The organism is Nostoc sp. NMS7 (assembly GCF_017115085.1).
Lineage (GTDB): Bacteria > Cyanobacteriota > Cyanobacteriia > Cyanobacteriales > Nostocaceae > Nostoc.
In genome coordinates this window covers 1-56096 of the sequence record NZ_JABXKJ010000252.1, presented here as the reverse complement: position 1 = coordinate 56096, position 56096 = coordinate 1, and the positions used below count along the sequence as shown (strand labels likewise).

Here is a 56096-nt window from a genome sequence, read left to right as displayed (position 1 = left end):
ATTGATTCAACAATCGCTAATAATTTTTGCTTACCGCAACTTATTGAGCGGATACAATAACTCCATCTGTAAATAGCAAATCTAATTCTTCTTTAAAAGATTGTTCAACAGGAAATCCTAGTTCCAACATAAAGTTAGACTGTACATATTTAATTTGAAACTTGTTAATGACTGTGCTAATACTTTTATAATTACTAAATGCCATTTTAATTTACCTTTTATTGAAAACTCCGTCACTTTTTTTAATAAAATGTGAGATGCAAATTTAAGTATTTTTTCTAGGACTTTTGCCTAGATCCAAGTTTACTCGCGGTAGAGCCGCAATGAGGTGCAAATCTTAAGTAGGGGAGGCAGGTGTAGCTCAGGCTTCCTTAGATCATAACTGCCGTTGCGTTACAACCTTATGTCTAACGTACTGCAATAGAAAGAAATCAATTATGAATAAAATGATGTTATAAAAGTCATCAAAGCAAACATCATTTGCTAGAACGGTATGGAGCAACAGACAGTTCGCACAACGTTGATCCTCCCAAAGGATTTGTTAGAGGCAACGGATAAAGCCATTCAGTCAGGAAAAGCCAAAAGCCGCAACGAGTTTGTAACATGGGCATTACGGCGTGAACTAGCTGCTGAAAAACGGGCAGAAATTGATGCAGCCTTAGCAGAAATGGCAAATGACCTAGAATATCAAAGGGAAGTTTTACAGATGGAGGCAGAATTTGCCCCAGCTCAGTGGGAAGCTTTGAAGCTTGAGATTAATCCCTTCACCTCACCAACTGCGTGGCAGAATTAAAAAACTGACGACACAATCCCTTCGTGACTAAAACTGTTGTCAACAAGTTAGCGAAAGCCACCATGAACATAATCAAAATTTCGTAGGATACAGCATCCAAGGGTTTAACAGCAGCTAATAACTGTCCGGTGGTAATTCCTGGTATTGCGACCATACCTATGAGTATCATTTGATTGAGAGTGGGAATCAATCCGGCTTTGATGGCATCTTTACGATACTGACTAACTGCTTGCTCTGGAGTTGCACCTAAGCTCAAATGGGTTTCTATTTCCAGATGGCTGGAGTTAATGGTGCTGACAAGGCGATCGCCTGCGATCGCAGCTGCATTGGTAGCATTACCTAAAACTATGCCTGCCAGGGGAATTATATAGTGTGGTTCGTACCATCTCTCTGGTTGAATGATCAAAAAGTTGGTGTAAAGCACTGTCAGGGCGGTACTAATTAAAATTGCACCCCATACCAAAGGCAATAGATGAGGAATTTTTTGGCTGATGCGATTTCGTGCGACAATCGCCGTAATTGTCAGCATTATTGCTAATAGCGCCAAAACTGCCCAAGCATTGTCTAAAGCCAAGATGAAATCTAAAATGTATCCCAATACAAGAAGTTGTAAAATGGTTCTCCCAGTAGCAAGGGCTAAGTTCAACTCTAATCCTAATTTTTCCCAGGCAGATAAACCAATGGCGAACGCCATCAATCCCACAGCAATAGCTAAATCCACAAAATCCAGCTTGATTAAATCCGGCATGAGTTCTCTATTTCCTGGTATTTTCTTTTCAAAGCAGCGCACACAAGAGGAACTTTGATCCGATGTGTTGGATCTTGGTTGATATATATCACTTTCATCAATTCAAAATGGTACAACCTTAAAATGGCAAACACCTAGTATGCCTACTATCTGTAAATTAAATGTGCGGTAGTTTCCCGCCCGACGATTTAAGTAAAAACCCTAATAGATGCGTATCTTGGGCGATAGTCTTTCAGTAGCTCCTATTTGATTAAGCAAAAATTGACTGTCGAAGTGCATCCTTATGTATCTCCCGATAAAATCAGAACTCATGATCCAAAGTGTAAATCCCATCCCTGCCTTTGATATCAAGCAGCAATACACCAGCATTGAAGCAGAAGTAAGTGCAGCCGTCTTAGAGGTTCTGGCTTCTGGCCGCTATATCGGCGGCCCCTTAGTCGAAGGCTTTGAGCAACAGTTTGCTGCTTATAATACTGTTAGTGAATGTGTGGCTTGTAATTCTGGTACTGATGCGCTCTACTTAGCGTTACGAGCCTTGGAAATTGGTGCAGGCGATGAAGTGATTACAACGCCTTTCACCTTTATTGCGACATCGGAAGTGATTAGCGCCGTGGGTGCAAAGCCTGTTTTCGTTGATATTGACGCTACTACGTTTAATTTGGATGTGGAGCAAGTAGCGGCGGTGATTACACCCAAAACCAAAGCGATTATCCCGGTTCACCTATTTGGACAACCTGTGGATATGACATCATTGATGGCGATCGCTCAGTCTTACAATTTATCAATAATTGAAGATTGCGCTCAGTCTACAGGCGGAATTTGGGCTGATCAAAAACTTGGAAGCATTGGACATATTGGTTGCTTTAGTTTCTACCCTACCAAAAATCTTGGTGGTTGTGGCGATGGTGGGGCAATAACGACTAATGATCCAGCGATCGCCACTAAACTGCGAATACTACGGGATCATGGTAGTAAAATTCGATATTTACACGAAGAAATCGGTGTAAATAGCCGCTTAGATGCTCTCCAAGCGGCTATTTTGCAGATTAAGCTACGTTATTTAGATATTTGGAATGATCACCGACGAGATATTGCCAACTATTACTACCAGTTCCTCAGTAAAATTCCAGGGATAATCCCGCCCCAAGAATTACCTGGGGGTATTGGGGTATGGAATCAATACACTATTCGCATCTCAGGCGAAGGGCGAAATGGTTCTAGCGCCAAATATCGAGATTGGCTGCGTAGTCAATTGCAAGAACAGGGCGTGAGTTCAATGATTTACTACCCCCACCCTTTACATTTGCAGCCAGTTTATCAAAGTCTGGGTTATCAAATTGGGGACTTACCAATAGCAGAGCAAGCTTGCCATGAAGTCATATCCTTGCCTATGTTCCCAGAACTCACACAACAGCAGCAAGATCAGGTGATTTATGCGTTGAAGGAAGTTAGGAGTTAGGAGTTGGGAGAGACGCGATTAATCGCGTCTGTACAGGAGTTGGGAGTTTTGAATAAATAAAAGTTTCTTCAACTCATAACTCATCACCCCTAACTCATCACTCATTTCATTACTGCATTTGCAGTCGCTAACGCTTCCACCAAGCCACGCACGGCAGCAATCATGGCGACTTCGCTATTGAGTTGGTTAATGGCGGAACCAACACCAACACCAGCCGCACCAGCAGCGATCGCTAATGGTGCGGTAACGTTAGAAATGCCGGAAGCACACAATACTGGCACTGACACCACGCGGGAAATCTCAAAAGCTGCTGCCAAGGTGGGGGCAGCTTTTTCAATTAATCCTAAAGTTCCTGGGTGAACTGGATTACTGCTAGTGCCGCCTTCGGTTTGGATAATGTCCGCTCCCGCTTTCACTAGTTCTTCTGCTAGCTGTACCTGTTGATCTAGTTCCAAGATGTGGGGAACCGTGACAGATAGGGTGATTTCCGGGAAGAGAGCGCGGGTTTGCTTAGTCAGCGCTAGCACTTCTGGAGCCTCAAAGCGCCGTCCTTGAGCATAGAAGGAATCGAAATTTCCGATTTCAATTAAATCAGCACCAGCTGCCACAGCTTGCACAAATTTATCTGGTTCTACTGCCGATACACAAATTGGTAAATTTGTCAAACTTTTAGCTAGCTGGACTAAGGTTGCATCGGCGGCAATATCGACAAAAGTAGCACCGCCAAAATCAGCAGCTTTAACGGTAGCGGCGACACTAGCGGCGTCGAAGTTATTTAAGCCGGTGATCACTTTTAGAACGCGGCGGTTATTAAATGCACGTTTGAGTGTAGAATGCATCGTCATAGTTTGGCTTTTGAAGGTACGAAAATTAGGTATATTCTACCGTTACTCAGTTGATCAGGGACTAAATCACTATGGTAGTTGCCAAATCTTGATAGTTTTATTCTTTTTTCGGAATTGCGATCGCTAAGTACAGCTTTGCATAAGTTCGTAGCGAATCGTTTATAGCTTTTGGGTTAGCATTTATAGCTTAAATAATTTTGCGTAACCACTTAATCTTGATCTTGTAAAATTTTGATCTTGGAGTTTACTCTCCTAATTCAATAGGGCATTCAATGTAGTACAGGACTGCAAAATACCATAATTTTTAGCAGATATCTATGTAAAAATAATTAAGTTATTCTTTTCAGGAGGAAGATATGACTGAAGAAATAATGGCAAACATTAGCGAGAAAGAAATACTTGAACTCTGGGATAATAGAGCTAGAGACTGGGATATTCAAGTTGGCGAAGATGGCGACGGCAATCGAATTCTCAACTCAGATCCAGTACTATGGAGTTTCGCTGGTAATGTTGCGGGATTGTCTGTCCTCGATGCTGGTTGTGGCACAGGATATCTGGCACGCCAGCTTTGCCTTAAAGGAGCCAGTGTAACTGCTGTAGATTTTTCACCTCAAATGATCGAAATTGCCCAATTCAGAGCTAGCCAAAATAATCTAGATATAGATTTTCATTTGGATTCATGCACTGAACTCAAATCGCTTCCAGATGAACAATTTGATCTGATCATCTCCAATTACGTTCTCATGGATTTGCTTGATCTCGAAGGAGCAATAAGGGCATTTAATCGAGTTCTCAAGCCTAGTGGTATTGCAATCCTGGTGTTCTTACATCCTTGCTTTCCCCAAGGCGACTCGACGACTGTAAATGAGGATGGGACGGTTTGCTATAGTTGGGCTTCTTCTTATTTTGAAAGGACGCAACGCAATGACCAACCTTGGAACCATTTTACAACACCATTTATCTGGTTTCATCGTCCTATTTCCGATTACTGGAAAGCTTTTAAGGCAGCAGGTTTTTCTGTGGACGAATTTGAAGAGCCAAGAATTACCCCAGAGCGATATCATCTTGCAGAAAACGACCAGAAGCTTTTCAATTCCAAAACACGTCCATATTCGGTAGTTTTTAAACTCCAGAAAGTTAAAATAATTCGTAATTCGTAATTCGTAATTCGTAATTCGTAATTCGTAATTATCCTAGTCAAACTCTAGAGGCCACAAATCTGCAATTGGTACTTCCCATCCTGGGAGCAGTTCGGGAACTGTTAAAATATCGCCATCACGAAGTATTATTGCCTCTTGTCCAAAGTTATAAACTTCAACAATCCGTTCATCTGGATTGAGCAAAATTCCTACCTTAGTTCCCAAACTCAGAAATTCTTTAATCTTGGCTCTCAGATCCTCTAATTTATCACTAGGGGACTTCACCTCGACAGTCAAATCGGGAGCCAATTGAGCAAAAGACTTGGGACTGCGACGCAAGCGTTCGGCTAAAACAAATGAAGCATCCGGTGCGCGCAAATCTAAATTTGGCAATCTGAAACCAGCGCTAGAAGCTGCTGTTCGTCCCAGTTTGCGCGGTCTAACCCAGTTACGTAACTGGGCTACCATTTCAGCTGCGACCTCATCTGATTCGTATCCTGATGGACTCATAACAATAATATTACCCTTGACTAGTTCCATGCAATAGTCGGGATACTGTTGCTGCATTTTTTCCAAGTCTTCAAGCGTCAGGGACATAAAACCTCTGTAGGAGCGATCGCTTTATTTTGCCTAGAATTACTATATCGTAATACTTATAGACCTCTCCAGGAGCGATCGCCCCATGAATTTCCCAGTCATCGCCAAACCTGTCACTCCAAAGACTTCCTATGTTTTGCTGTATAACGTCAGCTGGGATGAATTTTCCAGACTTAGATATAGAGTTGTTCGCGCAGTATTCGCGCATGGCAGATCAATATGATGCAGTCAATGAGTTTAGCCAGATGATTCGAGAAGATGCTTAACAATTCAAAATTCAAAAAATCGAATAGTATCGCTTATGTTTCAAAATACTCCATTGCCGCTTCTATTTTCTCAACTTGCCTGGGTGCTTGCATTTCGTTAAAAAGTGCGATTGCTTGCCCAAAATTTTCCCTACTCCGATCAATTTCACCCATTCTTTGATAAGTCAATCCTCTTTGATAATAAGCTTCAGCCAAGTCTGACTTAGCACCTATTTTATCAAGGATTTCGATTGCTTCTAAATGATAAAAAAGTGCGGTAGTAAATTCTCCCTGTTCTCGATAAAGCACAGCTAGGCAACTTCTAGCTTTAGCTTTTATCTGGGTAAAGTTGTTTTCTTCAGCATGAAATATAGCTCGTTGGCACAACTCAAAAGATTTTTTCAGATTACCTAAATTTTTATAAGTTAAGCTGAGATTTACTAAACTATGCCCTATTCCCCATAAAGTTACTCTACTTGATGATGACATAGTAGAAAAGGCATTTTCAGCAAGCTCAAAAGCATCTTCTCTGCTACCAGCACATGACTTAATTAAAGCTAAACAGCATTGAGCATAAGTCATTTAATCATCAAGATTAGTATTTTGTTCAGCAAGGCTACAAACAGAATTGAAACAATATTCGGCTGCTTCTATTTCCCATAATTCAAGTTTGCAAAGTCCTGCATTGAACAAAATAGAAATTTTGGGGATTTTTGTTGGCTTTTCATCTAACTCGTCTAATATTTCTCCTGATTTATCATAGCATTCTATAGCTTCTCTAATACACCCGATAATTTGATATGTATACCCAAGTATATTGTAAAGTTTAATTAGTCTTTCTGGCGATTTTATCTGCTCTATTAACCGTTTAATTACAGAGAAATTTTTCTGGAGCAGTCCCAGTTGGTAAAACGAGCAACCTAAAGGCAATCCTATACTCCACTGTTTACCTCGCCCTTGTAAAATTACATCACCAGCTTGCTCAAAATCACTAATTTCTACATAGTGATAATAAGCTTCTAAAGCCGTCAACGCATCATTGATATTTCTGACTGTTTCAACTAGTTGCGTCCAAAAGTCTGCGACTTTTCGGTTTACTAATTCCCATTCTTCACTAACTAACCTTAACCGACTAATCGCTTCATCACGAATTACAGGATGCAGCCAGTATTGCCCTTTTTTCGCTTCTATTAAAGATAAATCTTGGAGAGCTTTAATTACACCTTTACGTTTTGGTTCTAGTACATCCCAAAGCAAACATAAAACTCCCTCAATCGGTAATGAAGTAATATCTTGATAACGATAGCATCCTAAACGACATAGGAGGCGATAGGCTTCTAAGTCATTTTCTTGGAGACGGGTAAATTGACTGGCGACTAAATCTTTTAATTCTCTTTCTATTAATAAATCTGTACAGTTATCCTGCCAATAAGCATATATATCACCGTGAAAATCTGTCAATATTGCTCCTCGGAGAATTTGCATTGCTTTGGCGTTACCTCCACAAGCTCTGCACATTTCACTCAGAATAGTAGAATCACAATTGATGTGCCGACGACTAAAAAACTGTCGCCACGCTTCATCATCTAAACCTCCGAGTGGATAGAGATTAACCTCTACACTAGACTCACACAAACGCTCACGACTTGTTACTAAAGTAACTGAATGCACATCGACATCTGCTAATACTCTCAATAGCTGAACATAAGGACGACGATATTCTAGGAACTTGCCATTTTTATCGAGAGCAGTTTCAAGATTATCGATAAACACCCCAATTTTTGAAGTTTGCTCTCGCAATTTCCGCCGTAGTCGCTCCAAGTTGATGCCAAAATCGCGTCCCGGTTCTTCGTTAAAGTCTCGCCGCAGCCGTTCTTCAACCACACTCTCTACAGGAGTGATGTTTTGGATTTCTGTGGCCATCCACAGTTCCAGTAAAAAATTAAACTTTTGAGTTTTAAAATACTTGCGTGCTAAGGTGGTTTTACCAACACCGCCTTCACCCTGGATGAGAATAACTTTTGCTCCCCGACTGACAAGGGTGTGGAGATCGGCTATTTGGCGATCGCGCCCGACAAAGTTAGAATCTAAATCTTGGGGTTTAGCCTCATTGCCCGCTAAATTGGGAATATTACTAATTTTTTGCGACTCTTGGGTTGTTCTAAATCCCTGAACCACGCCTTGGAAGGTAGATTTTGAGACTTTCTCTCCCAGCACTTTTGATAGTAAATGCCAAAGTTTTGCACCCACTGCTTTTAAATGCGCTTCCGTATAACTAGAACTGTTGGCAATATCCTGGTAAGTCCGCTTTTCATCCTCCCACAAATGACGCAAGATAATCCTTTCAGTTTTATCTAAGTGTTTTCCCGTCGTGAGAAAAACCAAGTTATCTACAAACTCTAAGGCTTCTTCTGCACCCATTTGTTAACTTGATGTATCATTTGTAATTCATTATAACCATATTTTTACTACTTTTTCCTACCTATCATAGTACAAATTACTTTTTCCTACTCGGTAGGGTATTTACTTTATCCAACTGCAAAGCATTTTGGACTGTATTACTATTGCAATTAATACAGGCGAAGTTAAGTTAAGCGCGAATAAAAGGTGGTTGAGGAGAGATTTTACCAGCGCTGCTACTGCAAGAACCGTAAATCACAGATATTACTTGTTACTGTCCCATATTAATGACTGATGAAAGTGGTGTTTACTAAATAGGCAGTAGGTATTAACTAACTAGATTCTGTAGAGGGTCTTTACAACTAAGTATCTAAGTCTTTATCCTACAGGAGGTTCAATGATGTTAGACAAAGATTGTCATCATGATTGCAATCAAAATCAGTGCCCTTTTGCCCAAGATACAGGTAATCCCAATAGATATGTCTGCCTCAAATGTGGTGTTGAGCGCGAAATAAATAAGTATCCCTCTGGTTTAGGCTCGTTTTTGCTGCTGTTGTTGAGCTTGTTTATTTTGTTCCAACTATTAGCTAATTATCACAAGCAAAATCATCTACAAAAGCAGCAACAGTCTGGGAATAATTCATCCAATCAGGCAATTCTTCACCTGTAAAACTAATACTGTTCCGACTGGGTATGATTTTTCATCACCTGATTTTTTCAGAAAGCAATGGAAAATCAAAAAGAATATTCACTGTTAAAAATTTAGCTAAATTCGTGAGTAAAATTATGGACACCAATCAGGATACGCTTCTATTTCGCTTTGCTTCTAAATCCTTGAAATATTTCTTGTGGCTGCTATTTGGCATTGCGATCGCCTACCTTCTATCCAGTGGTTTAGGTATCTTACAAATCATCCCCATACTGCTGTACATTTTACAACAGTTTTTGCTTCCACTGGGAATTATGCTATTGTGTTTAATTACAACAGCAGTAATTATTGAATCCCTACGTTAAGAATCTAGGGAGTGGGAAATAATTCAATTTTTGATTTGGGATTTGAGATTTTTTCCTAAATTCCAAATCCTCCAAACAGACGTGATTAATCGCGTCTCTACTCCCAAATCCTGTACAGACGCGATTAATCGCGTCTCTCATTCACTTTCCGTAATAAACCCTAGCATTCGCGTATCCTATATTTCGGAGATATTTATTCCATTCCTCAGCTTGGAATCGATCAGGGAAAGGCCCGACTGCTACGTGTGGACCTCGTGGTTGCGTCCTTTCGAGGACTGCGCCAGATCGTCCTAAATCTGACGTAAATCGGGCTAGATTCTGCCTAATTTGGGCTGCGATCGCAGGTAACTGTTCTGAAGTGGTCGGAATGGCGACATAATATCTAGAGACTGGCCTAGTAGCAGTTATATTATTGCGATTATTGCGATTATTGCGATCGCCTACACCTATTTCCTGTCCATTAGCGAAGCTGATAATCCGAGCGCTATATATACCTCGTGACTGTAGCTCACTGACTCGTTGTTGGGCGTTAGATACTTTGTTAAAAACTCCTGACTGAATTACATTCCGTCCTTGATATTGGCGAATGTAAGCACTGGGTTCAATTTGACGTATTTGTTGTAGCGTCTGGAAATCACTACCATCAACGTAAACTAAATAGCGCTCAAAGTTCTGGTTAGATTGACTAAACTGTGCAGGTTGAGAGGGTTCAAAATTCTGCTCTAATTGATTGTTTTGTAATGGTTGGGAGGGCTGAAAATTCTGCTCTAATTGATTGTTTTGTAATGGTTGTAACTGCGGTGATGGCTGTTGACCCAAGGGAATTATTGGCGGTGGCGGTAAAATTTCACCTGCTTGTTGAGCCAGTAGCACATTGCTGTTGTAGATTTGTGCTTGTACTGGTGTAGAGTCGGGAATCAGCATTAACCATCCTCCCACTAACAAGGGGAAAAGTCTAATATTCGGCTTCCAACCCTCAGAACTTTGGCGCTGCATCTTAAATCGCATCAATTGACTTAGTATTCCTCTCAACATAGTAGTTAGATAATCAAAATATTTTTAGGTAATTTCCATCAGGAACTAATTAGTTCACCGTTGTAGCAACTATATAGCGTTAACGTCAAATTAACCCATCTGCGTGGCAAAAAATGCGTCTGTAACTAATCTTAGATCAGGGCGATGGGAGATTGAACAGCGATATCGGAGCTACTTTGGTGACTTTAAAACTGAAGTGCTTTGGTAGCAAGGCAATGAAAGAGTGTGTGCTACAATTGGACAACCACGCAGCGATCGTGTCGTGCTTTGTATGAAAAAAGTCGTCGTTGGTCTTTCTGGTGGCGTTGACAGTTCCACCGCCGCAGCTATCCTGCACCATCAGGGCTATGAAGTGATTGGTTTGACTCTTTGGCTAATGAAAGGCAAAGGTCAATGTTGCTCTGAAGGTATGATTGACGCGGCTGATCTCTGTGAACAACTGGGCGTTCCTCATCAGGTTGTAGATATTCGGGATCTCTTTCAGACGCATATTGTCGATTACCTGGTAACTGGTTATAGTGCTGGAATTACGCCTTTGCCTTGCTCTCAGTGCAATAAAACGGTGAAGTTTGGGCCAATGGTGCAGTATGCTCGTGAAGAATTGGGATGCGATCGCATTGCCACTGGTCATTATGCCCGAATTAGCCATAACGAAGCAACTGGACGTTACGAATTATTAAGGGCTGTTGACCGCAACAAAGACCAGTCATACTTCCTCTATGATTTGTCTCAAGATTTACTTGCAGCAACTATATTTCCTCTAGGCGAACTAGAAAAAACTGACACCCGCCGCATCGCTACTGAATACGGACTAAAAACTGCTGATAAGCCAGAAAGTCAAGACTTATGCTTAGTGGAAAGTAACGGTTCCATGCGGGCATTTTTAGATAAATATTTAGCTCCCAAAATAGGCGATATTGTCGATGTCACAGGCAAAGTTTTGGGACAGCATGATGGTGTGCATCACTACACCATTGGACAGCGCAAAGGTTTGGGGATTGCTGCTGCCGAACCGTTGTATGTGATTGAATTAGATGCGGAAAGTAATAAGGTAGTAGTAGGCGATCGCACTAAGGTAACTCAGCCAGAATGCACTATAAATCGGGTAAACTGGGTTTCTATTGCCGAACCATCGACCCCAATTCATGCCCAAGTGCAAATTCGCTATCGTTCAACGGCTACACCAGTGACGGTGATTCCTTTGGAAAACTTCCGTGTGCGTTTGGTGTTTGATGAACCCCAAATCAGCATCACTCCCGGACAAGCTGCGGTGTGGTACGACGGGGAAAAAGTATTAGGTGGCGGAATAATTGAGCAATTTAGTTAATAATAACTCTTACCCTATTTTGGCATAAACCAAAATTCAGGGCTATTTTGTTCTAGACAGAAACCGCACAGAACTGAAGTTCGGGGCTAATAGCTAAAGTCAGTTTTAACGGACTATAACCGAATACGGCATCACAATCAAGTTTTTTAATAGTAGCCGGATCGACATAAGCGCAGAAAGCTCTATCTCCTAAAAAGATATCTAAGGGAATGGCAGAATTAAGCGTCTACATCGAAAAAGAAGTGAAAACTGATTTCAAAGTAGCTTGTACCAAAAAAATAAGTCAATGGCAGAGACACTCAATAAGTTACTAAAAGAATGGTTGGAAACTAACGCTTAAGAGCCAAAATAACATGACATAAGCACAAATTAGCCGCAATTACATAAGGAGGAACTCACATAAGTTGTGCAATTAATTGGCCTGAAAATATTATTCCCCTGGCTCAACCACCTCATTCCCCTGAACTTAATCCAATTGAAAGGCATTGGCAGTTTCTCAAAAAATCTCTTAACAATGAACTTTTTTCTTCTTTGCAAGATTTACGCACTCGCATACAACAATTGTTCGAGCAATTAACATTTGAGTAGGTATAGCAGTAGACAGACAGCTTAGGACATTCGCAAACCCTAAGAGAGCGGCTGTCACAGCTATTCATAACAGACTTGTCCTAACCATTATGGCAGCCGCTATAATGTCTATCTCCTCTTATAACTTTATTTTAGAAGCTCTTTTCTATGCAGCTTCATATTAAATTGGTATAAGCACCAATGCCCAATGTCCAATATCCAATGTCCAATGCCCAATAACTATAGACTTTTGACTATCGACAGGATATGATTCGCCACTGCATCGGGCTGTTCCAACATCGCCAGGTGTCCGCAATCAGGAATTTCCAAAACATTGTCACCAGAATATTGGAACAGTCTGTGAAAGCTAGCTAAATGGCGCACATACTTGGGTTCCATAACTTTATCTTCGGCACCAGCCAAAAAATAAACTGGCTGCTTCAATTGGGATACTAGCTCAGGTAAACGATTGATTTCTTCCTCAGTTGTCGAGTCTAACAGAGCTCCCAGAGATGCTTCCGGGTCAGCCACAACGAAATCAATCAGTCTCTGACGTGCCCAATAGCGCTCCAAAGGATGTGCCACACTGGCTCTGGTAAATAGCAAATCAATCAAAGGCAATTGGGACAGCCAACGCGGGCGGACTTGCAAAAATTTCTGACCCGCCGAGCGAAACTGCTCAAAAGCTTCTTTGAGGTAAATACCACCACCAGCGTTGATACAGATAACTCCCTTAACACATTCAGGTATTTGATCTGCTCCCCAAAGAGCGATCGTGCCTCCCAAGGAGTGACCAATTAGCCAAGCACTAGTAATATTCAGTTGTTTCAGCAGAATTGCTAAATCCTGAGCATAGGCAGCAGGTGTATAAAGAGAATCGAAAGGTGAGCCAACCGCACTACTGGAGATCGGTATAAGACTCAGAGACGTTTGTGCCTGACTAAAATCGGTTTTTACCTGGGACTGGGATTCACCAAAACCCCGCAAATCATAGGAAAGGCACTGCAAATCATCTGAGAGGCGGGAAATCACAGGTTGCCAATATCCACGGCTATTGAGCCAACCGTGAATAAATACTAAAGCATGGGGGCAGGAAGTGGGAGCCGTTAGCTCGTATGCGTGTGGAACGCCCAAGATTTCGATAGTTGCCATACTTATATCGTACCCCGAAGAGCGGGTGCGACTAAATACGGAGTGCGAAGAGTTAGAAGTGAAGTTAGGAGTTAGGAGTGAGGAATTGTTAATTTTTAACTCATAACTCATAACTCCTCACTTTTATTGAAAGCGGCGGGAAACTCAATTCCCTTGAGTGGGGTGGAGAGGGATAGCCGCCCCGCCGATGAGCGTCATTGGTCATTGGTACTAATGACCAATGACCAATGACCAATGACTAAAAACTCCATCCCCTTGTGGGTGGAGTTTTTTATCATTTACCCAACAACCTCTGTCGCACCCCTTCAGCAATTTTGTGACCGAGATATTCGGGAATGAGGCTTTCATTTGGGCCCAACAAGTAAAGAATTAGCCGTGTACGTCCGCGCCAAACCAGTAAATTGGCATTGACTACCAGCAGGTCTTCCTGCCAAATGGCGTACATCACTTTGTAGAATAATCCTGGTTGATTATCGGCTTCAATCACTAGGGCAGGGAGATGAAAGACCGGATCGACATAGAACTCAGTTTGTACCTGCTCTAAGCCAGTGTCAAGATTGAATTCTACTGCCAGCATCTCTTCTACCTCAAACCGACCTCCTAAAGCCTCCCGAATCGCGCGACAGACATTTTCTGCGGTTTTGTCGGTCAAGGCTTTACTACCACGAGACACCAACAGCTTAATAAAAACTAACATCGGCGGACGGATCTGACCGTATAGACTCAGACCGTGGATAGTCAACCCATAAGCTGCTAGTACACCAAAAATATCGCTGAGGAGAAAAGACTGGTTGCGGTAAGCAAAATGCAAGGCACTTTTGCTACCTTCCGGTTTTAGCTCAATAACAGCGCGTCTAGTTTTATAGAGACGGTAGGCTAGCCGTAAATTTTGGAGTTGAATCTCACTGCTGACGAATTGCTCATAAAACTGGGGAAACGCTCGGTTAAAGCGCTTTAGGAGTTCCAGTGTTGAAGATTTTAAACCAGAAGCCATTGTTAAGGGTAAGACTCGCTTGCTTTCATCACCTGGGGACTAGGGGCTGGGTGTTGGGTCTTGGGGACAAGGGGGACACTGGGGATAAGAGAACACCTTCTCTTATCCCCAATGTCCAATGCTCCATGCCCCATGCCCAATCCCTTGTATACAATTCACTCCTAAGCTAACGTGCATTTAAGCTCTATACGAGCAATTGCCAAGATTAAGTTTTCCATTTTGAATTTTGAATTTTCAATGAGTGAATTGTTTATAAGTAATATTTAGAATTCCCGTGCGTTCACGGCGGGGCAAACGTCAAAACAAAATGCTAAAGTTGAAAATGATTGGTGTGAAACACGCTTTAACTGGCTGTTGCCATTGCAAATCCCGAAAGCAACCGAAAAAATTTGAGTGGTAAGGGGTAGTAAATGGGAGTAGCTATGTTAAAGGTGAATCAACACTCCTGAGAGTGGAAACCAATTCAGTTATACTACCCGAACCACGTTGGCATGGGTTTTTGGAAAACTTGGTTTAGTACTCCTGAATCTGTAGCGACAACTAGGACAAACTCCTTTGAAGAGCATACAGCGCAAACTGCGGGCAACTCCAACCCCAACAGCATTAGCGAAACTTCTTCAAAGGAGGCTCGTATCGTCTTCAGTACGGAGCGAGACATTGACCTGTATGAGCTAGAAGAACTCTGTGATGCAGTTGGTTGGTCACGTCGTCCTCTAAGAAAAGTGAAAAAAGCTATTGAGCATAGTTTTCTTGTCGCCTCAATGTGGCAGGTGAGAGGAAACCAAAAGCGGCTCATTGGTTTTGCCCGCGCTACCTCAGATCACGCGTTTAATGCCACTATTTGGGATGTGGTAGTTCACCCAGACTTTCAAAGTCAAGGACTGGGTAAAGCACTGATGAAATACGTTCTCAAAAAACTTAGGAGTGAAGAAATTAGTAATGTCACTCTCTTTGCCGACCCCCAGGTTGTAGATTTTTACCGAACTATGGGGTTTATGGCTGATCCAGAAGGCATCAAAGGTATGTTCTGGTATCCTCACTAGCGCTCAATCAAAATAAAACCCGATTTGCACAAGAAAATCAGGTATAATAGCAAAAATCTATTATTTTGATGTGTTTTTGCAAGGTTCAGCCGACGAACGCGCAAGTATATAATATTTATCTTGTAAAACTAAGTCGGCAAAAAACCTTTATCAGTGTAACGATGTAATCTATAATTGTGTTTGCAAAAGATAAAAAAGATTAGGCATAAGCCGTGTTATCTGATATGATTAAATTAATGCATTTTGCGAAATAGCGATCGCCTTGATCGTAAGTTAATACCAAACCGCAAAAAGTAGGTAAGTGTAACGGGATGTAGCGCAGCTTGGTAGCGCGCCTGCTTTGGGAGCAGGATGCCGCAGGTTCAAATCCTGTCATCCCGATTTAATTAATATAGTTAACAGTTACGGCGGATTAAGTAAAGTCTCCAAAGCCCCAGAAATGGAGAGACTTTTCACTGTTTAAGAAGACATATAATAGGCATCTACGGCATTTTACAGTGAATAGCGAAGCGAAACCGACAAAAACAGAACGTTAGCATAGTCCATTTGTGAAAAATATTATAGCAACCCGAAATAGTTGGGGAATCTTAGATTTTGACCCTCGACCCTCAGGGTTTGGCAGTCCCTCTTTGTTGGAATAACAAGACCGGGCTGCCTCACGGTTAAAACTCAACCTCAACATGCACAACGAATTTTTTACAATTGAAATAGATTGCTATATAACTGTAGCTAGTTGGTGCTGTGCAAATCCAACCATTTGTTTAATTTAATTGGACTATTGATGCGAGGAGCAGTCATGAAATCATTTATCCGCTTGGGCGCAACATTGGGTATAGCTGGCAGTATATTTTTAGCGGGACTATCAGGAATAGGCAATCTACCAGGAATAGGGAATCTAGAGGCGATCGCCTTGCCACAAGATCAGGTAGTGAAAAAGCTCCAAGAAGTACCCGTATTCACGCTGACCAATCCTAAAGGCGAATTCGTGGTTCTTTCGAGGAAAAACGAATCCAAGACGATCTCGCAAGTAGGATTTTTTATTAGCAAGCAAGATGCTCAAAAATTCCTTGACAATCGACTCAAAAAAGAAAACCCCCAGTTGGCAAGCACGCTACAGGTAAGACCTTTGTCCTTGGCAGACTACTATAAAATAGTCCAAGAAAGCAAAAAGAAATCAGACTCTGTAATTTATACTCTAGTGCCGACGCAACAACAGGTAGCTTCGGCAACAAGTATGCTGAATCAGAATGGTCAACAAGGAAAGCAATTCAATGGTATTCCCTTATTTGTACCCAAATTTAAGAAAGATAATAGCTATTTGACCATTCCCGTGCCCAAAGGCAAGGAGCGCTATATCCCTTTCTTTTTTGAAAAAGAGCAAGCAGTGGCTCTATTAGACGAATTCAAAAAAGCCGTGCCCAAAGAAGGAGCCAATACTGAAATTCAGGTGGTGGATTTGTACGGTGTTCTAGAGGCTCTCAATAGCAGCAACGATCCTGGTATAAATAAAATTGTTCTGTATCCATCGCGGGAGTCGATCAATTTTATTCGATCGCTTGCGCCGAATCAATCACCAGCTGCTGCGCCCGCTAAAAAATAAGGGATATGCACTCCAAGGTTGAGGCATGGGGGAGAAACATCTGATAGTTTCTGGTTTACAACTTTGGCAGTGGCGGAATGCAGCTTTTAAAGCCGCGATCGCCACTGATGTCCCACCAAGGGAGGTAGACTGGCTGCTTCTAGAGGTAGCTGGATTAGACCGGTTGACACTGGCTTTGGAGTCTTTTAAAAACTGGCCGCAAATTCAGCTGCAATTGCCGCTACAAGAGTTAGATCAACTGTGGCAGAGGCGATTAAATGAACGCTTGCCAGTGCAGTATATTGCCGGAGTTACACCTTGGCGTCAGTTTAAAATCGCGGTGTCGAGTGCGGTTTTGATTCCCAGACCAGAGACGGAGAGCTTAATTGATTTAGCTGAAGCATCTGCTAGCAATACTTCAGGGCACTGGGCGGATTTGGGGACTGGGAGTGGAGCGATCGCACTGGGATTAGCAGATGTCTTGCCAAAAGCAACAATTCATGCAGTTGATTACAGTTTAGCAGCACTGGCGATCGCCCAAGCCAACGCCGATAATTTGGGTTTTGCTGACCGGATTAAATTTTATCAAGGTTCTTGGTGGGAGCCACTGGCATTGTTAAAAGGTCAGTTCAGTGGTATGGTGTCTAACCCTCCTTACATCCCCACCAGTACCTTACCTACTTTGCAACCAGAAGTAATTAACCATGAACCACATCTAGCTTTGGATGGTGGCGCGGATGGCTTAGATTGCATTCGCCATTTGATAGAAATCTCCCCTAGTTATTTGCGATCGGGTGGCGTGTGGTTAATTGAGATGATGGCTGGACAGGCGGATGCAGTGCGAGAACTTTTGCAAAATCAAGGTAATTATTGCAATATTCAAATTCACGCTGATTTAGCTGGAATTGAACGCTTCGCCCTAGCTTATAAAAGTTAAGAGTTAGGAATGATGAGCGATGCCCTTGCCGTACCACTTCGTGGAAGCAGGCTACGCGCAGCGTCTCGTAGAGAAGGGTCTCCTAGAGAAGGGTTATGAGTTATTAGAAAGAAGATACAAAAAATTACTTACTTTTCACTCCTAACTTTATAAAAATGACGCGAGTTTCCCTCACAGACCTAATAGCTGGCGCACGCGCTGGCTTTTTAGTGAGCTTTCCCACGGATACTGTTCCTGCACTTGCAGCCATACCAGAAAAAGCAGCATTAATTTTTGCAGCGAAGCAACGCAGTCAAGACAAACCTTTGATTTTGATGGCTGCTAGTGCTGAAGATTTGTGGCCGTATGTCAAAGGTAGTGAAAACGAGTATAAAATTTGGCAGGAAGTAGCAAATAAATATTGGCCAGGAGGGCTGACGTTAGTTTTGCCAGCAAGTGAACGCCTACCAAAAGTTATCAACCCCATCGACTCGACAACAATTGGCATCCGAGTCCCAAACAGTGCGATCGCTCAATCTATTTTGGCGCAAACAGGCCCCCTTGCCACGACTAGCGCCAATTTTTCTGGTCAGCCGCCTTTGCAAACGATCGCAGAAATTGAGCTTCAGTTTCCCCAGGTTCTAACTCTAGCAACTACAGAATATCAGAATGAAATGCTGGGCATGGGTATACCTTCCACCGTTGCTAAATGGACAGGGATAAATTGGCAAATTTTGCGGCAAGGTGCGATCAAGTTAGAGATTTCGAGTGATAACCAGATATAGGTAGCTATAATGTTGTTTTCCTGATTTGAACAACAGAGAAATCCGAAACTTTAGTTGGCGCTGTTGTGGTTAATTAACAAGTTAATAATTGCCAGATTATGAATTGGAGCAACTTGATATATCTAGGAGCCGGAATAGCACTAGGTATAGTTTTACATAGGTTATTTGGGCGATGGCTACGTCCACAGGCATCGCCAAATGTTTCATCTAGCTTATCCCCAGTAGATCAAGAGGATATCCCACCAATATCGCAACAGCTACAGCAAACGCAGCTGGCATACCAAATGGCAAGGGAAATGAGCCAGTTTAAAGCCGGCTTTTTGGCGCGGACTACTCATGAATTGCGATCGCCTCTCAATGGTCTGATTGGCTTGCATCAGTTAATTTTGTCAGATTTATGTGAAGATCCAGCTGAAGAACGAGAATTTATTGCCCAAGCTCAGGAGCGAACCCTGAAGTTGCTGAAGCTGATGGATGAAATTCTCAACGTTGCTCGAATTGAACACGGTATGAATAAATTAGATATTCAGCTTACACCGTTAGCCCAAATTTTGGAGGAGGTTCATCAATTAACTTATATGCTGGCGGCTAATCGCAATTTTCCCTTGCAATTGTTACCCGCAGACCCAGAAATTTATGTTTTGGCAGATTACTTCTGGCTCCGCCAAATATTGATCAGTTTAATAGACACTGCTATTAGTCAAATGGAGGAAGGCAGCATTTGTATTTCCAGCAGCATCCTACCTACAAATAATTTTGTCAACATTTGGCTGGATGTACCAACCCATGCCATACTGTGGAGCGAGTCGATTGATTTGATTAAATCTGAAGATGATCTGACCCAGATTGACCAAAAAAATGCTGCTCTTTCCCCAGGAATGAGGCTATTAATCAATCACACTTTAGTAGAAGTTATGGGAGGAAAGTTGGAAATTCTACCCTCGACCATTGCGAAGGAACCACTTCAGCAGGTTAGCAGACTACAAATCTCTATCCCCCTAGTGATTTCTGAAGCTGATCTTCTGTAGCCGGAACGAAAGCAAGGTTAGCTTGGTTGTGTAATACCATCGTAGTGGTGGTGTTGGGCTGGAAACCAATCTTTTCATAGAAACCCTGTTGGTGAGTAGTCATCAGGTAAACGCGCTCAACACACCTCATACGCGGATGACTCAAAACGGTTTCTACTAAATGGCTTCCCAGCCCATTATTTTGATACTCTGGATGAATCACAACATCCCAAATAGTGGCACGATATATGCCATCAGATGTTGCCCTAGCAAAACCAATCAGTTGATCGCGATCGCAGACAAAAATTACTGGCTCACTATTGGCAATGGCTATACCTAAATCTTCAATACTGCGTCCCTTTGCCCAGAAAGCTGAAACGTTTAATAGTTCTTGGAGTTGGTAAAGGTCAATTTCAGATTTGCGTTCGCTAAATTGAATCTGAGACTCGTTCATATTTTGCTAGAAATTGCTCCATATATATATGTAACGAGAAAGAAAAATTAATCACAAACCCACTTCCACAGAGGATGAGTTGCTCCCTGTTGACGTATGCGATAAACTTGTTTTTCTAAACGTTGTTTTTCCTGCTGTGGTAGTCCGAGTAGGATATTCCGACTTTGCCAAACTAAAACAGCAGCCGTCATCCCAATACAAAAGGCTAAACCGAAGGTAGACAGTGGATGGTAAAAGAGTCCATATCGCACCGCTACCCAGGTAAAATATTGTTGCAACAAAGAAATTTCTCCACGTAGACCCCACAAGCTAAGAGGCGCAATGGTCAGCCATAAACAGCCCACAAACAGCCACCTGCCATATACTGTTAGTTTGTATAGCCTTTCTACTTGTTGAGCAAACGATGGATCAGATTTATCAAAATCTGGGACAGGAGTTAATGGTTCTTGCGGTTGATCCATAGGAGAATAAAATTGCAAGGTGTGGGTGAGCAATTGAAAATGCTTTAACCCAATTTTGACACTCCCAGCCCTAAAGGGACAGGGATTCTTGAAGACTCCACAAACGAAGTTTCAATGGTGCTGACAAAGACACCCTACTGATTCCACTAAGAACTATTCCTAGTTTCATCGCTACTTTGCGGATAATATTCGCTGCACCATTACAATCTGCATTTAGCTTGTAACCATTGGCACTCCGATATAATCCACGATTAACTCGCTTTCCAGATGGTTGCCACCCTTCGGGTTTTCCGCCGATTGTAGGTAGCAAATCACCATCCAAAAATGAGGACTTGGAAGTGTAGCTTTCTTCTGTCTCTACAAATTTGATGCCACAGTAATTGCACAGTTGAGCAATCCTGTCTTTGAGTTTTGCAGTGGGAATCTGCACAAATTTCTGATTGGTTTTAGAACCAAGATTTATCTCTTGGCGCTGTCCTTTATTCCAACCAAATACTACAGTTCCTATTTGTTTTTCTAAACAATGTCTAATAACTTTACACGCCGCTTTGTTTAATCCATCTCGGACTTGACGATTGCGTTTCTCGGTTATGTGGGCTAACTGCTTAGACCAAAAACCTTGAGGCTTGTTTTCTTTTAACGTTGAAATGCGTCTGTTATAATTTTGATTGAGCGACTTCAAATGCTTGCCATCAATGATAAAACTAGTCCCTACATTCGAGACACAAGTTAGCCAATTATTGATACCGGGGTCGATGCCTAAAACATTCTCCTTATTAACTATTGGTTTCTGAGTATCAGGCATTTTATAAACAAATTCAGCATAAAAGCATTGATTGCGAGGCAATATACGTATTTCTCTAATGTCTGAAAATTTTAAGTTTGATGGCATTGGTAAATAAAACGCATCTAGCCCAAACCATATCTTAATTTTGCTACCGAGGGGGAAGCGCAATAAACCATTTTTTAACTTAACGTCAGCGCGAGGGAAAGTTATACTAACTAAACCACTTTTACGATACCCTGGAAGTCTTGGACGTTGGTCTACAGAACCAAGGCTTACTGTTTTTACCAATCCCAGATAAGACTTGAAAGACTCGGCGACTGTTGTTAAACATTGCTGTGCAACGTGAGAGTACATTGCTTGAAAATGTGAGTTAGTTTTTAGCAATTTATGTAAATCAAATTTGCTTGGTATTTTACCTGTTTTGAAGTAGAGTTGTCTTACGTAATATGTGCCGCAGTTGCTCAGTTTAGCCGATTCTCCACACACGAACTCTAGGACAGCTTGCAGGCGAAATGCGCCACGGGGATTCTCCCCGGTGGACACTTTCGCGTTTTTGTCTGCTTTTATCAATACCTGTTGACAACCAAACATTTAAACCTTTCTGTTGTTTTCTATTCTTATATCAACAATACCATATTAGAATAGAAAAATGTTGATATTTACCAAGAAAACGACACAATATTATGCTGAAATTATCTGAGTATAAAAGCGGCAACCATCACAAATACTTACTCAATTTACATTTTGTTTGGTGTCCTAAGCGTCGCAAAAAAGTACTGATAGGAGATATTGCTAGACGCGCTAAAGAAATATTTTACACACTAGCGAACGAGAAAGCTTGGGATATTCACGATTTAGAAGTAGCACCTGATCACATTCACTTGTTTGTTGGGGTAACTCCTACCGATGCACCGCATCTAGTGATAAAGGCTTTTAAAGGTCGTTCTAGCTTTTATCTGAGAAAAGAATTTCCAGAACTCCTTAAATTACCGAGTCTGTGGTCTAGAAGTTATTTTGTTAGTAGTGCGGGAAATGTTAGTAGTGAAGTTATCAAAAAGTATATTGAAGACCCACACCACGGCTAAATATTCAAGGCAGTTAAAACTGCCGTTTGCCTCTACTCAGGTCTGAAGACACTGAGCTTGTCGGCAAATCGTGTTATTTCTTGTCAAATGTACAGAAGTTTAACTATCCTGGGAACTGGTAGATGTATCAATCGGTTCAGCGTTGTTTACCACATTTGTTTGACCTTTGCGCTCTCGCCACCAAGCTAAAAGAGGACTAGCGAGGAAAATACTTGAATAAGCGCCCATCGTGAAGCCAATAATCAAAGCTAGAGAAAAGTTTCTCAGGGTTTCGCCGCCAAATAGGAATAGAGAAAATAATGTTAGCAAAACCGTGAACGTGGTATTAAGTGATCGCGTTAAAGTTTGATTGATTGCATCATCAACAACTTTGTCAATGTGATCGTTAGGATGTAGATGCAGTATTTCTCGAATGCGATCGTAGATAATCACGGTATCTGTAACCGAGAAACCAGTAATAGTCAAAATAGCAACGACGAAAAGGCTATCAACTTCAATACCTGCGACTAATCCCAAGATGGAGAAAACACCCAGCGTAATCAAAACATCATGGAACAAGGCAAGAATTGCGATTACTGCATAGTCTAGCTGGAACCGCACACTCAAATAAATAACGATCGCAGCGAAGGAGACAACCAGAGCTAATAACCCTTGGGAAAGTAGTTGACGACCAAGTGTCGGGCCAACGGTATCAATTTGAGTGCCTTTCGGGTCAAAGGCTCCAATTTTTTCAGTCAAAGCTGTTTGTAACTGGGTGCGTTGCTCGACATCTAATGTCTTTGTGCGAACCGATATTCCCTGTTGCTTTTGACCAATAACTTGGATGCTACTATTATTTAGTTTCTGAGCGTCAATTACTTCCCTGACATCAGAGATGTCAATCGGTTGAGTGCAATTGTTTGGTTGTGTACAATCGCGTTCAAATTGTAGTCGCGTACCACCAACAAAATCTAAACTGGGACGTAGCGGTGCGCCTAGTTGTTGCCAAGAAATCACCATCGCCACGATGCTAATGATCGTGGCGATGACAGAAGTTGTCCACCATAATTTTCGCTGTTTGATCACACTAAATTTCATGACTGCACCTCCGCACCAGATTTAATTGACGTTGAGAGATTCGGACAAAACAACTCTGGCTTACGTAAGTTGGGAAATTGCAATGATAGGAATAGCAGTGTGCGACTACAAGTAATGGCAGTAAATAAATTTACCCCCAACCCTAGCGCCAATGTCAAAGCAAAGCCTTTAACTAAACCTGCTCCTAAGAAAAACAGTGCTGCACAAGAAATTAATGATGTGACATGACTATCTAAAATGCTAGACCAAGCTCGGTAGAATCCTGCCTCTATAGAACGATATAAAGTTTTACCACCGCGTAGTTCTTCACGGGTGCGCTCAAAAATCAAGACGTTAGCATCAACTGCCATGCCGATACTGAGGATAAACCCAGCAATACCGGGAAGAGTTAATGTCACGCCTAGCAAAGCGAAGGTCGCATAGGTCAATAGCGCATAGATAATCAAAGCAACGTCGGCAATTAACCCTGGTAATCGGTAGTAAACTAACATGAAAATCAATACTAACAGCAATCCGCCAATACCAGCGTAAAGACTGCGTTGAATACTATCTTTACCTAAAGTTGCCCCAACAGTGCGGTTTTCGACGATTTGCACTGGTACGGGTAAAGCACCTCCCCGCAGCTGCACACCTAAGTTGTTAGCTTCTTGGGCGGTAAACCTACCTGTAATCACAGCAGCACCACCACTAATACCACTAGCAGCAAATTCTGGCCCGACACTGGGAGCGCTGATCAGTTCATTGTCTAGAAAAATGCCAATGCTGCGTCCTGTTCCGGCGAGTTTTTTCGTCAGTTCGGCAAACAGTTCACCACCCTTTTGGTCGAAGCGAATGGCAACATTCCAATTGTTGTTTTGAGTGGGTTCACCGGCTGCATCTTTGAGGAATTTCCCTGCGAGTGGGGGGTTTGTGCTTTCAAACAATTCAGCGATCGCTTGATTATTTTTCTGCAAATCTTGCTGATTTTTGACAATTGCTGCTTGATCGTTATTCTTTCTCAAATCTTGTTGCTTTGCTTTCAATTCAGCTCGTGATGTTTGGAAAGCAAACAGTTGGGTTTCCGTACCAGGCTTTTGCGTGCGAAATTCTAACTGCGCTGTACCCCCTAGAACCCGTTCCGCTTGCTGTGGATCGCTGACTCCGGGTAACTGCACGAGGATTTGATCTTTCCCTACAGTTTGCACGACTGGTTCAGAAACGCCAAGACCGTTAATCCGGCCTTCAACGACTTTTTTCACAGCTTCCAATTCGCGATCGGTGATTTGCTTAATCTCCGGTGTTGTTTTCACTTGAATTGTGAGCTGTGAACCTCCGCGTAAGTCCAGTCCTAGCGGAATCGAAATTGTATTAATCACCACAATGGCGGCGATTATCAGGACTCCAATCAAAATTAATAGCGATCGCTGTCTTTGCATACTATAACTCGCAACTGACAAAGGCTATAATAGCTCTCTTTTGTACAGTTATGAATGGGGAGTGGGGAGTTGTAAATATCATTAAATTATTAACTCCTCACTCCTAAACCTCATCTAAGTTGAGAACCGTAGTTTTCGCCCTCACCCTAAATCCCTCTCCCATATCTGGGAGAGGGACTTTGAAATTCTGGCTCCCCGAATCCCAGATATGGGATTTGGGGTTGGGGGATGAGGGCAAATCCTTTTGATCATCGAAGAACTACAGGTTTCAAGATAGACATGGTTTAACTTTTAAACCCGCAACGCTACCATTTTTTCCACAGCTTCTACTATTTGCTCTGGTTGGACAATTGTTAATCGTTCCAGATTGCCGTTGTAAGGCGTGGGGATATCTTGCGAAGAAAGCCGCAGTACTGGCGCATCCAATTCATCGAATAAGCGATCGTTTATTGAGGCGATGACTTCTGCTCCGATGCCCGCAGTTCGCATCGATTCTTCCACTACAATCACTTTATGGGTTTTCCGTATTGATGCCCCAATGGTATCAAAATCTAATGGCTTGAGCGAGATTAAATCGATAACTTCTGGATCATAACCTTGTTTTTCCAAAGTTTTTACCGCTTGCAGCACATGATGCCGCATCCGCGAATAAGTGATAATTGTGACATCTTTTCCTTGGCGCACAACTTCTGCTTTATCTAGGGGTAGTAAATATTCTTCTTCTGGTAAATCTTCTTTCAAGTTGTAAAGCAGAACGTGTTCAAAGAACAACACCGGGTTATCATCGCGGATAGCGGATTTTAGTAGTCCTTTGGCGTTTCTTGGTGTAGAGCAGGCAACAATCTTCAATCCTGGCACAGCTTGGAAGTAAGTTTCTAGTCGCTGAGAATGTTCTGCCCCTAGTTGTCGTCCGACACCTCCAGGACCGCGAATTACCATCGGAATTTTAAAGTTACCGCCAGAAGTGTAGCGCAGCATCCCAGCGTTGTTGGCTATTTGGTTGAAAGCGAGCAATAAAAAGCCCATATTCATGCCTTCGATGATGGGACGCAACCCTGTCATTGCAGCTCCCACTGCCATCCCAGTAAAGCTATTTTCGGCAATCGGGGTGTCTAGAATGCGGAGTTCGCCATATTTTTGGTACAGGTCTTTGGTAACTTTATAGGAACCACCGTAGTGTCCGACATCTTCACCAAGAACGAATACGCTGGAGTCACGCGCCATTTCTTCATCAATGGCTTCGCGTAAGGCGTTGAAAAATAGTGTTTCTGCCATTTAGACCTTTTAGTACGATTATGGTTTTAGAATTTTATCGTGCTGCTGTCGCAAATACGGTGAGCGATCGCACTAGTTAGAGATTGTTTGCATAAACCGCCCCTAGCACAGAGCGAGTAATTGCCATAACTATATCAAATAGATTTTATCGGTTTTAGGAGCGATCGCCTTCCACTCTGGCAAACGAGTCCAACCCCTTATTCCTGTACTATCACGGAGATAATATGCATCAAATGTGTTTATAAAACTTCACGGTTGAAAGATAACCTGACTCAAGTCACGCTAAAGAAAAAATCTGTTATGGCAATAATTTAAGTATGCCTACTGTAGAACAATTAATAACGTTGTTTATCTTAAGTTTTTGGGCTACTAAAATGTATTTATCGGTGTTTTGAGTGCGAATTGATGAACGAACAAAAAATATTGTAATTCTCGCTGGTCAAGAAAATGAAATTATAATTTACCTAAACGGGAAGTGGAGATATGTATGAGTAAACCAGATTTTCTGACAATGCCCCGTGCCCAATTGCGTCAATATATCTTTGACCACAGAGAAGATGATCAAGCCTTTCAAACTTATTTAGATAGATTCACCTCTGAAGACGCTGTAATCTTCCCTGCTCCACAGTCAATAGATGATTTAGAAAACTTCCCAGAGTTGCATCAACAAAACTTAGAAAGACTACGAAAGCAAGCTTAAGCGATCGCAACCCTCCAACAAAATTTTATCAGCGATCGCCTTCCACTATCACGGGGACAATCAGCTATAGCGTTTCCTAATCACATGAAATATGTCATAGCCCCCTCCTCGCTTGCGGGGAGGGGGTTGGGGGTGGGGTTCTTGTATCTCACAAGGGCCGAGACCGCTATATTTCAACTGCAAATAAGCAATTATACTGAATTTAGCACTGCCAAAATTAGCAGTTGAACCACCTACCAATTAAGATTTTATAACTTAGCGCTGATAACTAAAAGGAGTGCGATCGATCGCACTCCTTTTCTACTTCATAACCCGAATTGTTGCTCGATTGACAGACAACTAAGCCTATCTAATTTCCCCGAGAAGCCTCCTCGATGGTAGAAATTTTTACCGCATAATTGATGATATCTTGTCCAGTCTTGAGATTTTTTGCTTCAGCATTATTCAGAGCCACAATATAAGGGTCGCCACCAATTACGCCAACAATGGGGCTACCCGAAGAACCAGCAGCAGTGGCGCAATCATGTAATAAAAAACCATCTTCTTCTCCGACAATACTGCATCCTGCCTCATAACTTGCCGTCCATCCTGGCCCAGCACTGAAATATTTTTGATACTTTTCGGTAGGGAAATCTCCAGAATAACCAACGAAAAAGAAATCTTTTTCGTTGCGAACCAGCGTAGCAGAAGGTATCGATTTCCATCCCAAATAACCGTATTTGCGACCTAGAGGTTGGTTAATTTTCAGAATTGCCCAATCATTAGGACTAAGCTCCTTACTTTCCTTGAAATCTGTTCCATAATAAACTTCCTCGGCTTCCGCTATATCTTCGTAAGGATATTTTTGGCTCAACATCAGGGTACGGTTATCTATTCCTGTAGGAATGCCTCTAGAGCCGCTTTCGTCAGGTTTGGCACCCCGTCCTAAACCCTACGGTGTACACACAAGTCATCGAATTACCCAAAAATCTTGAAAAACCTCACCCTGTCCTAACGGACATCCCTCTCCTTGCCAAGGAAAGGGAAAGATTTACCCTTGGGTAAAGCAAGGGTGAGGTTTTGATTTGTGAGTTGTAGAGTCAATTTGGATAGAGAATTATATAGAAACCTTGTAAAATTCAGAAAAACAGGCGCTTCATAACAAGGAAATATTCACAATAACCTTCGAGGTAAAAGTTGCCTAAACTGCCACGTTTAACTGCAATAGATACGGAGTTTATTTATACAGACTTGTCTCTTACGAATCATTTAGTATTCCTATAGTAAGATAAAACGTAAACAGTTACTATTTATCGACCCCATGCAAGTCAAAGATTTGACTATTGAAGAACTCAAGCTACTAATCCAGGAAACTGTTGCTGAAACCATTCAATCCCTGCTGATTGACCAAATAGAAAAATAAAATCACAATTGTACTACAAGTGAGACAAGAAAGCAGGGAAGAAATAGCAAAAATACTAGCAAAAGAACTAGTATTAAGAACAGAAATTCCTCCTAAAAGAGAAGGAGAAGGTTTTAAAACCTTTGGTGAATTTAAAAGAACAATGGGTGCGGCTAGTGCTGGACAAGCTTGGCATCATATTGTTGGACAAACAACTTCTAACATCGAAAGATTTGGTGCGGAAGCAATTCATAATACAGGAAATTTAGTCTGCCTTAAACATGGGAAAGGTTCAATCCACCAAGAAATAACTAATTTTTACAATTCTGTACAAGCAGAAATTACACAGTCATCAAATATTACAGTTAGAGAATAGCTCAGTATTCAGTCATTTGAAGCACAACAAGATTTCGGCATGAGGGTTATTAGAGCTTTTGGAGGGACTATTTAATGCTTACTCTAGATTTACAAGCAATTATAAACTCAATTTCTCGTGAGGTGAGTTGGCAAAATATCGTACAGTTTGAAAAACTAGATGAACGTGTCGCCATAGCTAATGAACTTTGTGCCAATCTCATTGGTGTGAATGAAGGTTATGTTGAATGGTGTCCTAATGATGAGCCAACAAGTCTTTTGGAAACACTGCTTTGGTGGTGGGTTATCCGTCCTAATTTTGGAGCAGCTATTGCTAACGAATCGCCTCAAGAATTAAAAGAAATTATCAGTCAGTACATCCTAAGAAATTAGGGTTCTAGCAGGAAGTGGGGAGATGAGGATAAAATTTATGTATGAAAGAGGAAAAATTTAAACTATGAATACAAATATTGTTGCCAAAGTGACGGCTGAAGGAAAACTCGAAATCCCGCCAGAGGTGTTGGTGAGGCTTCAGCCTTGTACTGAGTATGAAGTTTTAGTTACAGAAGATGAAATTGTGTTCAAAAAAATTAGTAAACAATTGAATTGGGCGGAATTACCGTCGCACTTCCTTTACTATCTTGCTAATTTCTTCAAGAGTCGGCTGATTGGGGTCAGGGCTTAATTCCTCAATTATACGAAACCATTCTTTTATGTCTAAATCTTTCTGTATTTTTTTTAAAACAATAGAGTCTTCTATCAGAGAAACCTCGTATTCATCACCAGGACGAAGTTGTGCTTTTATTTCATCTGGTAGTTCTAGTTCACCTTTGGGCATCACTTTGATCACAAAATCCATAATTGACAACCTTCTTTTTCATATTTTGATGTTAACTATGTTTCGCTTGCGATCGCATCCCTAAAATACCCGCTCAAAAGGCTTTTTGCGATAACGCCGATAAATATCAAAATCACTATCCAAAGTAGCGTAGGCGTAGCCCGCACTTCTCTACCAGAGGCTGCGCCAACGACAAAGCTCAGTGACCACCGCAGGCATCGCAACAATATCTAAGCGTTCCGAAATGACAATCAAGGATAAATCTGCAAAATCCCCTGGTAAATCTCTGTACTGAGTATTCAACTCCGCAATCCGCGAAAAATCTTGCGGCAATAATTGCTCACACTCGTAGAGTTGTTTCGCAACGTCTAGAAAAAACTGGTTTTGTGTACGCCAATCAAAGTTGAGCAACCACACCACTTCTGCAAAACAAATGGGCGTAGTTACTAGCCTAGAAGTGCAGTTCTCAAAGAAGCGACGCACCTGTTGGTGATGCTGATCTCTGGCGCTGTAGTACGCAAACAAAAACCCGCTATCCGCGAGTATAAGCGGATAGTAGGTCATGGGTGGCGCTTGTTGAGATATTGAGCGATCGCTTTCTTCCGATTTGAGCGTTCCGATAAATCCGTTGGTGCATCTTGCAACAGATGTTCAGGGTGTCCACCCCGCCTCTCAACCAAAGTTTTACCCGCTTGTAAGGTTAGCCACCGTTCAGCAATCAAGCGTCGGATCAACTCACTCTTATCAGTTTGCTCATGAGCCAAAATATCGGCTAGCTGGCTTTCTGTTTCTTCGTCCAGTCTGACACTGAGCATAGTTTTGTCATACTCGCAATACACGTATGACGTGTATAACGCGAATTAGTTAAATTTTATTTGAATTTCGCACTAGCCCAAGGCAAAATATAACAATCTCACGCCTAGACACCAAAACACAACTCTGTGCCTCTGCGTGAGATTTCTTAAATACTTACTCAATCGCCCACCTTACTTTAACCATCGCGCCGCATCTTTGGCATGATAGGTTAAAATCAAGTCTGCACCAGCGCGTTTAAACCCAGTTAAAGTTTCCAAAACTACCCGCTCCTCATCAATCCAACCATTGAGAGCCGCAGCTTTCACCATCGAATACTCGCCAGAAACATTGTAAGCCGCAACTGGTAAGTTACTCGCTTCCTTCACCCGCCAGATAATATCCATGTATGCCAAGGCTGGCTTAACCATGAGCATATCAGCACCTTCAGCGATATCCAATTCAATCTCTTTAAGGGCTTCGCGGGCATTACCTGGGTCCATTTGATAAGTTCTTCTGTCCCCAAATTGCGGTGTCGAGTCTGCTGCATCCCGAAATGGGCCATAATAACCCGAAGCATACTTAGCAGCATAAGACATAATTGGCGTGTCTTGAAATCCGGCTTCATCCAAACCCACACGAATTGCCTGGACAAAGCCATCCATCATTCCCGAAGGCGCGATGATATCAGCGCCAGCGTTTGCTTGAGAAACTGCTGTTTTCTTCAGCAATTCTAGTGTTGGATCATTTAAAACTCGTCCTGTTAAATCACCAACTTGCAGATAACCACAATGACCATGACTGGTGTACTCACACAAACAAGTATCAGCAATTACAATCAAATCTGGCACTGCTGCTTTTACCGCAGTCGCAGCTTTTTGGACGATACCGCAATCATGCCAAGCCCCAGTCGCATCCAAATCTTTATCAGCCGGAATCCCAAATAGAATAATCGCAGGAATTCCTAAGTCATAAACTTCTTTTGCTTCTTCGACAATTTTATCTACCGAAAGTTGGTAGACTCCAGGCATCGATTTCACCTCATTAGCGATTCCCTCACCCGGTACGGCAAATAATGGGTAGATTAAATCGCTTGTTGTCAAAACAGTTTCACGAACCATCCGGCGCAGTTGGGGATGAGTACGCAGACGACGGGGGCGATGTATAGGAAACATAAAATTTTATGAAGAAAAACAACGCAAATGGACACAAAACAAAGCGTCACAAAAGCAGGCTAAAATTTTCCTGCCGTCAGACAGACTACAAACAGTGCTTAACTGTCTTTTGCCCTACTCTTAATCAAGTTGTGGGGCAATTTTGTATTCTACAGCTTGGTTGCACCTATCCGACGGACTGGAAAAAAAACAACATACGAACAAATTCAAAATTCAAAATGACGCTCTCTACGAGACGCTAAAAGCGTAGCTTGCTTCTCTGTAAGAGTACGCGGACTCGCTAACGCTGCGCTGACAAAATTCAAAATGGTAAGACCCTCTATTGGCAAAAATTGTGGTAATTGGGTGTGTGCAAACTCAAGGCACAACAGCTTAATAAAAAATAACTGACAATTACCAATGCCCCATACTTCGGCTTCTCTACGAGACGCTGTTCGCGTTCGCTCAGTACAAGTGCCCAATGCCCAATCCCCAATCCTGATAAATCTTTGTTAAAAAACTCGGAAAATATAGGGATAACGGAAGGGTATATCAGGATTGTTAAAAACTCCGATGAGCGCCCAAATTGTTAATCCCCAGTGCAATAGATATCCTAGACCGGCTAGTGGCCCCAATATTAATAGTGGTAGCACCAACCAACCAAATAGAAAAAACAGTGTTCCTAGAATGAATGCATAAAGCCAGACATTAAAGTGGAAATTTATCGATTCTCTGGCGTTTTCTTTCACAACAGGATCGTCAGACACGAGCAGTATGGCAATAGGTATACCTACAGATACCAATGTCGTGCTGAAAAAAATCGCTCCATGAGACAAGGCAGATAGAAGCTTTCGCTTGTCTGTGTCGTACATTGCTTTCTCCTATTTAGTCAGATTGTTAGTTATATTACGACCCTATCACGAGCATCGTTGTCTTAAGATTAAAAGACTTGCCAGAGTCCAAAAAAATTAAGTTAGCTAACAAACAAATACACTTATGTCTACTGAACTTGAGTCTGAACTTATTGAAGCGGTTGAACTTCGCCGCAACTTTGCGATTATATCTCACCCGGACGCGGGTAAAACTACACTAACAGAAAAGCTACTCTTATACGGAGGTGCAATTCACGAAGCTGGGGCGGTTAAGGCGCGACGGGCACAGCGTAAGGCTACCTCTGACTGGATGGCGATGGAACAACAACGGGGTATTTCCATTACCTCCACTGTGTTGCAATTTGAATACCGGAAGTGTCAAATAAATTTATTAGACACTCCCGGACACCAAGACTTCAGTGAGGATACTTATCGCACTCTCGCTGCCGCCGATAATGCAGTAATGCTGATTGATGCGGCAAAAGGTTTGGAACCCCAAACCCGCAAATTGTTTGAAGTGTGTAAGTTACGGGGTATCCCGATCTTTACATTTATCAACAAGCTCGATCGCCCAGGGAGGGAACCTCTGGAACTGTTAGATGAAATTGAGCAAGAATTAGGATTGCAAACCTATGCGGTAAACTGGCCGATTGGTATGGGCGATCGCTTTAAAGGTGTTTTTGACCGACACAAGCAACAAATTCACCTGTTTGAACGCAGCGCCCACGGCAGCCGAGAAGCCCGTGATACGATTGTGGAATTAGGTGATCCGAGAATAGAGGAGCAGCTAGAACGAGAACTCTACTACCAACTGAAAAATGATTTAGAACTGTTAGAAGGAGTTGGCCCAGAGTTAGATTTGCAGTTGGTACACGAAGGCAAAATGACGCCTGTGTTCTTTGGTAGCGCCATGACTAACTTTGGTGTAGAGTTATTTCTCAACTACTTCCTCGATTATGCCCTGAAACCCGGTTCTCATTACAGCAGTGTTGGCGAAGTTGCCCCTACATACCCGGAGTTTTCGGGATTTGTCTTCAAACTGCAAGCGAACATGGACCCGAAGCATCGCGATCGCGTCGCTTTTATCCGGGTCTGCACTGGTAAGTTTGAAAAAGATATGATGGTGAATCACGCCCGCATTGGTAAATCCATTCGTCTGTCTCGCCCGCAAAAACTCTTTGCCCAAGAGCGGGAATCGATTGATGTGGCTTATCCTGGCGATGTGATCGGTTTGAACAATCCCGGTGTTTTTGCGATCGGGGATACAATTTACACGGGACAAAAGCTCGAATATGAGGGCATTCCGTATTTCTCGCCGGAACTGTTTGCGTCTCTCAGGAATCCCAACCCCTCGAAGTCTAAACAATTCCAAAAAGGCGTTGCGGAATTGCGCGAAGAAGGTGCTGTACAAATTATGTATTCAACTGATGAAGCCAAGCGCGATCCAATTTTGGCGGCGGTGGGTCAGTTGCAATTCGAGGTGGTGCAGTTTCGCTTACAAAATGAGTATGGTGTTGAAACCATATTAGAGTTATTGCCCTACAGTGTCGCCCGTTGGGTTGAGGGTGGTTGGGAAGCATTAGAAAAGGTGGGACGGATATTCAATACCACTACAGTTAAAGACAGTATGGGACGCCCAGTGTTACTATTCCGCAATGAATGGAATTGCCAACAATTATTGGGCGATCATCCAGAGTTCAAATTAAGCGCGATCGCTCCAGTTTTTTCTAGTCAACAACCGGTGGAGGAATAATTCACTTGACAAGGAAAACTTGAGCGCGGTTGAGTTCCACGGCATCCGAGGTTCGCGCTTTTGCACAAAGGTGGATCACTTAGAAGAGATTGGAGTGCCAAAATTTCTATGCCTTCACACGCCAAATCGTCTTTGGAGGCTGGTTTAATTGCCCTCAAGCAGGGAAATTACCAAACAGCGATCGCTCAACTCGAACCGATTGCTAGCAGCCAAAGCAATGCGACTGCTAGCTTACAAGCCCAAGTTGGTTTAGTGATGGCTTATGCTCGCACTGGCGAAGTTTCCAAAGCGATCGCTATTTCCCAAAATCTCATTGAGAGTAACAATCCCCAAGTTCAAGAGTGGGCAACACGCGCTCTCGAACACCTGACAAAACGTAAAAAACCTGATCAAGAATCAAAAAATGTCGAAACTGGATTTGTTACCTTTGATAATTCAACCCCAGATTCAACCCCAGTTACCCCCCCGGTAACTCCGACATTAGAGGAACCAAATGATCAAGTAATAGAAACTAAGAGCGACGACACCCCGGCGATGGTGCCACTAGCTAGACTCAAAGCTACAGTAGCGACACCACTACCACCACCGACTACGCCCCTAAACGGTTTCATGGGTTCCGTTACTCGCACCCAAGCTAAATTATTCGGGGTTATTTATTGGCGGCAAGCACAACGCGCCAAAGCATGGCAACCCCTACATAAACCGAAATTAATTCCCTTGCGGCTCTTGACAGCAGGAACATTCATCGCCCTGTTTTGGCTGATCCGGGCAATCCTGAAGTTAGCAATGGGATTTATCAACCAGACTTTAGTCAAATTGCCATATTTGGAGCCGTTGCAGCTTTTATACCGCGACCCTACTAAATTATTGTTAATAGTATTGGTGATTTTGATCGGACTATCACCTTGGTTGCTGGATCTGCTATTGGCGAAATTCTATGGTCAACGAGAATTTTCTAAAGATGTATTGAATGTTCATAGCCGCGAAGCTGTGCGGGTGCTACAACGTTGTTGCCAACAACGACACTGGCCGTTACCCAAATTGCGGATTTTACCAATGGCTGCACCAATTATCCTGACTTATGGTAGTTTACCACGTAATGCCAGGATTGTTGTGAGTCAGGGGTTATTACAACAACTAGCAGATGATGAAATCGCCACTATTTACGCCACGCAGTTAGGGCATATTGCTCACTGGGATTTTGCTGTGATGTCTTTGTTGCTGCTAGTGACACTACCAACTTATCAGCTATATCAGCAAGTCTCGAAGTGGGGAGACAAAATATCAGGGATTTGGCGATCGCCGCTGACAATTCTGGCTAGTCTAATTTATGGGGTTTGGTGTTTGCTGACTGGGACTGGATTGTGGTTGTCGCGGTTGCGGCTTTATTATAGCGATCGCGTCGCGGCTGAAATTACTGGTAATCCGAATGCGCTAATTCGAGCTTTACTCAAAATTGCCATTGGCATTGCAGCTGATATCGAAAAACAAGAACACACCAGTTGGCAACTAGAAAGCTTAAATCTTCTGACACCAGTTAGCCACCAACAGAGCCTTTCTTTAGGTACTATTGCCAGTAATTTATCTTTTGAATCATTTTTGAAGTGGGATACTGCCAATCCCTATCGCCGATGGTTTACGATTAATAATAGCCATCCGTTAATCGGCGATCGCCTTGAACGCCTCTGCCAAATAGCCCGTCACTGGCATCTAGACACCGAAGTACATTTTAGTAGCGAAGCATCAAAGGTTAAGCGTCAGTCTTTCTTATTACAAATCGCTCCCTGGTTGGGAATTCCTCTAGGGCTTCTGTTTGCAGCTTTGGTCTGGCTAACGTGGCAACTAGCATTCGCACTCAAGTTTTTAAATCTAAAGTGGATATATGAAGATTGGTCTTTCATTACAGGCTGCCTTCTGATTGGCTTTAGCATTGGTACAGTGATGCGGATTAATCCTTTCTTCCCGGATATTAAACCTGCCACTGTGCAAACTGACAACAGCTTACCTAATCTGTTATCTGACCCTTCTGCCTTACCCATTGACAGCAACAGCGTGCGTCTTGTGGGCAAATTATTAGGTCGTCAAGGCACTAGCAACTCCCTAGCGCAAGATTTAATCCTCCAATCGAGTGCGGGTTTAGTGAAATTACACCACATTTCTTGGCTAGGACAGTCAGTTAATCACCAGGATATGATCGGTCGACAAATTATTGTCACAGGTTGGTTCCGGCGAGGAGCAACACCTTGGATCGATATCCAAACCCTGGAAACTCAAAGTGGTAAAACCATTCATAGCCCTCATCCCATTTGGTCTATTTTTTTGGCAGTTGCAGCACAGGCTTGGGGCGCATACGTTTTTCTCACTGGTTAGTTATTGGGCACTTGTACTGAGCGAACGCGAACAGCGTCTGGTAGAGAAGCCGTTGGCGTGGTCACTGAGCCTTGCCGTTCGCGCAGCGTCTCGTAGAGAAGTGCAGCCTCTCGTAGAGAAGTATTGGTCATTAGCAAAGGACAAAGGACAAATCGGAATGTAAACAAAAGTTGCAGGTTGGGTTCCCAAATGTTACATTTATTTACACAAATCAAAGCAGCCGATTGTAACTCAGCAGCACCGCTTAGTTATGAATTCGGATGCTTTTTCTCCCGCTCTATACCATTGATTTTCCCAATAAAGCAGTAAATTAAGTAGCCACTGGCTGGTTTTTGTTTGAAATATATGCCCCCTGGAATAAAAAAATGTGTTTTATGTTACGATGCGATCATACTAACGTCGGAAATGTATGCGCTAAACTAGCTACGTAGAAAATACCGTGGTAATCTAAAGGATGGTATTTGATTCTGCGAAAAACGGCATCGAAGAAAGCGTTTACTTTAGCAGGCAGCAGGGTATTAAATTTACAATTCTTAGAATTAAGGTGTTATTAGCTCACGATATTGTGAGCCTTTGGATTAAACAAGCTTGATCCCGACGAAAAACTGTATTCTTGTATAGGTTGACAGTTTCGAGCAAAAAAATTGGTTAATGGCAGTCTTGATCAATAGCATCTATTTAAAAGTCAAAGCTAAATGATTGTTTTCTTGCCTTGCCATGTTCATTCAACTCTGGAGGTATAGTTCATGTCCGTTCGCCTATATATAGGTAATTTGCCTAAAGATGAAATAGATCGTCAAGATCTGCAAGCCGTTTTTGCAGCCGAAGGTGATGCTGTAACTACTAAATTAATTAAAGACCGCAAAACTGGCAAATGCCGTGGTTTTGGTTTTCTTACAGTCAACAACGACGAACAAGCTGACGAAATTATTGAAAAGTATAATGGTCAGATGTTCAAAGACACTCCCATTAAGCTAGAGAAGGCATTACCTCGTATCAAGGGTGAAGAGGGCGAAGAGCAAGCTCCTAAACCAGTTACTCTTGCTAGTAGTAGTACCCCCATTCCTAGCCCCACCAGAGGAGAAGGTAGCCGTCGTGAGAAAAGCTCCAAGAAGCCTCGCCGTGGCAGTTCAGGTGGCGGAGGTTCTCGTGAAACCAGCACCACGACTACTGATTCAGACGCTATTCGTCCAGATCCTCGTTGGGCTTCGGAATTAGAAAAGCTGAAGCAGATGCTAGCAGCACAAACTACGAATTAATCCTTAAGGGAGAGAAATTAAAAATTAAAAATCAGAATTTTTTTTGATTTTTAATTTTTAATTGTTAATTATTATCTAGCTGCTTAGTTAAAATCTGCTTGCAGCTAATTTTGTAAGTGCGTAAGCACAGCCCGCCTTCTCTACGAGACCCTTCTCTACGAGACGCTCCGCGAACGGCAAGCTCAGGGCATCGCGCTCCGCGTAGCTTGCTTCCACGAAGTGGTACGGCATCGCATCGCTAAATCGTGACAAATTGAGGGTTTAAATTTAAACGCAGAGGGGCGCAGAGGTACGCAGAGAATTGGCTACTAATTAATAAGATGCTGTACTTATAAGAAAATTAAGTTTTTGTGATTATAGGCATTAAAAAACCTAGCCGATGTGAATGCGATCGCAGTAATTATTTGGATTTGACAAGTTATAGTCAAGATATAGCAAGGTGAACGGTCGGCGCGTAGGCGCAACCTGCCGTAGGCATCGCCCGAAAGATAATTTACACTCAAGGTAAGACCGATCATTTGCAGCTTCTGTTATGTCCTCAACTCTAGATTCTTTGCCACCTGCGCTTGCTAAAATTGTCCAGCGCTTTCAACGCGCTTCCGAACCGAAGCGACGCTACGAACAGCTAATCTGGTATGCTCAGAAGCTCAATGAGTTCCCAGAAGCTGATAAATTACCCGAAAATAAAGTTCCTGGTTGCGTGTCTCAAGTTTATATCACAGCAGCGTTAGACGACGAGAAGGTTGTATATCAGGGCGATTCCGATTCGCAGTTAACCAAAGGATTAGTAGGGCTTCTGGTTGAAGGATTGGATGGACTAACGCCGACTGAGATTCTACAACTTACCCCAGATTTTATTCAAGCAACAGGTTTAAACGTTAGTCTTACACCTTCCCGCGCTAATGGATTTTACAACATTTTTAAAACCATGCAAAAAAAAGCATTGGAATGTAAGTTAGATTTGCCTAACTAAACAAATGACAGACGCGATTAATCGTGTCTCCATTGCTATTTCGTTCGAGACAGAAACCGCCCAGAACTGAAGTTCGGGGCTAATAGCTCAAGTCCGTTAAAACGGACTATAATCTTTTGCCAGTCGTCTTTAGACGACTTTCGCTATTAGACTCACAATTCATTCTGAGGCGGACTAAATGAAAATGAAATAGCTCTGCTTTACTTTTCTTAATAATAAATTTAGTCTCATGTCAACAAATTTATTATCCAGCTCTGCTGCTATTGGCTTTGGTGGAGTAGTTCAAGAATATCTCTGGAATTGGGAAAATCAGCAATTGCGCGTTGTTTATGAAACCCTTGGTAAAGGTTCACCGCTATTGCTACTACCATCTTTCAGCACTGTTTCGACGCGCTTGGAAATGGGCGAACTTGCCAGATTACTAGCTCCGCATTTTCAAGTTGTTGCTATAGACTGGCCTGGATTTGGAGAATCTTCTCGCCCTAGTTTGAATTATCGTCCAGAAATATATCAGCAATTTCTGGAAGATTTTGTTAAAGCTATTTTTAATACTCCTATTACTGCGATCGCGGCTGGTCATGCTGCTAGTTACGTTTTACAATTAGCTGTGAAACAGGCTGCTTTCTCACGAATTATATTGTTAGCTCCTACTTGGCGTGGGCCTTTGCCGACAATGGGAGCAAGTCAACAGATAGCTGGCATTGTCAGAGAATTAGTGCGATCGCCTATACTTGGTCAAGCTCTCTATAAACTCAACACTACCCAATCTTTCTTAAGTTTTATGTACCGCCGTCATGTCTTTACTGACGCGGCTAAAATTACACCCAGTTTCATTGAGAAGAAGTGGCATACGACTCAACAACCAGGAGCGCGATTTGCCTCAGCTGCTTTTGTAACTGGTAATCTCGATGCTGTACATCAACAAGTTGATTTTTTGGAACTTGTGCAGTCTTTAACCGTACCACTTATGGTAGTGATTGGGGAATCTAGCCCCCCCAAATCACGAGAAGAAATGAACGCTTTGGTAGCCTTACCAGGAGTGAGAAGCGTTGTAATTCCTGGTTCTCTGGGACTGCATGAAGAATACCCAGCAGTTGTTTTAGAAGTAGTTCAAGATTTTTTATTCTCACCAGAAAATTAAATTCTCACTTATCGATCAAAGTATAATTTTCTGGTTTGCAATAATGATTATCATATAGCCAAAAAAGCTTTTTTGGCACTGTGATGCCTATTGGAGTCATATTGGAGTCAATTGAGAAGTGCTATAGCTTCTGCGGCATTGTCAAGGTAGTAACCTGCGACCTTCGAGAAGTCTGTAGAAGTTTCTGCGGTTACTCTAAGAGTTCTCCAAAGGAGTAGGTTTGCTTGTATGCAATATTTCGATCAAACTACGTCAATTTGTGAATATTTATTACTTATAGCAGATGCATAAAAATAAAATGTTCTTTGATTAAGTTATGTGATGATTTTGCTGAAACCCCAAATAACAGCAAGTTCGCATAAAAAGATAAAAAGTCTTATCATGGGTGATAATGATTATCCATATAACAAGAGGCATTTAAAGTATGGTGGCTGACGTAATCAATAATTCAGTTCCCGTTACTGTTCTGACAGGCTATTTGGGAGCAGGTAAAACGACTTTACTCAATCACATCCTCACCTACGAACACGGCAAAAAAGTTGCTGTGATTGTCAATGAATTTGGGGAAGTGGGTATTGATAATCAATTGATTATCGATGCAGATGAAGAAATTTTTGAAATGAACAATGGGTGTATCTGTTGTACAGTGCGCGGCGATTTAATTCGGATCATTGGCAATTTGATGAAGCGGCGCGATAAATTTGACCATATAGTAATTGAAACAACTGGACTAGCCGATCCTGCACCAGTGATTCAGACATTTTTTGTTGATGAAGATTTGCAAAGTCAACTGTCTCTAGATGCGGTGGTAACAGTTGTAGATGCCAAGCATATTTGGCAGCATTGGGATGCAGACGAAGCCCAAGAACAGATTGCTTTTGCTGATGTGATTTTACTTAATAAAACAGATTTAGTAGCACCAGAAGAGTTGGATGAATTAGAAAAACGGATTCGGGCGATGAATGCGATCGCAAAAATCTACCGTACCCAAAATTCCGAACTAGGAATAGATGCTTTATTAGGTGTAAAAGCTTTTGATTTAGACCGCGCATTAGAAATTGATCCAAATTTCTTAGGCGAAGATGCCCACGTACACGATGAAACTGTTTTTTCTGTGGCTTTAGTAGAAGCGGGTGCAGTCGATGGAGAAAAATTAAACGCTTGGCTTTCGGAGTTACTGCGTATCCAAGGCCCAGATATCTTTCGGATGAAAGGCATTTTAAATATTGCTGGAGAAGATAATCGATTTGTGTTTCAAGGAGTACACATGATATTTGATGGCAAACCCGATCGCCCCTGGAAACCAAGCGAAACCCCTAAAAACGAACTAGTTTTTATCGGTCGTAATCTTGATGCAGCCCAACTCAAGCAAGATTTTCTCGCCTGTCTAGCATAAAAAACGAGTTAGGAGTTAGGAGTGATGAGTAATGAGTTAAAAATTCCTAACTCCTAATTTATAACTCCTAACTTATAACTCCTAACTTCTGTATAAAATATGAATTCCACAACCAGCAAATCAAAGGAATTTGAACAACACTATTCGGGGACACTTTCAGATTATGTAACTGCGATCGCTTGGTCGCCACAAGGTAAAATTTTAGCCGCAACTTCCGCCGCCGGGGAAGTAGTTTTGTGGAATGATGGCGAACTCACAACTTTGCAAACTGGTAACGGTAAATCAGTAGATTGTCTCGCCTTTTCGCCAGATGGAAAATTTTTAGCCGTTGGCGGACAAGATGGACAGGTGAAAATTTGGCGCGAGACTGAATTAATCGCTACTTTGTCAAATGCCCCCGCATGGGTTGACAAGCTAGCTTGGAATTATACCAGTAACCAACTGGCTTTTAGTTTGGGGCGTTACGTCCAAGTCTGGGATGCAGATTCTCATGAAATTGTCGTGACGCTGAATTTTGATAACTCTTCAGTATTGGGTATAGATTGGCGCATTGACGGACAATACTTAGCGATTAGTGGTTATAAGGGAGTGAAGATTTGGCATAGTCAAAACTGGGATGAAGACCCATACAGCTTAGATATGACTACTGTCAGTTTAGCTATGGCTTGGTCGCCTGATGGCAAATTCCTGGCTTCTGGCAATATGGATCGGAGTGTCACCGTTTTGGAATGGAACAACCCCGACCCTTGGGTAATGCGTGGCTTCCCTGGTAAAATTCGCCAATTGGCATGGTCAGAAGCTACCACGAAAGTAGGTGCGCCAATACTGGCATCTTCTAGCGTTGAAGGTATTGTGGTTTGGGAAAAGCTAGAGGATGATTCTTTAGGTTGGGAAGCGCGAGTTTTAACTAATCATGTGGGTGTGATCAATGCGATCGCTTTTGCACCCAAAAGCTTCCTTCTGGCTTCTGCTGCTGCTGATGGGTGGTTATGTTTGTGGAATAAAGCCAAGGAAATATCCCAAATTATCACAGGTGTCTCAGGAGGATTTTCTAGCCTAGCTTGGCATCCCCAAGGCAAGTTACTGGCCGCCGGCGGTGATCAGGGCGAATTAGTTGTTTGGTCAAAGGTTTTGCGGGGTCAAGGATTCGGGCGGAGTTAAAATAATTCGTAATTCGTAGTTAAAAGGGCGGTTAGAAACCGCGTCTACACGAGGCTTTACCCACCTCCGTGGGTTAAAAACCTTAATTTTTTCTTAGTCTGCGGAGGCAGACTTGGTTTGTGTAGCCGCGAATTCCATTCGCCCTGGCTTCTTGGCGATCGCCATCTCTACCCAAGCTGTTAAGCTCTTGTTAAAATAGCTAGTCCCGTAATTAGAAAACTTGCTAGAGTGAACAGAGTTAGCCTTAACGTCTAATCGCCAAAACCTATACATCTCATGGATTTTGCTAATATTGCATCCCAGTTGAACGCTGGAACGATTTTGCCAGAGGGGATTGTTATTCTCACCCTCTTAGGGGTTTTGATAGTTGATTTGATTTTGGGGCGTACATCCGCACGCTGGATTGGATATCTAGCGATCGCTGGTTTATTTGCTTCGATTATCGCCCTATATTTTCAATGGGACTCTCCTAATCCCATCGGTTTTACTGGTAGCTTTAACGGTGATGACCTGAGTATCGTCTTTCGCGGAATTATTGCCTTGTCTGCGATCGCCACTATACTGATGTCAATTCGCTACGTTGAGCAGAGTGGCACCCCTTTAGCCGAATTCATCGCTATTTTGCTGAGTGCTACTTTAGGAGGGATGTTTTTATCCGGGGCTAGTGAGTTGGTGATGATTTTCATCTCCCTAGAAACCCTGAGTATCTCCTCTTATTTGTTGACAGGTTATACCAAGCGTGACCCCCGCTCCAATGAAGCGTCGCTGAAATACTTGTTAATTGGAGCTTCCAGTACGGCAATATTTTTGTACGGTGTATCACTGCTGTATGGATTATCTGGAGGACAAACTGAACTGAGTGCGATCGCTAATGGCATTGCCACAGCTAAAGTCGGACAATCTTTAGGTTTAGTGATTGCCTTGGTTTTTGCGATCGCCGGTATTGGCTTCAAAATCTCTGCTGCACCCTTCCACCAGTGGACACCAGACGTTTACGAAGGCGCTCCCACCCCAGTAATCGCCTTTTTATCTGTCGGTTCCAAAGCAGCTGGGTTTGCCCTAGCCATCCGCTTGCTGACAACAGCCTTCCCTCTTGTTGCTGACGAGTGGAGGTTTGTCTTCACTGCTCTGGCCGTTCTCAGCATGATTTTGGGTAACGTAGTCGCCCTAGCCCAGACCAGCATGAAACGGATGCTAGCTTATTCATCCATTGCCCAAGCTGGGTTTGTGATGATTGGCTTGATTGCTAGTACACAGGCAGGATATGCCAGTATGATATTTTACCTACTGGTTTACCTGTTCATGAATCTGTGCGGCTTTACCTGCATCATTCTGTTTTCACTGCGAACGGGAACCGACCAGATTTCGGAATACTCTGGCTTATATCAAAAAGACCCACTCCTAACACTAGGATTGAGTATTTCCCTGCTTTCCTTGGGTGGTATTCCACCATTCGCGGGGTTTTTCGGCAAGATTTACTTATTCTGGGCTGGTTGGCAAGCAGGACTTTATTGGTTAGTTTTGCTGGGCTTAGTTACCAGCGTCGTCTCCATCTACTACTACATTCGCGTAGTTAAGATGATGGTTGTCAAAGAACCCCATGAAATATCCGACGCAGTGAAGAATTATCCCCAAGTGCGTTGGGATTTGCCGGGACTGAGACCTTTGCAGGTCGGCTTGGTGGTAACATTAATTGCCACTACCATAGCAGGGGTTTTGTCAAATCCACTGTTTACATTGGCGAACAATTCCATCTCCAATACCCCCATTTTGCAAGCAACAATCAACAGTAGTGTAAAAGCACAAAATCTCCTGCTTTTGCCAAAGTTAGATTCGGTTAGTCAGTCTCAACCCTCAGTTGATTCTACTGCGAAGATTTAATAACCTGAATCTCAACCAAACTTTGTACTCGAAGACACGCCTGTTTGCTAATAAGCAGACAGGCGTTTGTAATATCTTTTAACTTAAAATCAAATTTCAAACTTATCAGGACTTACGCAAACAATAGCCGAAAAGAATGATTTTCTTCTTATACCATTTCACACAAACCCTGATACATATAGATTTCTCGTAGGGGCACAGCGATCGCTACCAGTGATTGAGTATATGATTAGTAATTTGATTTTACTACCATCGGAAGCGATCACTTGATATGAGCAATGGTGACACCGGTGCCGCCATCTGCTTGTTCTGCTGGTTCGTAGTTGTTCACTCTGGGATGGTGTTGCAAAAAGGCGTGAACACCTTGTCGCAGCTTACCAGTGCCGTACCCGTGAATAATCCAGACTGGGCCTGTAGCTTCCGAAATCGCTTTATCTAAAATGTATTCAGCATCAGCTACCCGCTTACCACGCAAATCTATGGTATTTTGGGAAGTCCGAATTTCTGGGACACTTTGCGGTGGTGGCGTGACTGCTGCTGGTGCTGGTTTAGGTTTGACGACTGGTTCGGCTTTTTGACCATCTAAAGATTCTACGTCTTCCAACTTCACAGTCATTTTCATTAGCCCAAAGCGAACGCTTAACTCCCCATCTTCATTAGGGGCGGTGATCACATCTGCTGTCTGTCCCAGTTTGGGAACACGGAGGCGATCGCCTACTTTCGGCATAAACCCAGCTTTTGGTTTTGCTGGCGTTACCGGCTGATATTGCTGGCCAATTTGATTCAAAGCATTGGTTGCTTGCTGGGCTTCTTGGGCTGTAGGCGTACCTTTCTGCAAACGGCGAATTACTTGGGCAATTTCACCTTTTGCCTGAGCGATCGCTTGTTGGACTGCTACTTCTTGTGAAGCCCGCAAACTGCTTTCCCTCTCCTCCAAACTTGCGGCTTTTGCGGATACTTCTTTGTATAAACGTTCCGCTTGCTGCAATAAACTTTGGGCTTCCGCAGCTTTGGTTTCCTGGCGGCGGCGTTGCGCTTCTAAGCCAGCAATCACTTGATTAACTTCATCTGTGGCTTCTCCCACTTGAGTTTTTGCCTGTTCTACCACTTCTGGTTTTAATCCCAAGCGTAGGGCAATAGTTAAGGCATTAGAACGTCCGGGGATGCCCCACAGCAAACGGTAAGTAGGCGAGAGAGTACTTTCATCAAATTCTACAGAGGCATTTTCAAACCGCTCGTCTTCGTATTTTAGGGCTTTGAGTTCGCCGAAGTGAGTGGTGGCGATCGTTAGCTGGGCATGATTGGCGAGATATTGCAACAAGGCGATCGCTAAGGCGCTACCTTCAACTGGATCGGTGCCGGCGCCGACTTCATCAAGTAAAACTAGGGAGTGGGGAGTGGCGTATGGGGCATTGGACTCTCCCTCATCTCCTTTGCTTCCCAATGCTTCCAAAATCCGACTAATCCGCCGGATATGTCCAGAGAATGTAGATAAACTTTGCTGTAAGGATTGTTCATCGCCAATATCTGCTAGCACCTGATCAAACCAAGGCATTTCCACTGGTTCGCGGGCGGGGACAAATAAACCCACTTTCGCCATTAATGCCGCTAACCCCAAAGTTTTTAAGGTTACAGTTTTACCGCCAGTATTTGGCCCGGTAATTGTCACTACCCGGATTTGCGGACTGATAAGTAAATTTACAGGAACTACTGGTTGCCCTTGTTCATGCTGTTGCTGCCAGACTAATAGAGGATGTCGTAAGTTCCGCAAGGTAATGATTTCATTGTCTTTGCGATCAATAAATCGCGGCGGATTCGCTCCTAGCCAGTAACTATACCGTGATCTAGCGGTTGCCAGATCCAAAGTGGTAGCGATCGCTAATAACCGCTCTAAATCTGGTTTAACTGCGGCTACAAGTTCGGTCAAAACGCGGCGTACCGTTTCTTCTTCGGCTTGCTCTCTTCTGATGATCTGCCGCAGTTGGTTGCCTAGAGGCACTACTGAATTCGGCTCTATATACAGTGTCGCACCACTAGTAGAGGTATCGTGGACAATGCCGGGGATGGCATCTTTTTGAGGTGCTTTTACCGGGATGACAAAGCGATCGCTCCGTTGCGTAATCAGCTGTTCTTGAACTGCTCCAGATTTTGCCTGTAAGATATTTTGTAGCTTTTGAGTAATTTGGCTGCGTAATCGCCGTAAGTCTGTGCGAATTTCTCCCAGTTTTTGACTGGCGCGGTCAGTTACTTGTGCTCGTTCATCAATACATCGGTGAATTTCCTGTTCTAGTTCTGGATAAGTCCGCAAATCGGCAACCAAATCAGTCAGTATGGGCAAATCGTCCTGATTGTCAATCACACGGCGCAAATTTCTCGCACCAGCTAGGGTAGTAGCGATCGCTAACAGTTCATCCCCCGTCAAAACTCCGCTACGTTCTGCCCGTTCTAAGGAATCGCCAATATCTTGAATTCCCTCAAATGACAGTCCCGTGGTCAGGCGAGTTTCCAGTTGGTACACTTCTTTGGTTTGCTCTAACAACTGTTCGCTTTCGGTCTGAGTATCGGGTATTTTCAGATGACGCGCAGCTGTCGCCCCCAGCTTAGTTGCCGCAAAAGTGGCAAGGTGCCGGCAGAGGCGATGCCATTCTAATAATTCTAAGGTTTCAGATTGGATCAAGGTTTCAATATCTAATCTGAAATTATTGTAACAATTCTAGCTCCTAGATGGACAAAAGGAACGTGGATTAAATAAAATAAAATGCAAAATTTCATCCTGTCTCTAGCTTCCCTCTCCTTTATAACAAGGTTATTAGGCGTTGTCTTTGGAGAAACTTCTGCGATTAGCTTCTCCGGTCGTAAGCGATCGCTACGACCGACTGTGACGCATTTGTGTTGATCAAAAGCGTCAGCGAATAGACTATCGTAGAAATCGCCTGAGGACAAGCTGCTTGTTTAATAATCAGGTCATCGCTACCAGACTGAAAAATGCAATTAGAGCCAGTCTTATCCTCAGAAATATGAAGATTTCTATTTTCCTACAGCGTTTCGTGATGGAGAGCTAATTACGATTAAACATAATTACAAAATTGCTTTCTGTTAGTGACAAACCAACAGATAATTGTGCAAATTTTACCTGAGTAAATCCACCCGCACTGCCATCTTCATCAAAAAATAGTCCCCCTGTAACGTTGTTATAAATAAATCGTTGATCGCTTGTCGTTGCAGATGTTCCGATTGTAAACTGACTAGCTTCAAGTGAACCTATTGATGACGATAACCCGCCACCAAAATTATCAGCCGATACCTGAATCAGTTCATTAGTGGCGTTGAAGTCATAAACTCTATCTACACCTTCACTGTAATTAGTGAAAGCAAAGGTATCAATACCAGTCCCTCCATAAAGGCTATCATTACCCTTCCCACCGGCGAGGATGTCATTGCCATCGCCACCCTTGATGGTGTCATTGCCATTGCCACCATCAAGGGTGTCATTCCCGAAAGCAGTTATGGCAGAGAGAAAATCATTGCCATTGCCCCCATTCAATAGGTTATTGCCTTTTGAATAGTCAGCAAGTAAGGTATCATTACCAGCGCCACCGTCGAGGGTATTATTGCCAGAGGCGGCATAATCTTCTCCGAGGCTGTAGTTCCTCGCTATAGAGGCAGAGAGAAAATCATTGCCATCGTCCCCAGAGAGCAAATTATTGCCTGTTGAATAGTCAATATTCAAGGTATCGTTACCAACGCCACCGTTGAGGGTATTATTGCCAGAAACGGGGATGAATGCGACTTCATACCCATAATAGCCAGAGGCAGAGAGGGAATCATTGCCATCGCCCCCAGAGAGCAAATTATCGCCTGTTGAAAGGCCAGCACTTAATTTATCGTCACCAGCGCCACCGTTGAGAGTGTTATTGCCAGACACATAGCCATAGAAGTGGATGTCGCCGTAAGGGGCTCGACTAATGACGCCAGAAGTGGAGAGGAAATCATTGCCATCGTCCCCAGAGAGCAAATTATCGCCTGTTAAATCGGAATTATCCAATAGAACATCGTCACCAGTACCACCAATGAGAGTATCATTCCCCGCACCACCCCGCAGCAAGTCGTTGCCACTCAAGCCGTAAATGATGTCATCACCCTTCTGACCATTAATTACATCATCTGAATTGTCAAAGCCGTTGACCTTGTTGGAGAGGTCGTTAAGGAAGGTGACTGTGTTCTTGTTGAAGATGGTGTTTTGGGTAGAGTTGGCACTGAAGACATCAAAGCTGTCCGTGATGCTTGTTTGCCCATCAAACAGGATATTGCCAACCTGGGCTAAATTGTTTAGGTTTTCCAGTGCAAAGTTCTGCAAGACCACTTTGAAAAGAAGCGTGTTTTCAAAAGTTATTTCTGTGTTGTTACCATTTTGAGTTAATTGCAGATTTCTCGCAGTTAATGGCAATTCGAAATAAGGATCAGTTGTTGTAAATTGCAAGGTATCCACTTTGGCAATCAGCGCTGCTGATGGGTTTAAGCCTTGACCAATGCCATCGAAATCCGTGATGGTAATCGTACCACTGTCAAAGTTAGAACGCTGGAAAACAAATTTATCCTTGCCGCCGCCACCAGTTAAAATTTTATTGCCCGAACCACGATAATATTCTATGTCATTGGTACTACTATAGAACGTGTCATTTCCATTGCCACCGTTGAGAGTGTTATTACCATAATCGTTATAAGCGAAGAGAGTATCATTGCCATCACCTCCAAAGAGCAAATTATTGGCTCTTGGATCGCTAGAATTGTAATTACCGCCTAGTGAATCGTTGACAATTAAGTAATCGTCACCATTGCCACCGTTGAGGGTGTTATTCCCCGCACCACTGTCGAGAGTGTCATTGCCGGTACCACCAATGAGAGTATCATTGCCCGCACCACCCCGCAGCAAGTCGTTGCCACTCTTGCCGTCAATGATGTCATCACCCCCCTGACCATTAATTACATCATCTGAGTTGTCAAAGCCGTTGACATTGTTGAAGAGATCGTTTAAGAAGGTGACTGTGTTCTTGTTAAAGATGGTGCTTTGGGTAGAGTTGGCATTGAAGACATCAAAGCTGTCTGTGATGCTAGTTTGCCCATCAAACATGATATTACCGACTTGGGCTAAATTGTCTAGGTTTTCCAGGGCAAAGTTTTGCAGGACAACTTTAGGATAATACGCCCCTTCAAAGCTGATTTCTAAGTTATTACCATCTTGAGTTAATTGCAAATTTCTGGCAGTGAATTGCTTAGAACCTGTAAATTGCAAGCTATCCACTTCGGCAATCGCCGCCGCTGATGGGTTTGAGCCTTTACCAATGCCAGCGAAATCGGTGATGGTAAGTGTCCCATAAATGTTGTCATTAGACACTTGGTAAACAAATTTATCGTTGCCGCCGCCACCAGTCATCAAGTTATCAGTTCCATAATGAATCACCTGAGTATAGAAGGTGTCATTCCCATTGCCACCGTTGAGGGTGTTATTATTACTATACCTAGAGTTATAGATGCCATCGTCGTAGTTAGAGGTCAAAAGAGTATCATTGCCATCGCCTCCAAAGAGCAAGTTATTGCCTGTTGAATACTTAGCATTCAAGGTATCGTCACCAGTGCCACCGTTGAGGGTGGTATTGCCTGATAAATAGTCAACTTTTAAGTAATCGTCACCAGCGCCACCATTGAGGATGTCGTAGCTTTTCTTACCATATAGTTTATCGTTACCTGCTAAACCATTAATTACGTCATCACTTGATGTCCCAGTGAGGGTATCATTGCCGTTGGTGCCATTGATATTTGCCATAACTTTCTACCTATCTAAATGGATTTCTTCAATAACTTCAGCAGGACTTACGCAAACAATAGCCGAAACTGTGATTTTCTTCTTAGGGGCAATACCCGGCGGTCAGCTAAAGCTACATGAATTGCTCCTACAGCGTGTAATTTTGCGTAAGTCCTATAGCAATCCTAAATGAGTTACGAACAAAAGATCCCCGACTTCTTCAAGAAGTCGGGGATCTGAGCCTGTAGGTGGAGTGCAAATCAAATAGGATTGCTATAGTCAATAATTCTATACAGATATTGAACCTACTAAGCAGGAAGCCCGTAGGCGTTTAGGCCAAGTTTCTCAAAAGGATGCGTGAATTCGTGAGACGTTTTATCCGCATTGCTAAAGCTGAAGAAGACTTGATTGAAATATGGATTTAGATTGCGGCTGATAATCCGACAGCAGCCCACAGCATTGCTTTTGAAGTTTCGTAGTCTGGCTGTGCATTATGGCAATTAAGTTAAAAAATTGAGGTTTATCTGAATATTTCCGATTTTAGACACCTTAACGTCGCTTTTCCAACTCATTGCGTCTTAACTCTAAGCTTTACGTCTTAAAGTCGTGATTTTTTTCTTAAAGTCATGATTTTTTTCTTAAATTCACGATTTTTTTCTTAAATTCACGATTTTTTTCTTAAAGTCACGATTTTTTTCTTAAAGTCACGATTTTTTTCTTAAATTCACGATTTTTTTCTTAAATTCACCGTGTTTTTAGTCAATATTGCTGAGGCTAATATTAGACTCACTAATAATTTTTGTGGATTCTATTGAACCAAAATCTCGCTTGAATAAGGCAAGCTAGGTCTAGAACACAATCTAACCAATATATATATGTCTCGTCAGAAACGTACATACCGCGCTCTCGAAAAAGCTGAATTAAGAGTTGCTGGACTCAGAGCAATTAATCCTGATATGGATTTTGGAGATACTCGCAACTTGCAAAACATCACCCAAATAAGTCAGCAATTACGCATCAAAATTGATGCTTATAACACTGCTCTATCTGTAATTGACTCTTCTAAAACCAATATGGATGAATTGGAAAAAACTTTAACTGAACTCACTGATAAAATGCTAATTGGAATTGCATTTACTTACGGTACAGACAGTAGTGAATATGAAATGGCGGGTGGTCTTCGCAAAAGCAAACGCACCCGCAAAACCACAGCAACACCCTCAAAGGCAACTCCATAATAACCAGTGAGTAATAATACTAAAACTGCGTAGTCAAGTTAAGCTTTGGTGAAGGTCATTCGTGGCTACAAAAACAAAGCTTACCGATTTGGGCTAATACCGTTTCACTTTAATAATGATACAAATACGTTGGTAGGGGCACAGCAATGCTCATTGGTGTCAACTTAAGCTAGAAATCGCTTGTTGACTTCCACGCCCGCCCAGAAATAAATTTCTTTGGCTTTTAGCTAAAGTCTACTCAAGTAGACTAAAGATTTTTCAGATTATTTAGTCATCTTGAGATGACTTGAGCTATTAGCAAGGAACTTCAGTTCCTTGCGGGACATGGCTTTTACGTTAAGTTGACACGTACGAGTTTTTTCTGTGCCCCTACGAGAAATTTATATGTATCAGTGTTTGTCTGAAATGGTATAAGAGAAAATTAAGGTTTTTTAATTACGAATTACGACTTGCGACTTGTTTTAAAGTGGCGTAATCCAATAAGTAATACCCCGGACAATTTTTTTCTTAAAACCAAACAGAAGTAAGTTATCTTCGGGTAAACCTACATAAGTCCAATGTGGAACATCGTTTTCTACAGTTTGAAACCAACCATTTTGATTTAGAGCTTTTCTCTGTTTTTGATTAGATATGCGTAAATCAATTGCTAATCCCCAGAGATGTTGTGAAGTCCCAGGAGGTGCAACCAAACCAAGAATTTTTATTTCTTTGCCCTGTTGAACTTTTGCCAAAATTTGATCGTTAGCATATTTATGCCAAAATATTAAATTTGTTTTGAAAGTGCGAGTACAATCACCAAAACCATAACCAGATTTTAGCGGAATCTTTTGTTGGATTCGCGCTTTAGTGAAAGCATCAGCCGCCAATTTTTGTAAGTAACAGTCGTTAGTGCCATCAACATGACTCATCGTTAAAGTAGCTTGAAAATCCTGGGTTTCTTGTTCATTTGCAAAGATATCTGTTGATGGCAATTTAATCTCGACATCTTGATTTACAAAGACTGCGCCATACGCCCGCAGCAAAATATATTCATAAGTACCAGGCTGAGGAATTGTGGGTAACTTTTTTGCGATCGCAGATAAAAAACGCTGTTGATCATTTAATTCTGGGTTGGGAATAAATGGTTGTAATCTTGTCTGCTGAGAAGTATCTGTACAAGGTAATGAATCAGTACTCAAGCATCCGTTTAATGGTTGAGCAGTTATACCTAATTTATTGTGGGTAATATCATTACTAGCTACTAATGTAAAAATTATTAAGATAACAATACTGATGAAAGTTATCTTTCTGATAAGTCTAGTAATATTTCTTTTCTTTCTGATGATGATTTTCATTTTTAAATAGTTGACTAATTGATTCAATAATAAAAGTCAATTCGATTCACTTCAGGCTAAAAACTTTTTTTTAACAAACCACAGAGGCGCAAAGAACCCTGAGAGAAGATAGAAATGTTGAATCCAAGTGTATTGGAATCAAAGTAATGAATTTTTTGCAATATAGCTTTTTTTAATAAGAATGAGTTACAGCTTAACTTCACACCAATAAAACTATGCTTTATCTCCCCTCTCCTTACTAAGGAGAGGGGTTGGGGGTGAGGTTTTGATCTGAGGTACTTCATGCAATTACTAACTGCTATATATGGTTCTATATAACTTTTGCAAGATATCTAATATATATCCGTAATAAATCAATTTCTGTTGATGGCTAACCATATAAAAAATACCTGTGATAGATCAACCGGAATATTGCCACAATCTTTAAAAAAAATGAGATTTTTTACCTATTACTCAAGTTTAAAGAGGAAACTTGTCTCTAATTGAGTACCAGTAAATTTGATAACTTTATTATCAAAAAGATACCTCCAGGAAACCACTAGAACAGTTAAAATTGAAAAGAACTCTAAAGTTTGCTGATCGTTTAAGTATGACCATGCACAATTCCGTTGAATTCCAAGACGCTTTTGATGTCATAGTCGTCGGTGCAGGTCACTCCGGTTGTGAAGCAGCTCTCGCCTCTGCCCGCCTCGGTTGTCGTACCTTGCTATTGACGCTCAATTTAGATAGAATCGCTTGGCAACCTTGTAATCCCGCAGTGGGGGGCCCAGCCAAATCTCAGTTGACCCATGAGGTAGATGCACTCGGCGGCGAAATTGGGAAAGTAGCAGACCGCACCTACTTGCAAAAACGTATCCTCAACTCTTCACGGGGACCTGCTGTTTGGGCATTACGCGCCCAGACGGATAAGCGCGAATACGCAGCAGTGATGAAAAGTATTGTGGAGAATCAAGAAAACTTGACAATCCGCGAAAGTATGACAACAGATTTGGTGCTGGGCGCTAATGGTGAAGTCATCGGTGTTGAAACTTATTTTGGTGTCGGGTTCCAATGTAAAGCAGTTATCTTGACAACTGGCACCTTCTTGGGTGGTAAAATTTGGGTTGGTAACAAATCAATGCCAGCCGGACGCGCTGGGGAATTTGCGGCTGAGGGATTGACACAAACCCTAAATCGTCTGGGATTTGAAACCGGAAGGCTGAAAACTGGAACTCCCGCACGGGTAGACAAGCGATCGGTAGATTATAGTAAAATGCTAATCCAGCCAGGGGATGAAGATGTACGCTGGTTTAGCTTTGACCCAGATGTGTGGGTAGAACGGGAACAATTGCCTTGCTACATCACCCGCACAACTGCCGAAACCCATCGCTTAATTCAGGATAATTTGCACCTTTCGCCCGTCTATGGCGGTTGGGTGGAAGCCAAAGGACCGCGTTACTGTCCCAGTATTGAAGATAAGATTGTGCGCTTTGCTGATAAGGAAAGCCATCAAATTTTTATTGAACCGGAAGGAAGGGAGATACCGGAACTGTATATCCAAGGCTTTTCTACAGGTTTACCAGAAAATCTGCAACTACAGATGTTGCGGACTCTCCCTGGTTTAGAAAAATGTATAATGCTGCGTCCGGCGTATGCTGTGGAATATGACTATTTACCAGCAACTCAGTGTTACCCCACACTGATGACTAAGAAGATTCCGGGGCTGTTTTGTGCTGGGCAGATTAACGGGACGACAGGTTATGAAGAAGCCGCAGCCCAAGGGCTGGTGGCGGGAATTAACGCGGCTCGATTTGTTCGCTCTCAAGAAATGATTGTGTTTGCGCGTGAGCAAAGTTACATTGGGACGCTAGTTGATGACTTGTGTACAAAAGACCTGCGCGAACCTTATCGGATGCTTACCAGTAGGTCTGAGTATCGATTGCTGTTGCGTTCTGACAATGCCGACCAACGCCTGACACCCTTGGGACGAGAAATTGGTTTGATTAGCGATCGCCGTTGGGATCTATTTACCGAAAAACAAGCCAATATTACCACAGAAAAACAAAGATTGCAAGTTACACGCGTTAAAGAATATGATCAAATTGGCATAGCGATCGCATCTGATACTCAGCAATTAATTAAAGGTTCCATTACCCTGAATGAGTTGCTGCGGCGTCCGGGATTTCATTACGTTGATCTCGACAGGTTCGGACTGGGAAACCCCAACTTGAACCGCGCTGAGAAAGAAGGCGCAGAAATTGAGATTAAATATTCTGGCTATCTCGCTAGGCAACAAAATCAGATTGACCAAATTGCCCGCCAAGCACACCGCCACTTACCTGGGGATTTGGACTATACAATAATTGATACCCTCTCCAAAGAGGCACGGGAAAAGCTAACTCACGTAAAACCACTCACTCTTGGTCAAGCGGCACGTATCGGTGGTGTGAACCCAGCAGATATTAACGCCTTATTATTATATTTAGAATTGGGTAGAACCAAGAGCCAGAAGGAGTTTCCAGCGTTAGCTTCACACAAAGTTCATAAAGACTGAGTATAGTAGTAGGGAGTGAGATTGGTATGATCGATGACATAAATCTTAGTAATGCCATCATCAACAATCTCCTGATGAAAGTTGAGTTTAATACCAACCCTCAATCAACTCGTCTCAATGGGACGAGGGATTTGATGTTTGATTATTAATCCTAATTTTCAGGCAGTAGGGGCGGCGTTTCTCCGTCCTAGCAACAAAGATAGAACATCTATGTTACAAGAAGCCAGTACCCGTCCGCGTCTCATAATTGTACCGGAACCATCAGAAGACTTAATCGCCAACGAACCTTGGTCGATAGAAAACTATGCTGATGGTTTAATGGATGAACTCTTTGCCGATATCGACTACATTCTAAATGTTAGTGTTAATCTGCCTTTTGAAACCGTTAAGCAGAGTAGTCAGAACAAATCGCAGTCTGTTGCTGGGGTTTACGCCCAACCTCAACGCCAGTCGCCTCCAGAATACGTGCTGCAAACAGTTATACCCACAGCGAACCAAGCAGTAGAGTCAGTTGTTGAAGATAACGATAAGCAATTAAGTACAGTTAAAGCAGTTAGTAGAAAGCGTCAGAAAAGTAGTGAGACTTTGGGCAAACTGCTGATTGTCGGAACAACTTTAGGCGTGGCGATCGCTGGTACTATCTACTTGGTAGAGTCTGGAGTCATATATCTTTTAAATATCAAATTGCCGGAATCAGTTCTTCTACTGCCGCAATCGCAGTCACAGTTGCCTATAAAAACAGAAATTGAGGCAGAGTTAGTTGATTACATGCTCAGTGCGCTGGCAGTTATAAACAAGCAAGAAGGAAAAAGCAATCAAAAATCTCTCAGCTTGGGATTCTCCAGTCGGGCAAATACTAACCAAATAGCCTTTGGTAGTGAGCAAGCAACTGGTAATTTCCCAGCATTGCCACCAGCACTTAACCGTTCTGGAAGTGTTGTTGAACGCATCTATGTCCCCGTTT

General features: G+C 42.5%; 55 protein-coding genes, 1 tRNA gene and 2 pseudogenes. 30 read left to right on the top strand and 28 right to left on the bottom strand.

All coding sequences use genetic code 11. The annotated features are described in order from the left end of the window. Positions 1–40 precede the first annotated feature (40 nt). A complete protein-coding gene (locus tag HWQ38_RS36365; RefSeq protein ID WP_292804107.1) occupies positions 41–205 on the bottom strand; it encodes a hypothetical protein in 165 nt (54 codons plus the stop codon). Positions 206–493: 288 nt separating this feature from the next. Between HWQ38_RS36365 and HWQ38_RS36360 the strand changes: the two genes are divergently transcribed. Further along, positions 494–793, top strand: coding sequence for a ribbon-helix-helix domain-containing protein (locus HWQ38_RS36360; protein WP_292804105.1), 300 nt, complete (start codon positions 494–496; stop codon positions 791–793). Here HWQ38_RS36360 and fetB read toward each other — a convergent pair. Next, complete coding sequence (fetB, locus tag HWQ38_RS36355) at positions 765–1541, bottom strand: iron export ABC transporter permease subunit FetB (RefSeq protein WP_292804103.1); 777 nt, start codon at positions 1539–1541, stop codon at positions 765–767. The genes HWQ38_RS36360 and fetB overlap by 29 nt on opposite strands. A 310-nt stretch (positions 1542–1851) precedes the next feature. On the opposite strand from fetB, the gene HWQ38_RS36350 reads away from it, so the two are divergent. Continuing rightward, positions 1852–3000 (top strand): DegT/DnrJ/EryC1/StrS aminotransferase family protein, encoded by a 1149-nt coding sequence (locus tag HWQ38_RS36350; protein WP_292804101.1) that lies wholly within the window; start codon positions 1852–1854, stop codon positions 2998–3000. 101 nt (positions 3001–3101) lie between these two features. On the opposite strand, the gene HWQ38_RS36345 is transcribed toward HWQ38_RS36350, so the two are convergent. After that, positions 3102–3845 carry a DUF561 domain-containing protein gene (locus HWQ38_RS36345; RefSeq protein WP_292804099.1) on the bottom strand — a complete coding sequence of 248 codons (744 nt, stop codon included), beginning with the start codon at positions 3843–3845 and terminating at the stop codon, positions 3102–3104. Positions 3846–4201: 356 nt separating this feature from the next. On the opposite strand from HWQ38_RS36345, the gene HWQ38_RS36340 reads away from it, so the two are divergent. Continuing rightward, the gene (locus HWQ38_RS36340; protein WP_292804097.1) at positions 4202–5005 is read left to right on the top strand and encodes a class I SAM-dependent methyltransferase; all 804 of its coding nucleotides are present in this window, start codon (positions 4202–4204) and stop codon (positions 5003–5005) included. A 33-nt stretch (positions 5006–5038) separates the two neighbouring features. Here the strand turns inward: HWQ38_RS36340 and HWQ38_RS36335 are convergent, their stop codons facing one another. From HWQ38_RS36335 to HWQ38_RS36320, 4 genes are all read right to left on the bottom strand, one after another. Further along, positions 5039–5581: a Uma2 family endonuclease gene (locus tag HWQ38_RS36335; protein WP_292804095.1), complete on the bottom strand. Its 543-nt coding sequence runs from the start codon at positions 5579–5581 to the stop codon at positions 5039–5041. After that, positions 5565–5789: a hypothetical protein gene (locus tag HWQ38_RS36330; protein ID WP_292804093.1), complete on the bottom strand. Its 225-nt coding sequence runs from the start codon at positions 5787–5789 to the stop codon at positions 5565–5567. Before HWQ38_RS36330 ends, HWQ38_RS36335 begins: the two co-directional genes overlap by 17 nt. 91 nt (positions 5790–5880) lie before the next feature. Then, the gene (locus HWQ38_RS36325) at positions 5881–6408 is read right to left on the bottom strand and encodes a tetratricopeptide repeat protein (RefSeq protein WP_292804091.1); all 528 of its coding nucleotides are present in this window, start codon (positions 6406–6408) and stop codon (positions 5881–5883) included. Further along, entirely contained in the window at positions 6409–8247 is a 1839-nt protein-coding gene (locus HWQ38_RS36320) for an ATP-binding protein (RefSeq protein WP_292804089.1), read from the bottom strand. Positions 8248–8623: 376 nt separating this feature from the next. Between HWQ38_RS36320 and HWQ38_RS36315 the strand changes: the two genes are divergently transcribed. After that, positions 8624–8896 carry a hypothetical protein gene (locus tag HWQ38_RS36315; RefSeq protein ID WP_292804088.1) on the top strand — a complete coding sequence of 91 codons (273 nt, stop codon included), beginning with the start codon at positions 8624–8626 and terminating at the stop codon, positions 8894–8896. A 116-nt stretch (positions 8897–9012) separates the two neighbouring features. After that, on the top strand, positions 9013–9240 hold the full coding sequence (locus HWQ38_RS36310) for a hypothetical protein (protein ID WP_292804086.1): 228 nt from the start codon (positions 9013–9015) through the stop codon (positions 9238–9240). Between the two features lie 141 nt (positions 9241–9381). On the opposite strand, the gene HWQ38_RS36305 is transcribed toward HWQ38_RS36310, so the two are convergent. Then, positions 9382–10248 (bottom strand): hypothetical protein, encoded by an 867-nt coding sequence (locus HWQ38_RS36305; protein ID WP_292804084.1) that lies wholly within the window; start codon positions 10246–10248, stop codon positions 9382–9384. 298 nt (positions 10249–10546) lie between these two features. Between HWQ38_RS36305 and mnmA the strand changes: the two genes are divergently transcribed. Both mnmA and HWQ38_RS36295 read left to right on the top strand, forming a co-directional pair. Continuing rightward, positions 10547–11602: a tRNA 2-thiouridine(34) synthase MnmA gene (gene mnmA / locus HWQ38_RS36300; RefSeq protein ID WP_292804115.1), complete on the top strand. Its 1056-nt coding sequence runs from the start codon at positions 10547–10549 to the stop codon at positions 11600–11602. A gap of 399 nt (positions 11603–12001) precedes the next feature. After that, positions 12002–12190 (top strand): transposase, encoded by a 189-nt coding sequence (locus HWQ38_RS36295; RefSeq protein ID WP_366933387.1) that lies wholly within the window; start codon positions 12002–12004, stop codon positions 12188–12190. A gap of 219 nt (positions 12191–12409) precedes the next feature. Here the strand turns inward: HWQ38_RS36295 and HWQ38_RS36290 are convergent, their stop codons facing one another. Together HWQ38_RS36290 and HWQ38_RS36285 are read right to left on the bottom strand one after the other, a co-directional pair. After that, positions 12410–13321 (bottom strand): alpha/beta hydrolase, encoded by a 912-nt coding sequence (locus tag HWQ38_RS36290; RefSeq protein WP_292804111.1) that lies wholly within the window; start codon positions 13319–13321, stop codon positions 12410–12412. A gap of 274 nt (positions 13322–13595) precedes the next feature. Then, complete coding sequence (locus tag HWQ38_RS36285; protein ID WP_086763971.1) at positions 13596–14315, bottom strand: hypothetical protein; 720 nt, start codon at positions 14313–14315, stop codon at positions 13596–13598. A gap of 491 nt (positions 14316–14806) precedes the next feature. On the opposite strand from HWQ38_RS36285, the gene HWQ38_RS36280 reads away from it, so the two are divergent. The 6 genes from HWQ38_RS36280 (at position 14807) to HWQ38_RS36255 (ending at position 19666) form a co-directional block, all read left to right on the top strand. Beyond that, on the top strand, positions 14807–15358 hold the full coding sequence (locus HWQ38_RS36280) for a GNAT family N-acetyltransferase (RefSeq protein WP_292804080.1): 552 nt from the start codon (positions 14807–14809) through the stop codon (positions 15356–15358). Positions 15359–15665: 307 nt separating this feature from the next. Then, positions 15666–15739, top strand: a tRNA-Pro gene (locus HWQ38_RS36275). 415 nt (positions 15740–16154) lie between these two features. Continuing rightward, positions 16155–16958, top strand: coding sequence for a Tic22 family protein (locus HWQ38_RS36270; RefSeq protein WP_292804077.1), 804 nt, complete (start codon positions 16155–16157; stop codon positions 16956–16958). Positions 16959–16983: 25 nt separating this feature from the next. Then, positions 16984–17874 (top strand): peptide chain release factor N(5)-glutamine methyltransferase, encoded by an 891-nt coding sequence (gene prmC / locus HWQ38_RS36265; protein WP_292804074.1) that lies wholly within the window; start codon positions 16984–16986, stop codon positions 17872–17874. A gap of 155 nt (positions 17875–18029) precedes the next feature. Then, a complete protein-coding gene (locus tag HWQ38_RS36260; protein WP_292804071.1) occupies positions 18030–18638 on the top strand; it encodes an L-threonylcarbamoyladenylate synthase in 609 nt (202 codons plus the stop codon). A 98-nt stretch (positions 18639–18736) separates the two neighbouring features. Next, on the top strand, positions 18737–19666 hold the full coding sequence (locus HWQ38_RS36255) for a HAMP domain-containing sensor histidine kinase (protein ID WP_292804068.1): 930 nt from the start codon (positions 18737–18739) through the stop codon (positions 19664–19666). On the opposite strand, the gene HWQ38_RS36250 is transcribed toward HWQ38_RS36255, so the two are convergent. The 3 genes from HWQ38_RS36250 to HWQ38_RS36240 all read right to left on the bottom strand — a co-directional run bounded on the left by HWQ38_RS36250 (position 19629) and on the right by HWQ38_RS36240 (position 21938). Next, positions 19629–20099, bottom strand: a complete 471-nt coding sequence (locus HWQ38_RS36250; RefSeq protein ID WP_292804065.1) for a GNAT family N-acetyltransferase — start codon at positions 20097–20099, stop codon at positions 19629–19631. The two genes, HWQ38_RS36255 and HWQ38_RS36250, sit on opposite strands and share 38 nt — an antisense overlap. Before the next feature lie 47 nt (positions 20100–20146). After that, the gene (locus HWQ38_RS36245; protein WP_292804062.1) at positions 20147–20560 is read right to left on the bottom strand and encodes a hypothetical protein; all 414 of its coding nucleotides are present in this window, start codon (positions 20558–20560) and stop codon (positions 20147–20149) included. A 70-nt stretch (positions 20561–20630) separates the two neighbouring features. Then, a complete protein-coding gene (locus HWQ38_RS36240) occupies positions 20631–21938 on the bottom strand; it encodes a transposase (protein ID WP_292804059.1) in 1308 nt (435 codons plus the stop codon). 92 nt (positions 21939–22030) lie between these two features. Here HWQ38_RS36240 and tnpA point away from each other — a divergent pair, with 92 nt between their 5' ends. Further along, positions 22031–22432 carry an IS200/IS605 family transposase gene (gene tnpA, locus HWQ38_RS36235; protein WP_292804056.1) on the top strand — a complete coding sequence of 134 codons (402 nt, stop codon included), beginning with the start codon at positions 22031–22033 and terminating at the stop codon, positions 22430–22432. A gap of 99 nt (positions 22433–22531) precedes the next feature. Here tnpA and secF read toward each other — a convergent pair whose 3' ends face one another. The 3 genes from secF to HWQ38_RS36220 all read right to left on the bottom strand — a co-directional run bounded on the left by secF (position 22532) and on the right by HWQ38_RS36220 (position 26199). Next, positions 22532–23509: a protein translocase subunit SecF gene (secF, locus tag HWQ38_RS36230; RefSeq protein WP_292804053.1), complete on the bottom strand. Its 978-nt coding sequence runs from the start codon at positions 23507–23509 to the stop codon at positions 22532–22534. Continuing rightward, positions 23506–24924 carry a protein translocase subunit SecD gene (gene secD, locus HWQ38_RS36225; RefSeq protein ID WP_292804109.1) on the bottom strand — a complete coding sequence of 473 codons (1419 nt, stop codon included), beginning with the start codon at positions 24922–24924 and terminating at the stop codon, positions 23506–23508. The genes secF and secD overlap by 4 nt, the downstream gene beginning before the upstream one ends. Before the next feature lie 291 nt (positions 24925–25215). Next, entirely contained in the window at positions 25216–26199 is a 984-nt protein-coding gene (locus HWQ38_RS36220; protein WP_292804050.1) for an alpha-ketoacid dehydrogenase subunit beta, read from the bottom strand. 487 nt (positions 26200–26686) lie between these two features. On the opposite strand from HWQ38_RS36220, the gene HWQ38_RS36215 reads away from it, so the two are divergent. After that, entirely contained in the window at positions 26687–26899 is a 213-nt protein-coding gene (locus HWQ38_RS36215) for a hypothetical protein (RefSeq protein WP_292804047.1), read from the top strand. A 349-nt stretch (positions 26900–27248) separates the two neighbouring features. Here HWQ38_RS36215 and HWQ38_RS36210 read toward each other — a convergent pair whose 3' ends face one another. Further along, a complete protein-coding gene (locus HWQ38_RS36210; RefSeq protein WP_292804044.1) occupies positions 27249–27755 on the bottom strand; it encodes a hypothetical protein in 507 nt (168 codons plus the stop codon). A gap of 565 nt (positions 27756–28320) precedes the next feature. Here HWQ38_RS36210 and HWQ38_RS36205 point away from each other — a divergent pair. Beyond that, positions 28321–28656 (top strand): hypothetical protein, encoded by a 336-nt coding sequence (locus tag HWQ38_RS36205; RefSeq protein ID WP_292804042.1) that lies wholly within the window; start codon positions 28321–28323, stop codon positions 28654–28656. A 74-nt stretch (positions 28657–28730) separates the two neighbouring features. Beyond that, positions 28731–29027: a hypothetical protein gene (locus HWQ38_RS36200; RefSeq protein WP_292804039.1), complete on the top strand. Its 297-nt coding sequence runs from the start codon at positions 28731–28733 to the stop codon at positions 29025–29027. A gap of 223 nt (positions 29028–29250) precedes the next feature. Here the strand turns inward: HWQ38_RS36200 and HWQ38_RS36195 are convergent, their stop codons facing one another. From HWQ38_RS36195 to HWQ38_RS36175, 5 genes and pseudogenes are all read right to left on the bottom strand, one after another. Continuing rightward, positions 29251–29493, bottom strand: a complete 243-nt coding sequence (locus HWQ38_RS36195) for a hypothetical protein (RefSeq protein ID WP_292804036.1) — start codon at positions 29491–29493, stop codon at positions 29251–29253. Positions 29494–29553: 60 nt separating this feature from the next. After that, positions 29554–30036 (bottom strand): annotated as a pseudogene (locus tag HWQ38_RS36190) (PIN domain-containing protein). Beyond that, on the bottom strand, positions 30033–30287 hold the full coding sequence (locus HWQ38_RS36185; protein WP_292804033.1) for a hypothetical protein: 255 nt from the start codon (positions 30285–30287) through the stop codon (positions 30033–30035). The pseudogene HWQ38_RS36190 and the gene HWQ38_RS36185 overlap by 4 nt, the downstream one beginning before the upstream one ends. A gap of 171 nt (positions 30288–30458) precedes the next feature. Beyond that, positions 30459–31439, bottom strand: coding sequence for a porphobilinogen synthase (hemB, locus tag HWQ38_RS36180; RefSeq protein WP_292804030.1), 981 nt, complete (start codon positions 31437–31439; stop codon positions 30459–30461). 491 nt (positions 31440–31930) lie between these two features. Then, positions 31931–32290 (bottom strand): DUF4870 domain-containing protein, encoded by a 360-nt coding sequence (locus HWQ38_RS36175; protein ID WP_292804027.1) that lies wholly within the window; start codon positions 32288–32290, stop codon positions 31931–31933. 124 nt (positions 32291–32414) lie between these two features. Here HWQ38_RS36175 and prfC point away from each other — a divergent pair, with 124 nt between their 5' ends. Beyond that, a complete protein-coding gene (prfC, locus tag HWQ38_RS36170) occupies positions 32415–34043 on the top strand; it encodes a peptide chain release factor 3 (RefSeq protein ID WP_292804024.1) in 1629 nt (542 codons plus the stop codon). Positions 34044–34151: 108 nt separating this feature from the next. Then, entirely contained in the window at positions 34152–36413 is a 2262-nt protein-coding gene (locus HWQ38_RS36165) for a M48 family metalloprotease (RefSeq protein ID WP_292804021.1), read from the top strand. Here the strand turns inward: HWQ38_RS36165 and HWQ38_RS36160 are convergent. Then, on the bottom strand, positions 36410–36544 hold the full coding sequence (locus HWQ38_RS36160) for a hypothetical protein (protein WP_292804018.1): 135 nt from the start codon (positions 36542–36544) through the stop codon (positions 36410–36412). The two genes, HWQ38_RS36165 and HWQ38_RS36160, sit on opposite strands and share 4 nt — an antisense overlap. Positions 36545–37159: 615 nt before the next feature. Here HWQ38_RS36160 and HWQ38_RS36155 point away from each other — a divergent pair. Continuing rightward, entirely contained in the window at positions 37160–37672 is a 513-nt protein-coding gene (locus HWQ38_RS36155; RefSeq protein WP_292804015.1) for an RNA-binding protein, read from the top strand. A gap of 329 nt (positions 37673–38001) precedes the next feature. Here HWQ38_RS36155 and HWQ38_RS36150 read toward each other — a convergent pair whose 3' ends face one another. After that, positions 38002–38190 (bottom strand): hypothetical protein, encoded by a 189-nt coding sequence (locus tag HWQ38_RS36150; RefSeq protein WP_292804012.1) that lies wholly within the window; start codon positions 38188–38190, stop codon positions 38002–38004. Positions 38191–38204: 14 nt separating this feature from the next. Between HWQ38_RS36150 and HWQ38_RS36145 the strand changes: the two genes are divergently transcribed. The 4 genes from HWQ38_RS36145 to HWQ38_RS36130 all read left to right on the top strand — a co-directional run bounded on the left by HWQ38_RS36145 (position 38205) and on the right by HWQ38_RS36130 (position 42343). Next, complete coding sequence (locus HWQ38_RS36145; protein WP_292804009.1) at positions 38205–38645, top strand: SufE family protein; 441 nt, start codon at positions 38205–38207, stop codon at positions 38643–38645. Between the two features lie 229 nt (positions 38646–38874). After that, positions 38875–39786, top strand: coding sequence for an alpha/beta hydrolase (locus HWQ38_RS36140; protein WP_292804006.1), 912 nt, complete (start codon positions 38875–38877; stop codon positions 39784–39786). A gap of 424 nt (positions 39787–40210) precedes the next feature. After that, positions 40211–41182, top strand: coding sequence for a GTP-binding protein (locus HWQ38_RS36135; protein WP_292804003.1), 972 nt, complete (start codon positions 40211–40213; stop codon positions 41180–41182). 99 nt (positions 41183–41281) lie between these two features. Continuing rightward, positions 41282–42343 carry a WD40 repeat domain-containing protein gene (locus HWQ38_RS36130; RefSeq protein ID WP_292804000.1) on the top strand — a complete coding sequence of 354 codons (1062 nt, stop codon included), beginning with the start codon at positions 41282–41284 and terminating at the stop codon, positions 42341–42343. Positions 42344–42436: 93 nt separating this feature from the next. On the opposite strand, the gene HWQ38_RS36125 is transcribed toward HWQ38_RS36130, so the two are convergent. Continuing rightward, complete coding sequence (locus HWQ38_RS36125) at positions 42437–42616, bottom strand: hypothetical protein (protein ID WP_292803997.1); 180 nt, start codon at positions 42614–42616, stop codon at positions 42437–42439. 3 nt (positions 42617–42619) lie between these two features. Between HWQ38_RS36125 and HWQ38_RS36120 the strand changes: the two genes are divergently transcribed. Continuing rightward, the gene (locus tag HWQ38_RS36120) at positions 42620–44224 is read left to right on the top strand and encodes an NAD(P)H-quinone oxidoreductase subunit N (RefSeq protein ID WP_292803994.1); all 1605 of its coding nucleotides are present in this window, start codon (positions 42620–42622) and stop codon (positions 44222–44224) included. A 262-nt stretch (positions 44225–44486) separates the two neighbouring features. Here the strand turns inward: HWQ38_RS36120 and HWQ38_RS36115 are convergent, their stop codons facing one another. Beyond that, positions 44487–46901 carry an endonuclease MutS2 gene (locus tag HWQ38_RS36115; protein WP_292803991.1) on the bottom strand — a complete coding sequence of 805 codons (2415 nt, stop codon included), beginning with the start codon at positions 46899–46901 and terminating at the stop codon, positions 44487–44489. Between the two features lie 81 nt (positions 46902–46982). Between HWQ38_RS36115 and HWQ38_RS36110 the strand changes: the two genes are divergently transcribed. Continuing rightward, on the top strand, positions 46983–47120 hold the full coding sequence (locus HWQ38_RS36110; protein WP_292803988.1) for a hypothetical protein: 138 nt from the start codon (positions 46983–46985) through the stop codon (positions 47118–47120). A 162-nt stretch (positions 47121–47282) separates the two neighbouring features. Here HWQ38_RS36110 and HWQ38_RS36105 read toward each other — a convergent pair whose 3' ends face one another. Continuing rightward, the gene (locus HWQ38_RS36105; RefSeq protein WP_292803985.1) at positions 47283–50048 is read right to left on the bottom strand and encodes a calcium-binding protein; all 2766 of its coding nucleotides are present in this window, start codon (positions 50046–50048) and stop codon (positions 47283–47285) included. An 854-nt stretch (positions 50049–50902) separates the two neighbouring features. Between HWQ38_RS36105 and HWQ38_RS36100 the strand changes: the two genes are divergently transcribed. Further along, positions 50903–51265, top strand: a complete 363-nt coding sequence (locus HWQ38_RS36100; protein ID WP_292803983.1) for a hypothetical protein — start codon at positions 50903–50905, stop codon at positions 51263–51265. Positions 51266–51726: 461 nt separating this feature from the next. Here the strand turns inward: HWQ38_RS36100 and HWQ38_RS36095 are convergent, their stop codons facing one another. Continuing rightward, complete coding sequence (locus HWQ38_RS36095; protein WP_292803981.1) at positions 51727–52599, bottom strand: D-alanyl-D-alanine carboxypeptidase family protein; 873 nt, start codon at positions 52597–52599, stop codon at positions 51727–51729. 589 nt (positions 52600–53188) lie between these two features. On the opposite strand from HWQ38_RS36095, the gene mnmG reads away from it, so the two are divergent. The 3 genes and pseudogenes from mnmG to HWQ38_RS36080 all read left to right on the top strand — a co-directional run. After that, the gene (gene mnmG / locus HWQ38_RS36090) at positions 53189–55132 is read left to right on the top strand and encodes a tRNA uridine-5-carboxymethylaminomethyl(34) synthesis enzyme MnmG (RefSeq protein ID WP_292803979.1); all 1944 of its coding nucleotides are present in this window, start codon (positions 53189–53191) and stop codon (positions 55130–55132) included. A gap of 26 nt (positions 55133–55158) precedes the next feature. Further along, complete coding sequence (locus HWQ38_RS36085) at positions 55159–55281, top strand: hypothetical protein (protein WP_292803977.1); 123 nt, start codon at positions 55159–55161, stop codon at positions 55279–55281. Beyond that, positions 55271–56096: pseudogene (locus HWQ38_RS36080) on the top strand (hypothetical protein); the annotation flags it as partial. The gene HWQ38_RS36085 and the pseudogene HWQ38_RS36080, both read left to right, overlap by 11 nt.

Bases quoted from the DNA above. Each gene is read 5' to 3' on its own strand.
- HWQ38_RS36125 (WP_292803997.1), bottom strand. From the start codon at position 42,616: ATGTATAGGTTTTGGCGATTAGACGTTAAGGCTAACTCTGTTCACTCT.
- HWQ38_RS36350 (WP_292804101.1), top strand. From the start codon at position 1,852: ATGATCCAAAGTGTAAATCCCATCCCTGCCTTTGATATCAAGCAGCAA.
- HWQ38_RS36120 (WP_292803994.1), top strand. From the start codon at position 42,620: ATGGATTTTGCTAATATTGCATCCCAGTTGAACGCTGGAACGATTTTG.
- HWQ38_RS36285 (WP_086763971.1), bottom strand. From the start codon at position 14,315: ATGGCTTCTGGTTTAAAATCTTCAACACTGGAACTCCTAAAGCGCTTT.
- HWQ38_RS36365 (WP_292804107.1), bottom strand. From the start codon at position 205: ATGGCATTTAGTAATTATAAAAGTATTAGCACAGTCATTAACAAGTTT.
- HWQ38_RS36245 (WP_292804062.1), bottom strand. From the start codon at position 20,560: ATGGATCAACCGCAAGAACCATTAACTCCTGTCCCAGATTTTGATAAA.
- HWQ38_RS36195 (WP_292804036.1), bottom strand. From the start codon at position 29,493: ATGGATTTTGTGATCAAAGTGATGCCCAAAGGTGAACTAGAACTACCA.
- secF (WP_292804053.1), bottom strand. From the start codon at position 23,509: ATGAAATTTAGTGTGATCAAACAGCGAAAATTATGGTGGACAACTTCT.
- HWQ38_RS36215 (WP_292804047.1), top strand. From the start codon at position 26,687: ATGAGTAAACCAGATTTTCTGACAATGCCCCGTGCCCAATTGCGTCAA.
- HWQ38_RS36240 (WP_292804059.1), bottom strand. From the start codon at position 21,938: ATGTTTGGTTGTCAACAGGTATTGATAAAAGCAGACAAAAACGCGAAA.
- HWQ38_RS36325 (WP_292804091.1), bottom strand. From the start codon at position 6,408: ATGACTTATGCTCAATGCTGTTTAGCTTTAATTAAGTCATGTGCTGGT.
- HWQ38_RS36155 (WP_292804015.1), top strand. From the start codon at position 37,160: ATGTCCGTTCGCCTATATATAGGTAATTTGCCTAAAGATGAAATAGAT.
- HWQ38_RS36250 (WP_292804065.1), bottom strand. From the start codon at position 20,099: ATGAACGAGTCTCAGATTCAATTTAGCGAACGCAAATCTGAAATTGAC.
- HWQ38_RS36315 (WP_292804088.1), top strand. From the start codon at position 8,624: ATGATGTTAGACAAAGATTGTCATCATGATTGCAATCAAAATCAGTGC.
- hemB (WP_292804030.1), bottom strand. From the start codon at position 31,439: ATGTTTCCTATACATCGCCCCCGTCGTCTGCGTACTCATCCCCAACTG.
- HWQ38_RS36110 (WP_292803988.1), top strand. From the start codon at position 46,983: ATGCAAAATTTCATCCTGTCTCTAGCTTCCCTCTCCTTTATAACAAGG.
- prfC (WP_292804024.1), top strand. From the start codon at position 32,415: ATGTCTACTGAACTTGAGTCTGAACTTATTGAAGCGGTTGAACTTCGC.
- HWQ38_RS36345 (WP_292804099.1), bottom strand. From the start codon at position 3,845: ATGACGATGCATTCTACACTCAAACGTGCATTTAATAACCGCCGCGTT.
- HWQ38_RS36130 (WP_292804000.1), top strand. From the start codon at position 41,282: ATGAATTCCACAACCAGCAAATCAAAGGAATTTGAACAACACTATTCG.
- HWQ38_RS36185 (WP_292804033.1), bottom strand. From the start codon at position 30,287: ATGCTCAGTGTCAGACTGGACGAAGAAACAGAAAGCCAGCTAGCCGAT.
- HWQ38_RS36340 (WP_292804097.1), top strand. From the start codon at position 4,202: ATGACTGAAGAAATAATGGCAAACATTAGCGAGAAAGAAATACTTGAA.
- HWQ38_RS36145 (WP_292804009.1), top strand. From the start codon at position 38,205: ATGTCCTCAACTCTAGATTCTTTGCCACCTGCGCTTGCTAAAATTGTC.
- HWQ38_RS36310 (WP_292804086.1), top strand. From the start codon at position 9,013: ATGGACACCAATCAGGATACGCTTCTATTTCGCTTTGCTTCTAAATCC.
- HWQ38_RS36220 (WP_292804050.1), bottom strand. From the start codon at position 26,199: ATGGCAGAAACACTATTTTTCAACGCCTTACGCGAAGCCATTGATGAA.
- HWQ38_RS36360 (WP_292804105.1), top strand. From the start codon at position 494: ATGGAGCAACAGACAGTTCGCACAACGTTGATCCTCCCAAAGGATTTG.
- secD (WP_292804109.1), bottom strand. From the start codon at position 24,924: ATGCAAAGACAGCGATCGCTATTAATTTTGATTGGAGTCCTGATAATC.
- HWQ38_RS36280 (WP_292804080.1), top strand. From the start codon at position 14,807: ATGGGTTTTTGGAAAACTTGGTTTAGTACTCCTGAATCTGTAGCGACA.
- prmC (WP_292804074.1), top strand. From the start codon at position 16,984: ATGGGGGAGAAACATCTGATAGTTTCTGGTTTACAACTTTGGCAGTGG.
- HWQ38_RS36140 (WP_292804006.1), top strand. From the start codon at position 38,875: ATGTCAACAAATTTATTATCCAGCTCTGCTGCTATTGGCTTTGGTGGA.
- HWQ38_RS36335 (WP_292804095.1), bottom strand. From the start codon at position 5,581: ATGTCCCTGACGCTTGAAGACTTGGAAAAAATGCAGCAACAGTATCCC.
- HWQ38_RS36135 (WP_292804003.1), top strand. From the start codon at position 40,211: ATGGTGGCTGACGTAATCAATAATTCAGTTCCCGTTACTGTTCTGACA.
- HWQ38_RS36085 (WP_292803977.1), top strand. From the start codon at position 55,159: ATGATCGATGACATAAATCTTAGTAATGCCATCATCAACAATCTCCTG.
- HWQ38_RS36165 (WP_292804021.1), top strand. From the start codon at position 34,152: ATGCCTTCACACGCCAAATCGTCTTTGGAGGCTGGTTTAATTGCCCTC.
- HWQ38_RS36260 (WP_292804071.1), top strand. From the start codon at position 18,030: ATGACGCGAGTTTCCCTCACAGACCTAATAGCTGGCGCACGCGCTGGC.
- HWQ38_RS36160 (WP_292804018.1), bottom strand. From the start codon at position 36,544: ATGACCAATACTTCTCTACGAGAGGCTGCACTTCTCTACGAGACGCTG.
- HWQ38_RS36200 (WP_292804039.1), top strand. From the start codon at position 28,731: ATGCTTACTCTAGATTTACAAGCAATTATAAACTCAATTTCTCGTGAG.
- HWQ38_RS36100 (WP_292803983.1), top strand. From the start codon at position 50,903: ATGTCTCGTCAGAAACGTACATACCGCGCTCTCGAAAAAGCTGAATTA.
- HWQ38_RS36255 (WP_292804068.1), top strand. From the start codon at position 18,737: ATGAATTGGAGCAACTTGATATATCTAGGAGCCGGAATAGCACTAGGT.
- HWQ38_RS36330 (WP_292804093.1), bottom strand. From the start codon at position 5,789: ATGCGCGAATACTGCGCGAACAACTCTATATCTAAGTCTGGAAAATTC.
- HWQ38_RS36150 (WP_292804012.1), bottom strand. From the start codon at position 38,190: ATGATCGGTCTTACCTTGAGTGTAAATTATCTTTCGGGCGATGCCTAC.
- HWQ38_RS36270 (WP_292804077.1), top strand. From the start codon at position 16,155: ATGAAATCATTTATCCGCTTGGGCGCAACATTGGGTATAGCTGGCAGT.
- HWQ38_RS36320 (WP_292804089.1), bottom strand. From the start codon at position 8,247: ATGGGTGCAGAAGAAGCCTTAGAGTTTGTAGATAACTTGGTTTTTCTC.
- HWQ38_RS36210 (WP_292804044.1), bottom strand. From the start codon at position 27,755: ATGTTGAGCCAAAAATATCCTTACGAAGATATAGCGGAAGCCGAGGAA.
- HWQ38_RS36305 (WP_292804084.1), bottom strand. From the start codon at position 10,248: ATGCGATTTAAGATGCAGCGCCAAAGTTCTGAGGGTTGGAAGCCGAAT.
- tnpA (WP_292804056.1), top strand. From the start codon at position 22,031: ATGCTGAAATTATCTGAGTATAAAAGCGGCAACCATCACAAATACTTA.
- HWQ38_RS36175 (WP_292804027.1), bottom strand. From the start codon at position 32,290: ATGTACGACACAGACAAGCGAAAGCTTCTATCTGCCTTGTCTCATGGA.
- mnmA (WP_292804115.1), top strand. From the start codon at position 10,547: ATGAAAAAAGTCGTCGTTGGTCTTTCTGGTGGCGTTGACAGTTCCACC.
- mnmG (WP_292803979.1), top strand. From the start codon at position 53,189: ATGACCATGCACAATTCCGTTGAATTCCAAGACGCTTTTGATGTCATA.
- fetB (WP_292804103.1), bottom strand. From the start codon at position 1,541: ATGCCGGATTTAATCAAGCTGGATTTTGTGGATTTAGCTATTGCTGTG.
- HWQ38_RS36095 (WP_292803981.1), bottom strand. From the start codon at position 52,599: ATGAAAATCATCATCAGAAAGAAAAGAAATATTACTAGACTTATCAGA.
- HWQ38_RS36290 (WP_292804111.1), bottom strand. From the start codon at position 13,321: ATGGCAACTATCGAAATCTTGGGCGTTCCACACGCATACGAGCTAACG.
- HWQ38_RS36105 (WP_292803985.1), bottom strand. From the start codon at position 50,048: ATGGCAAATATCAATGGCACCAACGGCAATGATACCCTCACTGGGACA.